General features: G+C 67.6%; 39 protein-coding genes and 3 pseudogenes (2 of these 42 running past the window's edge). 22 read left to right on the top strand and 20 right to left on the bottom strand.

The window, feature by feature from the left end; translation table 11 throughout:
• Window positions 1-1,363: the 3' portion of an acetolactate synthase large subunit gene (locus QO058_RS18795; RefSeq protein WP_284167794.1), read on the top strand. Its footprint begins 293 nt before the window's first position; 1,363 of the gene's 1,656 nt are visible here — the last part of the coding sequence; its start codon lies beyond the left edge, outside the window; the stop codon is at window positions 1,361-1,363.
• A gap of 25 nt (window positions 1,364-1,388) precedes the next feature.
• A complete protein-coding gene (locus QO058_RS18790; RefSeq protein WP_284167792.1) occupies window positions 1,389-2,771 on the top strand; it encodes an aldehyde dehydrogenase family protein in 1,383 nt (460 codons plus the stop codon).
• Window positions 2,772-2,947: 176 nt separating this feature from the next.
• On the opposite strand, the gene QO058_RS18785 is transcribed toward QO058_RS18790, so the two are convergent.
• The 6 genes from QO058_RS18785 to QO058_RS18760 all read right to left on the bottom strand — a co-directional run bounded on the left by QO058_RS18785 (window position 2,948) and on the right by QO058_RS18760 (window position 9,180).
• Window positions 2,948-3,571 (bottom strand): SCO family protein, encoded by a 624-nt coding sequence (locus tag QO058_RS18785; protein ID WP_284167791.1) that lies wholly within the window; start codon window positions 3,569-3,571, stop codon window positions 2,948-2,950.
• Window positions 3,572-3,603: 32 nt separating this feature from the next.
• Entirely contained in the window at window positions 3,604-4,662 is a 1,059-nt protein-coding gene (locus tag QO058_RS18780; RefSeq protein ID WP_284167790.1) for a L,D-transpeptidase family protein, read from the bottom strand.
• Between the two features lie 115 nt (window positions 4,663-4,777).
• On the bottom strand, window positions 4,778-5,680 hold the full coding sequence (locus QO058_RS18775) for a cation diffusion facilitator family transporter (protein ID WP_284167788.1): 903 nt from the start codon (window positions 5,678-5,680) through the stop codon (window positions 4,778-4,780).
• Window positions 5,680-6,186, bottom strand: a complete 507-nt coding sequence (gene lspA, locus QO058_RS18770) for a signal peptidase II (protein ID WP_284167787.1) — start codon at window positions 6,184-6,186, stop codon at window positions 5,680-5,682. Before lspA ends, QO058_RS18775 begins: the two co-directional genes overlap by 1 nt.
• A complete protein-coding gene (locus QO058_RS18765; protein ID WP_284167786.1) occupies window positions 6,183-6,638 on the bottom strand; it encodes a methyltransferase family protein in 456 nt (151 codons plus the stop codon). Before QO058_RS18765 ends, lspA begins: the two co-directional genes overlap by 4 nt.
• Before the next feature lie 187 nt (window positions 6,639-6,825).
• A complete protein-coding gene (locus QO058_RS18760) occupies window positions 6,826-9,180 on the bottom strand; it encodes a heavy metal translocating P-type ATPase (protein WP_284167785.1) in 2,355 nt (784 codons plus the stop codon).
• 78 nt (window positions 9,181-9,258) lie between these two features.
• Between QO058_RS18760 and QO058_RS18755 the strand changes: the two genes are divergently transcribed.
• The 19 genes and pseudogenes from QO058_RS18755 (at window position 9,259) to QO058_RS18665 (ending at window position 27,677) form a co-directional block, all read left to right on the top strand.
• Window positions 9,259-9,705, top strand: a complete 447-nt coding sequence (locus QO058_RS18755) for a MerR family transcriptional regulator (protein ID WP_284167784.1) — start codon at window positions 9,259-9,261, stop codon at window positions 9,703-9,705.
• Between the two features lie 88 nt (window positions 9,706-9,793).
• A complete protein-coding gene (locus QO058_RS18750) occupies window positions 9,794-10,159 on the top strand; it encodes a hypothetical protein (protein ID WP_284167783.1) in 366 nt (121 codons plus the stop codon).
• 179 nt (window positions 10,160-10,338) lie between these two features.
• On the top strand, window positions 10,339-10,857 hold the full coding sequence (locus QO058_RS18745) for a YcnI family copper-binding membrane protein (protein ID WP_284167782.1): 519 nt from the start codon (window positions 10,339-10,341) through the stop codon (window positions 10,855-10,857).
• Window positions 10,858-10,898: 41 nt separating this feature from the next.
• Window positions 10,899-12,485: a copper resistance CopC/CopD family protein gene (locus QO058_RS18740; protein WP_284167781.1), complete on the top strand. Its 1,587-nt coding sequence runs from the start codon at window positions 10,899-10,901 to the stop codon at window positions 12,483-12,485.
• On the top strand, window positions 12,482-13,108 hold the full coding sequence (locus tag QO058_RS18735) for a DJ-1/PfpI family protein (protein WP_284167780.1): 627 nt from the start codon (window positions 12,482-12,484) through the stop codon (window positions 13,106-13,108). Before QO058_RS18740 ends, QO058_RS18735 begins: the two co-directional genes overlap by 4 nt.
• A 72-nt stretch (window positions 13,109-13,180) precedes the next feature.
• On the top strand, window positions 13,181-13,660 hold the full coding sequence (locus QO058_RS18730) for a copper chaperone PCu(A)C (protein ID WP_284167779.1): 480 nt from the start codon (window positions 13,181-13,183) through the stop codon (window positions 13,658-13,660).
• A gap of 160 nt (window positions 13,661-13,820) precedes the next feature.
• Complete coding sequence (locus QO058_RS18725; RefSeq protein ID WP_284167778.1) at window positions 13,821-14,735, top strand: dihydrodipicolinate synthase family protein; 915 nt, start codon at window positions 13,821-13,823, stop codon at window positions 14,733-14,735.
• The gene (locus tag QO058_RS18720; RefSeq protein ID WP_284167777.1) at window positions 14,735-15,904 is read left to right on the top strand and encodes a mandelate racemase/muconate lactonizing enzyme family protein; all 1,170 of its coding nucleotides are present in this window, start codon (window positions 14,735-14,737) and stop codon (window positions 15,902-15,904) included. Before QO058_RS18725 ends, QO058_RS18720 begins: the two co-directional genes overlap by 1 nt.
• A gap of 26 nt (window positions 15,905-15,930) precedes the next feature.
• Window positions 15,931-17,208, top strand: a complete 1,278-nt coding sequence (locus QO058_RS18715; protein ID WP_284167776.1) for an ABC transporter substrate-binding protein — start codon at window positions 15,931-15,933, stop codon at window positions 17,206-17,208.
• Between the two features lie 126 nt (window positions 17,209-17,334).
• Window positions 17,335-18,237 (top strand): carbohydrate ABC transporter permease, encoded by a 903-nt coding sequence (locus tag QO058_RS18710; protein WP_284167775.1) that lies wholly within the window; start codon window positions 17,335-17,337, stop codon window positions 18,235-18,237.
• Window positions 18,238-18,247: 10 nt separating this feature from the next.
• On the top strand, window positions 18,248-19,078 hold the full coding sequence (locus QO058_RS18705) for a carbohydrate ABC transporter permease (protein ID WP_284167774.1): 831 nt from the start codon (window positions 18,248-18,250) through the stop codon (window positions 19,076-19,078).
• Window positions 19,079-19,088: 10 nt separating this feature from the next.
• Window positions 19,089-20,210, top strand: coding sequence for an ABC transporter ATP-binding protein (locus QO058_RS18700; RefSeq protein ID WP_284167773.1), 1,122 nt, complete (start codon window positions 19,089-19,091; stop codon window positions 20,208-20,210).
• A gap of 5 nt (window positions 20,211-20,215) precedes the next feature.
• Window positions 20,216-21,191, top strand: a pseudogene (locus QO058_RS18695) (NAD-dependent epimerase/dehydratase family protein).
• Window positions 21,131-22,870 carry an SMP-30/gluconolactonase/LRE family protein gene (locus QO058_RS18690; protein ID WP_284167772.1) on the top strand — a complete coding sequence of 580 codons (1,740 nt, stop codon included), beginning with the start codon at window positions 21,131-21,133 and terminating at the stop codon, window positions 22,868-22,870. Before QO058_RS18695 ends, QO058_RS18690 begins: the two are co-directional and overlap by 61 nt.
• 2 nt (window positions 22,871-22,872) lie before the next feature.
• Window positions 22,873-23,718, top strand: coding sequence for an SDR family NAD(P)-dependent oxidoreductase (locus QO058_RS18685; protein WP_284172945.1), 846 nt, complete (start codon window positions 22,873-22,875; stop codon window positions 23,716-23,718).
• A complete protein-coding gene (locus QO058_RS18680) occupies window positions 23,637-25,049 on the top strand; it encodes an FAD-binding oxidoreductase (RefSeq protein WP_284167771.1) in 1,413 nt (470 codons plus the stop codon). Before QO058_RS18685 ends, QO058_RS18680 begins: the two co-directional genes overlap by 82 nt.
• Window positions 25,050-25,314: 265 nt before the next feature.
• Entirely contained in the window at window positions 25,315-26,358 is a 1,044-nt protein-coding gene (gene exbB / locus QO058_RS18675; RefSeq protein ID WP_284167769.1) for a tonB-system energizer ExbB, read from the top strand.
• A gap of 3 nt (window positions 26,359-26,361) precedes the next feature.
• On the top strand, window positions 26,362-26,814 hold the full coding sequence (gene exbD, locus QO058_RS18670; RefSeq protein ID WP_284167768.1) for a TonB system transport protein ExbD: 453 nt from the start codon (window positions 26,362-26,364) through the stop codon (window positions 26,812-26,814).
• The gene (locus QO058_RS18665) at window positions 26,811-27,677 is read left to right on the top strand and encodes a TonB family protein (RefSeq protein WP_284167766.1); all 867 of its coding nucleotides are present in this window, start codon (window positions 26,811-26,813) and stop codon (window positions 27,675-27,677) included. Before exbD ends, QO058_RS18665 begins: the two co-directional genes overlap by 4 nt.
• A 9-nt stretch (window positions 27,678-27,686) precedes the next feature.
• Here the strand turns inward: QO058_RS18665 and QO058_RS18660 are convergent, their stop codons facing one another.
• The 3 genes and pseudogenes from QO058_RS18660 to QO058_RS18650 all read right to left on the bottom strand — a co-directional run bounded on the left by QO058_RS18660 (window position 27,687) and on the right by QO058_RS18650 (window position 30,247).
• Window positions 27,687-28,991 carry an alpha/beta hydrolase gene (locus QO058_RS18660; RefSeq protein WP_284167765.1) on the bottom strand — a complete coding sequence of 435 codons (1,305 nt, stop codon included), beginning with the start codon at window positions 28,989-28,991 and terminating at the stop codon, window positions 27,687-27,689.
• 86 nt (window positions 28,992-29,077) lie between these two features.
• Window positions 29,078-29,847 (bottom strand): annotated as a pseudogene (locus QO058_RS31460) (SDR family NAD(P)-dependent oxidoreductase).
• 109 nt (window positions 29,848-29,956) lie between these two features.
• On the bottom strand, window positions 29,957-30,247 hold the full coding sequence (locus tag QO058_RS18650) for a metal-sensing transcriptional repressor (protein WP_152015884.1): 291 nt from the start codon (window positions 30,245-30,247) through the stop codon (window positions 29,957-29,959).
• Between the two features lie 216 nt (window positions 30,248-30,463).
• Here QO058_RS18650 and QO058_RS18645 point away from each other — a divergent pair, with 216 nt between their 5' ends.
• Window positions 30,464-31,357 carry a nickel/cobalt efflux transporter gene (locus QO058_RS18645; RefSeq protein WP_284167764.1) on the top strand — a complete coding sequence of 298 codons (894 nt, stop codon included), beginning with the start codon at window positions 30,464-30,466 and terminating at the stop codon, window positions 31,355-31,357.
• On the opposite strand, the gene QO058_RS18640 is transcribed toward QO058_RS18645, so the two are convergent.
• The 11 genes and pseudogenes from QO058_RS18640 to QO058_RS18590 form a co-directional block, all read right to left on the bottom strand.
• Window positions 31,338-32,186, bottom strand: a complete 849-nt coding sequence (locus QO058_RS18640) for a GNAT family N-acetyltransferase (RefSeq protein WP_284167763.1) — start codon at window positions 32,184-32,186, stop codon at window positions 31,338-31,340. The genes QO058_RS18645 and QO058_RS18640 overlap by 20 nt on opposite strands.
• 10 nt (window positions 32,187-32,196) lie before the next feature.
• Window positions 32,197-32,718, bottom strand: coding sequence for a hypothetical protein (locus QO058_RS18635; protein WP_284167762.1), 522 nt, complete (start codon window positions 32,716-32,718; stop codon window positions 32,197-32,199).
• A 12-nt stretch (window positions 32,719-32,730) separates the two neighbouring features.
• On the bottom strand, window positions 32,731-33,660 hold the full coding sequence (locus tag QO058_RS18630) for a nucleoside hydrolase (RefSeq protein ID WP_284167761.1): 930 nt from the start codon (window positions 33,658-33,660) through the stop codon (window positions 32,731-32,733).
• Window position 33,661: 1 nt separating this feature from the next.
• A complete protein-coding gene (locus tag QO058_RS18625; protein WP_284167760.1) occupies window positions 33,662-34,432 on the bottom strand; it encodes an ATP-binding cassette domain-containing protein in 771 nt (256 codons plus the stop codon).
• Complete coding sequence (locus QO058_RS18620; RefSeq protein ID WP_284167759.1) at window positions 34,429-35,370, bottom strand: sugar ABC transporter substrate-binding protein; 942 nt, start codon at window positions 35,368-35,370, stop codon at window positions 34,429-34,431. Before QO058_RS18620 ends, QO058_RS18625 begins: the two co-directional genes overlap by 4 nt.
• Window positions 35,371-35,403: 33 nt before the next feature.
• Window positions 35,404-36,345, bottom strand: coding sequence for an ABC transporter permease (locus QO058_RS18615; protein ID WP_284167758.1), 942 nt, complete (start codon window positions 36,343-36,345; stop codon window positions 35,404-35,406).
• 2 nt (window positions 36,346-36,347) lie between these two features.
• Entirely contained in the window at window positions 36,348-37,127 is a 780-nt protein-coding gene (locus QO058_RS18610) for an SDR family NAD(P)-dependent oxidoreductase (RefSeq protein ID WP_284167757.1), read from the bottom strand.
• Window positions 37,128-37,248: 121 nt separating this feature from the next.
• Window positions 37,249-38,181 (bottom strand): xylulokinase, encoded by a 933-nt coding sequence (locus QO058_RS18605; protein ID WP_284167756.1) that lies wholly within the window; start codon window positions 38,179-38,181, stop codon window positions 37,249-37,251.
• Between the two features lie 62 nt (window positions 38,182-38,243).
• Window positions 38,244-38,792 (bottom strand): annotated as a pseudogene (locus QO058_RS31455) (FGGY family carbohydrate kinase); the annotation flags it as partial.
• A 31-nt stretch (window positions 38,793-38,823) separates the two neighbouring features.
• On the bottom strand, window positions 38,824-40,125 hold the full coding sequence (locus QO058_RS18595; RefSeq protein ID WP_284167754.1) for an NAD(P)/FAD-dependent oxidoreductase: 1,302 nt from the start codon (window positions 40,123-40,125) through the stop codon (window positions 38,824-38,826).
• A gap of 10 nt (window positions 40,126-40,135) precedes the next feature.
• Window positions 40,136-40,622, bottom strand: the 3' portion of a protein-coding gene (locus QO058_RS18590) for an amino acid ABC transporter ATP-binding protein (protein WP_284167753.1). Its footprint extends 245 nt past the window's final position; 487 of the gene's 732 nt are visible here — the last part of the coding sequence; its start codon lies off the right edge, out of view; it ends in the stop codon at window positions 40,136-40,138.

The following is a 40,622-nucleotide window of genomic DNA, read 5'->3' as shown; positions in this document are numbered from 1 at the left end:
CCAGAAGGCGATCATGAGCGCCAAGCAGGCGCGCTTCCAGATCGTCGACGTCGTCGCCTCGATGAAGCCGCTGACCAAGATGACCCGGCAGATCGTCAGCGCCGCCAGCATCCCCTCGGTGGTGCGCGACGCTTTCCGCGTCGCGATGGAGGAGCGGCCCGGCCCGGTCCATCTCGAATTGCCCGAGGACATCGCCGGCGAGGAGGTCGCCGACGTACCGCTGATCCCGGTGCATCCGTTGGAACAGCCTGTGGCGGATCCAAGGGCGATCGCACGCGCCGCCGAGATGATCCTCGCCGCCAAGCGGCCATTGGTGATGATCGGCGCCGCCGGCAACCGGCCAAGGCTGGTCGAGCCGCTCTCCGATTTCGTGCGGCGGGTGAAGCTGCCCTTCTTCAACACCCAGATGGGCAAGGGCGCGGTCACCGGCGGCTCCAATCTCTATATGGGCACCGCCGCCCTGTCCGAGGGCGACTATGTCCACCAGGCGATCGACCGGGCCGACCTGATCATCGCGATCGGCCACGACACGATCGAGAAGCCACCCTTCCTGATGAAGAGCGCCGGCGGGCCGAAGGTGATCCATGTCGGCTACCAATCGGCGACGGTCGAGCAGGTCTACCATCCCGATGCCGAGGTGATCGGCGATATCGGCACAACCGTCACTGCGCTGGCAGAACGGCTCGGCGGCCGGCTGGAAGCCGACCCGGTCATGCTGGAGCTGCGCCAGAAGATCCTCGCCCATCTCAACGACCGGGCGCAGGAGGATCGCTTCCCGATCACACCGCAGCGCATCGTCCATGACATCCGCGCGGTCATGCCGGAGGACGGCATGGTCTGCCTCGACAACGGCATGTACAAGATCTGGTTCGCGCGGAACTACCGCACCCATGTCGCCAATACGCTGCTGCTCGACAATGCGCTGGCGACGATGGGGGCCGGCCTGCCCTCGGCGATGATGGCGGCGATGCTCTACCCCGAGCGCCGGGTGATGGCGGTCTGCGGCGATGGCGGCTTCATGATGAACAGCCAGGAGATGGAGACCGCCGTCCGCCTCGGCCTCAACCTCGTCGTCGTCATCCTCAACGACAACGCCTACGGCATGATCCGCTGGAAGCAGGCGGTCGACGGCTTTGCCGATTACGGCATGAGCTTCGGCAATCCCGATTTCGTCGCCTATGCGAAGGCCTATGGCGCCAAGGGTTCGCGCGTCGGCTCCCCCGCCGAGCTCGTGCCGACCCTGGAAGCCGCCTTTGCCGGTGGCGGCGTCCATCTCGTCGAGATTCCGATCGATTATTCGGAGAACACCCGCGTGCTCGTCGAGGAGCTCCGCAACAAGACCCCGGATATCGAGTTGGCCTGATACGGACCAAGCGAAGGAGACCACCATGCTGCAGGTCGTGCAGGCGTTCGATCGCGCGCCAATCGAGGAGATCGCCACCGATGATGCGGCGGCGCTCGAGGCCAAGCTGAAGGCGGCCAACAAGGTCTTCCGCGATCGCGACGGCTGGCTGAAGCCGCATGAGCGGATCGCGATCCTGCGCAAGCTCGCCGAATTGCTGGCCGGCAAGCGCGACCATTTCGCTCGGCAGATCGCACGCGAGGGTGGCAAGCCGCTGACCGATGCGATCATCGAGACGACACGCGCGATCGACGGCATCCACAATGCCGCCGACGAACTCCGGAATTTCGCCGGGCGCGAAATCCCGATGGGGCTGACGCCGGCCGCCGCCGGACGCTGGGCCTTCACCACCAAGGAGCCGATCGGCGTCATCGCGGCGATCTCGGCCTTCAACCACCCGCTCAACCTGATCGTCCACCAGGTCGCGCCGGCGATCGCCGTCGGCTGTCCGGTCATCATCAAGCCGGCGAGCACGACGCCGCTGTGCTGTCGCGACTTCGTCGCGCTGGTGCACGAGGCCGGCCTGCCGGAAGCCTGGTGCCAGCTGTTCATCCCGGAGACGAACGAGCTCGCCGAGGCGCTCGCCACCGATCGGCGCGTCGCTTTCCTCAGCTTCATCGGCTCGGCCAAGGTTGGCTGGTACCTGCATTCCAAGCTGGCGCATGGCGCGCGCTCGGCGCTGGAGCATGGCGGGGCGGCGCCGGCGATCGTCGACCGCAGCGCCGATCTCGATCGGATCATCGAGCCGCTGGTCAAAGGCGGCTACTATCATGCCGGCCAGGTCTGCGTGTCGACGCAGCGCATCTTCGTGCATCAGGAGATCGCCGAGGCCTTCACCGAACGGCTGGTGGCGCGCGTCGCCAAGCTGCGCACCGGCGATCCCACGCTGAAGGAGACCGAGGTCGGCCCGCTGATCTTGCCCAAGGAGGTCGACCGGGTCGCGAGCTGGATCGACGAAGCCGTGAAGGGCGGCGCGAAGCTGGCGCTCGGCGGCAAGCGCCTGTCCGAGACGACATTGGAGCCGGCCGTGCTGCTCGACCCTGCCGTCGACGCCAAGGTCTCGCAGCTCGAGGTCTTTGGCCCGCTGGTCTGCGTCTATCGCTACAGCAAGCTGGCCGACGCCATCGCCCAGGCCAACTCGCTGCCCGTCGCCTTCCAGGGCAGCGTCTTCGCGCAGGACATCGATGTCGCCCTGCACGTCGCCGAGCGGCTCGACGCCTCGGCAGTGATGGTCAACGACCCCACCGCCTTCCGCACCGACTGGATGCCTTTCGCCGGCCGCAGGGAATCCGGCTACGGCACCGGCGGCATCCCCTACACCATGCGCGACATGACACAGGAGAAGATGATCCTGCTGAACCGGCGCTGAGGCGGTTTTAACTCAGAACCTCGCCGTCTTTCCGGGGCAGGCCGTCAGGCCTGAGCCCGGAAGCCAGAACCGATACCGATTCCAGATAAGCTGCCCGATCCCTGCGCCTTGCGATCAAGCGCATCGGTTCTGGGTTCCGGGCTCTTCGCTTCGCGAAGCCCCGGAATGACAGCTCTTCAGCGCTTGAGCAGCAGCCTGACCTTGGCGAGCGCCGAGTCCTGTTCCTCATGATAGTCGATCAGACTGCGGAAGCGACCTTCCGCGTCCATCAGATAGACCGAGGCGGTGTGGTCCATGGTGTAGCCGTCCGCGGTCGGGAGGCGCTTGGCATAGGCCTTGTAGGCCTTCAGCGCAGCATCGACCTCGGCCTGGCTGCCGGAGAGCCCGACGATGCGCGGATCGAAGGACTGCAAATAGAGCGCCAGCTGCGCCGGCGTGTCGCGCCCGGGATCGACGGTGACGAAGAGCACGTTGAGCTTGTCTGCATCGGCGCCGAGCTTGCCGAGCAAGGTGGTGAGCTCGAAAAGCGTCGTGGGGCACACCTCCGGGCAATTGGTGAAGCCGAAGAAGACCAGCGCCGGCTTGCCCTGATAATCGGCCTGCGTGACCTTGCGACCGGTATGGTCGGTCAGGCTGAACGCCCCTCCGACATCGGCCAAGGGCGAAGAAGCGACAGTCCCGCTGTTCGGCCGGCCGGGCCCATCGACATGCCACCAGCCGAGCAGGATCGCGCCGGCGGTGAAGGCGACGACAGCGACTGCGGTCCAGGCGCCGTAACGGATGAGTTTGAGGATCGGCATGGCGCCCTGTCTGGCCGCCGGCTTCGCCGGCGTCAACGCGGCGTAATCGACCCGGTCGCCGTTGCCTGCTGCGGCTCATCGTCGCCGCCGCCATAGGGATCGGCCAGCGCCGCCTGCGGCGCGCTGATCTCCACCTTGCCGGCGACCATGGTCTGCATCCGCTCCGGCCCGATATTGCGCAGGAGCTTGCGGAAGCTCTGGTGCATGCCGCCATCCATCAGCGCATAGCTCATCGCCGGCGTGCTGCTGGAGAGCTCGGCGAGGCGCGCTTCGTCGCGGGCACTGCGGGCCGCGACCAGCGGCTCGACCTCGGCATCGGCCTGGTAGGCCGGGCACGGCGCGCCGGGGACGAAAGCCGAGGCATCGCCGGCCGGATTGAAGACGTAGCGATTGCCGCAAGTCGCCAGACGTGGCGGTTGCCGCGTCGCCTCGAAATGATCCGAGCCTTCCTTGAGATTGCGCCAGAAGTCGATGTTCGGATTGCTGCGATGACGGGCCAGGTTCTCCGGCGTCATCCGGAACGGGAAGGCCTGGACCTGGAAGCTGCGCTGGCCGCCGGCGAAGGCCTCGCGCGCCATCCCGTAGATCTCGGTGACGCCGTCGTCGGTCATGGCGTAGCAGCCAGCCGAAGTACAGGCGCCGTGCACCATCAGGGCTGAACCGGTATAGCCCTGCGCCTTCTCGAGCGCGTTGGGATAGCCGAGATTGAACGAGAGATAGAACTGCGACTTCGGATTCATCAGCTCCGCCGTCACCGTGTAGAAGCCCTCGGGCGCCTGCCGGTCGCCTTCGCGCTTCTTGGGACCGAGCTGGCCCGACCAGCGGCACATCGGATAGGTCTTGAGCAGAGCGTATTGGCCGGAGCGGTCGCGCTTCCAGACTTCGAGCTCGCTCTCCTTCTTGTAGAGGCGCACGACGATCGGGTCGGCCTGGCTCATGCCCTTCGCCGACATCTGCGAGACGAGCGCGGCCGGCAAAGGCTGGTTGCCGCGGCCATCACCCTCCATCCCGACACAGGATGAGAGCGCGACAGCGGCGACACCGAGCAGTGCGAAGCGCCGGAGACGCTGGAGAAGGGAACGATCGGACATGAGAAAATTATCGGCGTCTGGCGCTAACGACTCGTGAACGGGCTTCAAGCCCGCGCGACCCTGCAACCTCAGGCCGGTCGAGGTTCAATTGACGTTTTCGTGAACCGCCATCCGATCAGAGACCATCCGCCTGCCGGATCGCCTGATCCTCGATCTGGATCGTCGTGTGCTTGAGCCCGAATTCCTCGGCCAACAGCCGATTAGCGGCGACGAGGGTCGGCCTGGTTTCAGCCATGTCGGCGACCACGACATGGGCGCTCATCGCATCGAGACCAGATGTCAGTGTCCAGACATGCAAATCGTGGACGGCGGTGACGCTCGGCAGCGCCAGCAGCGACTTCTCCAGCAGAGCCATATCGACCTCTGGCGGCGTGCCCTCCATCAGGATGTGGACGGCCTGCTTCAGCAGGATCCAAGTCCGCGGCACGATGAAGAGACCGATGCCGGCGCCGACGATCGGATCGGCAAGCCGCCAGCCGGTCGTCATCACGATGACCGCCGCGATGATGACGCCGAGCGAGCCGAGCATGTCGCTCAGCACCTCGAAATAGGCGCCCTTGACGTTGAGGCTCTCGGAGGAGCCGCCGGCGAGCAGCTTCATGCTGATCAGGTTGACGATCAGCCCGACCACCGCGACAGCGAGCATCGGCCCACCGAGGATGGGCGGTGGGCTCCGAAAACGCTCATAGGCCTCGTAGAGGATGTAGAGCGTCAGCAGCAGCAGGACGACGGCGTTGGCGAGCGCCGACAGGATTTCCATCCGGACGTAGCCGAAGGTCCGTTGCGGCGTCGCCGGCTTCTCGGCGAAGCGGATCGCGACCAGCGCCAGCGCGAGCCCGCCGGCATCGGTCAGCATGTGCGCTGCGTCCGCCAGCAATGCGAGGCTGCCGGTCCACAAGCCGCCGATGACCTCGGCGAGCATGAAGGCGAAGGTCAGGCCGAAGGCGGCGGCAAGCCGCGATTTGTGGCGGCCCGCCGCCGTACCGGCGCTGCCGCCATGCGAGTGTCCCGCGCCCATCAGGATGCTCCGCTCATATGCCGGTTTGGCGTTCGGTTCATCACCGGCAGGGCGGCCAGAAGCATCAGCACCACACCGAAGGTCAGAGCGATGTCGGCGCCGTTGAAGGTCGGCCAGTGCCAGTCGTCCCAATGCAGATCGAGGAAATCGGTGACCGCGCCCCGGCGCCAGCGATCGATCGCATTGCCGAAGGCCCCGCCGGCCATCAGCGCAAGGCCGATGCGCTCCAGGCGGTGCCGTGCGAGCATTGCCCAGGCCAGCAGGCCGAAGCCGGCCGCGAATTTGAACAGCCCGAGCAGTCCCGGCCAGGCCTCCAGCGTGTCGCGGAACAGACCGAAGCTGACGCCAGTGTTGAAGCCGAGGCGCAGATTGAGGAAGGGTGTGAGTTCGATCAGCTGCGGCGGATTGAGCACGACTTCCAGCATCAACCATTTGCTGGCCTGATCGAGCCCGGCTGCCACGAGCGCGACAGCAATGACGGCGACAAGTTTGCGCCACGAGGTCATGCGGTTTCTCCGGCGGCGCTGCCGCCAACGCCCAGCCAGCGCCGAACGCGAGCCTTGTAGGCGAGATAGGGACCACCGAGCGAGGCGGCGAGCACGCGCTCCTCGATCGCAACCTGCAGCCTGATCGCAACGAGCAGCGCCAGCGTCAGCACCACCTGAACGAAGCTCGGCAGGACGATGAAGAGGCCAATGAAAAGCAGCGCCTGGCCGACGAAGACCGGATTGCGCGAGATCGCGAAGGGGCCACTGTCGACGATCGCGCCCTGCTCGCCCTCGGCCGCACCGATGCGCCAGGAGGTGCCCATATAGCGCTGCGACAAAAGCGCGATGCAGGCGCCGATGACGACCAGGAGATGGCCGAGGACATCGAACCAGGGCCCGTCCAGCGCCACCGTCAGCGGATCGGCCCTCATCGGATTGCCGAAGGTGGCGAGCCAGAGTGGCCAGAGCACGGCGCCGGCAAAGGCGATCCGGAAGAGTGACGCCGGCAGCGTCTGCTTCTCCCCCGCCCTTGCCGAACAGCCAGACCGCGCGGCCGGCCTCCTTCGCCAAGATCGCCGACATGGCGAGGAAGCTGACGACGTAGACGACGACCATCAGATAACTGGCGATCTCCATGCCGGACATCGGCTGTTCTCCTCAGCCGGCCTTGCCGGCGTTGAAGCGGAGCAGCCGCAGCGCGTTCGCGGTGACCAGCACGGTCGCGCCGGTATCGGCGAGGATCGCGACCCAGAGGCCGGTATAGCCAAACACGGTGGTGACCAGGAACACGGCCTTCAAGCCCAGCGCGATCGCGATATTGGCGCGGATATTGCCCATCGTCGCCCGCGCCAGCCGGATCATCGCGGCGATGTCGCGCACCCGGCTCTTCAGCACCGCGCCATCGGCGGTCTCGAGCGCGACATCCGTCCCCGAACCCATGGCGACGCCGATATGGGCGGCGGCCAAAGCCGGGGCATCGTTGATGCCGTCGCCGACCATCATCACCGGCGCCTCGCGTGCCAGCTCCTTGATGGCGGTGACCTTGTCGTCCGGCATCAATTCGGCCTTGTGCTCCAGGCCGAGCGAGCCGGCGATGGCGGCGCCGGTGCGGGCATTGTCGCCGGTCAGCATCACCGAACGGACACCGAGTGCCTTGAGTTCGGCGATGGCGTCGGCGGCATCCTCGCGCGGCTCGTCGCGCAAGGCGATCAGTCCGGCGAGCTGGCCATCGGCAATGACCGCGGCGACGGTCTTGCCGGCGGTTTCAAGCCGCTCGACTGCTTCCAGCGCGGCTGCGTCGAAGGTCGCACGATCCTTCGCGTGACGCGGCGCGCCGACGAAGATGTCGATGCCGTCGAGCATGCCCGTCACGCCCTTGCCGGCGATGGCGGCGGCATTCGCGGCAGCGCGCACCGGGATCGCATGCGCCTTGGCGCGGGCGATGATCGCGAGCGCCAGCGGATGACTGGAGCCGGTCTCGACCGCAGCGGCGAGCTCGACGATTTTGCGCTCGTCACGGCCGAGCGCGACGATCTCGGTGACGCGCGGCTCGCCTGCGGTCAACGTGCCGGTCTTGTCGAAGGCGACGACGCCGGTGCGGGCGGCAGCCTCAATCACCACGCCGCCTTTGAGCAGCAGGCCCTGGCGCGCCCCGGTCGAAAGTGCTGCCGCGATCGAGGCCGGCACGGAGATGACCAGCGCGCAGGGGCAGCCGATCAAGAACAGCGCCAGCGCCCGATAGATCCAGACCGACCACTCGCCGCCAAAGGCGAGCGGCGGCACCAGCGCGACGAGGATGGCAAGGCTGACGATCGCCGGCATGTAGATGCGCGAGAAGCGGTCGATGAAGCGCTCGGTCGGCGCCCTCGCCTCCTGCGCTTCCTCGACCAGGCGAATGATGCGAGCGATGGTGTTGTCTTCAGCCGCTTTCTCGACGCGGACGCGCAGGGCCGCCTCGCGATTGACGGAGCCGGCATAGACCTGGTCGCCGACGCCCTTGGTCTTCGGCACGGATTCGCCGGTGACCGGGCTCTCGTCGATGCCGGAGATGCCATCGCTGATCGCGCCGTCGGCCGGGATACGATCGCCCGGGCGGACCAGCACGATCTGGCCGACCGCAAGCGCGGCCGCCTCGACCTGACGGGTCTCGCCATTCTCCTCGATCAGCGCCGTCTTCGGCACGAGATCGCCGAGTGCCCGGATCGAGGCGCGGGCGCGGTCGGCGGCAACGCCTTCCAGCACCTCGCCGACGGCGAAGAGGAAGACGACCAGCGCCGCTTCCTCGGCCGCGCCGATGACGAGCGCGCCGGTCGCGGCGATCGTCATCAGCATCTCGATGGTGAAGGGCTGGCCGACCATGGCCGCGGCGAAGGCGCGCCGCGCCACCGGCACGACGCCGATCACGCAGGCGGCGATAAAGGCCCAATAGGCGGCGGTCTCCGACAAGGCGAGCTTGGTCAGCCAAGCGCCGGCGAGCAGCGCGCCGGTCAGGAGGACGAGCCTGCCCTTGCCGGTCTCGTACCGGGAGACGCCATCCGGCGTCGGCTCGTGGACATGGCCGGGCAGGCCGTGGCCCTGGTCGGCGGCGGCCGGTTTGGCCTTGCCGTGACCGTGGTCGTGCTTGTGATCGTGGTTTGCATGATCGTGCTCATGGTCGCCCCAATCCGAATGATCCTGGTTGTGCCCGTGCACGTGGCCGTGCGCCTTGTCCGCCGGCCCATGATCGTGGCCACAGCCGCAGCTCGCCTCTGGCGCGGGCGCTGCCACGCGTAGCGCGCTCGTCGGCGTCGTCTTGTAGCCGAGGCTGGCGACGCGCTTTTCGATGGCGTCGCGGCCGGTCCGGCTCTCGTCGAGCGCGAGCGTCAATGTCTCGGACATCACCGAGAGACGCACGTCGGAGACGCCGGGCAGCCGCTCGACCGCGCCGCGAATCTTCGCTGCGCAACTCGCGCAATCCATGCCGCCGACTTTCCAGGACAGCGTTTCCGTTTCGGGTTTTACGGCGGTGGCCATGCTCTCGTCTCCGCTTGACAGCGTTGCGGGGCCACCTACCTACAACCTGTAGCCACTACAGCTTCAAGAGGGAAAATCATGCAGCCGGCGAAAATCCTGGAACGCGTGGTGCCGATCGGGACGCTGGCCGAGCGGACCGGGGTCAAGGTCGAGACCATCCGCTATTACGAGCAGGTCGGCCTGCTGCCTGAGCCGGAGCGCTCCGAGGGCAACCAGCGCCGCTATGGCCGCGCCCATGTCGAGCGGCTCGCCTTCATCAAGCATGCGCGCGATCTCGGCTTCGCGGTCGAGAGCATCCGCACTTTGCTGCGGCTTTCGGACACACCCGGCATGGCCTGCGACGAAGCACATGCCATCGCCGCCAGTCATCTCGACGAAGTCCGCGACAAGATCGCACGGCTGCGCTCGCTGGAGGCGGAACTCGCCCGGATCGCAACGGTTTGCTCAGGCGGCGTCGCGGCCTGCGATTGCGCCGTCATCGAGGCGCTGGCCGATCATGCCCAGTGCGAGCACCACGGCCACTGAGACATCCAGGCAAATTGACCCGGCCAGTAGTCATGCTATCGAAGCGGCAGGAGGGCCGGTTTTGTCCGCAGGGCGCCGCAAAGCAGGGATGAGACGCTGGGTCGCGCTGGCCGCGGCCTATCTCGTCGTGCTTCAGGCGATCTTCGCCGGCCTAGCCTCCGGCGCCAATGCGGCGAGCTTCAGCCTCGACCGTTCGCTGGCGATGACGCTCTGCGCCGGCGGCGACATGCCGGCGAGTCAAAGCGACGGCGCCGCGGCGCATGCGCTGATGAGCTGCTGCATGCTCGGCTGCGCCTTCTCCGGCACGGGCGCCCCGGCTGCACCCGTCTCGTTCCTGCCGGTCGTGCACCGCGCTGTCGATCTCGTCGCCTTCCAGCAGCGGCTCGACCTGCCATCCGGCTTCATCGCTGGCCGCTCTCCGGCCAACCCCCGCGCGCCGCCCACCACCCTCTGAGCTGCGCGCATCCGAGCGCATCGCGCCGGAATCTGCGCTGCCCTGACGGCCGCAAGTAACCTCCCCCATCCCATTCGCTCGCGACGGCAAAGCTGCCAGCGCGCGCTCATTCGAACCAATGCCGCCTCCGGGCGGCTGTGCCGGCCATCCCGGCGCCCATTCCGCAAGGATTCCTGACGATGAAGTCTCTTTCCCTCGCCGCTCTTGTCGCGGCTTTCGCTGCCGGCCCGGCCTTCGCCCATGTCACGCTGGAGACCCAGCAGGCCCCGGTCGGTTCGACCTACAAGGCGGTGCTGCGCGTGCCACATGGCTGCAAGGGCGCGGCCACGACCAAGGTCCGCGTCCGCATCCCCGAGGGGGTTATCGCGGTCAAGCCGATGCCCAAGCCCGGCTGGACGCTGGAGACGACCAAGGGCAAGTACGAGAAGCCCTATGATTACTACGGCACGCCGACGGCCGAGGGCGTCACCGAAGTCTCCTGGAGCGGCGGCAAGCTGCTTGACGAGCACTATGACGAGTTCGTGCTGCGCGGCTATCTCACCGCCGACCTCAAGCCGGAGACCACGCTCTACGTGCCGGTGGTGCAGGAATGCGAGGGCGGCGCGGTCGAACGCTGGATCGAGATCCCGGCGGCTGGCAAGTCGGCTGATGATTACAAGTTCCCGGCGCCCGGCGTGAAGCTGACCCCGAAGAAGTGAGCGAGCGTGGCCGGGCTTTCCCGCCCGGCCGCCCTACCGCCATGACCCGGCAACTCCGCCTTCTCCTCATCCTGCTCGGCCTCGCCGTCGCCTCGCTGGCAACGGCGGGGCAGGCGCTGGCGCACGCCGCACTGACGAAGGCCGTTCCAGCCGACGGGGCGGTGATCGCTGTCGCGCCGGTCGAGTTCAGCCTGAGCTTCAGCGAGCCGGTCTCGCCGCTGGTGCTGAAGCTGATAGCCCCCGACGGAACCGCTCGCCCGCTGACGCGCTTCACGCTCTCTGACCTGACGCTTTCGATCGCGTCACCCGCGGATCTCGGCCAAGGCACGCATGTACTGAGCTGGCGCGTCATCTCGGAGGACGGCCATCCCGTCGGCGGCTCGGTGGTGTTCTCGATCGGCGCGCCCGGTGCGGCTCCAGCCGTGACGACGCAGAGCGAGCCAGCCGTCCGCTTCATGCTCTGGCTCGGCAAGCTCGGGCTCTCTCTCGGCCTCGCCTTCGGCGTTGGCGGCGTCGCCTTCATAGCGTGGGTCACTCCCCTCCCCGCAGCCGCGCGCGCGCCTATCGCAGGCTTCCTAACGCTCGGGCTTCTGTCCCTGCCATTTGCGCTCGTGGCGCAGGGGCTCGACGCGCTGGCTCTTCCACCCTCCAGCGCCTTGCAAGCGGCCGTCTGGCAAGCTGCGGCTGCGAGCAGCTTCGGCCGCACCGCTCTGGTCGCTGCGCTTGCCCTGCTCGCAGCGCTCGCGGCTTTGGTCGCGCCCGGCACGATCGGCCGCATGCTGGCGCTCGTCGGCTGGCTCGGAGTCGGCCTCGCCCTCGCGGCGAGCGGCCATGCCAGCGCGGCCGCGCCGCAGTTGCTGATGCGTCCGGCCGTCTTCCTGCATGCAGTTGCCCTCGCCGGCTGGGCCGGCGCGCTGATGCCCTTTGCCTTCGCGCTGCGCGAGCCTGCGGGAGCGGTTGCGCTGACGCGGTTCTCCGCACGCATTCCATATCTGCTGATCGCACTCCTCCTCAGCGGTGCGGTCCTCGCCATCGTGCAGGTCGAGCGACCGCAGGCTCTGCTCGAAACCGCCTACGGCAATGTCCTTCTCGCCAAGCTCGGCCTCGTCGCAATCCTGCTCGGGCTCGCGAGCTTCAACCGCTATCGGCTGACGGCGAAGGCCGCATCGGGGCAGATTGCAGGATCGCGGCAGCTGCGCAGGGTCGTTGCGGCCGAGGTGGTCGTGGTGCTCGTCATTCTCGGCACGGCTGCGCTCTGGCGCTTCACGCCGCCACCGCGCGCACTCACCGCGGCCGCGGCGCAGCCGGCGAGCGTCCATATCCATACCGAGAAGGCGATGGCCGATCTCAGCGTGACACCGGGCCGGGTTGGCCCCGTGACGATCACCGTCTCGCTGCTGAATGGCGAGTTCGGCCCGCTCAATGCCAGGGAACTTCGCCTGTCGCTCGCCAACCCCACCGCCGGCATCGAACCCATGGAACGGCAAGCCATCCGGCAGGGAGATGGCGACTGGCAGGTCAGCCACCTGACGCTCCCCATCGCCGGCCGCTGGACCGTCGAACTCGAGATCCTGGTCTCGGATTTCGAGATGATCCGCCTCAAGGAGACCGTGGAGATCAGGCCATGACCAGCGACATCACACGCCGCGACTGGACGGGATTGGCAGCAGCCGGCGCGCTATCCGGGTTGCTCGCCGGGCTTCCGCAAGCTGCGCTGGCCCAGCCAGCGGGAACGAGCGCCCCGCGCATCGCGATGCTGGTGCATCCCGATATGGTGATGCTCGACCTGGTCGGTCCGCTGACCGTGTTCTCATTGCTGCGGGCGGAGCTGCATCTGGTCTGGAAGGACCGGCAGCCGGTCGCGAATGATCTTAGCCTGCCGGTCACGCCGACGACGAGCTATGCCGACTGCCCGGCCGATCTCGATGTCCTGTTCATTCCGGGCGGGCTGAAGGGGAGCGTCGCGCTGATGGAGGATGCGCAGACACTCGCTTTCCTCGCCGATCGCGGCGCCCGGGCCCGCTATGTCACCGCGGTCTGCACAGGCTCGCTGCTGCTCGGCGCCGCCGGACTGCTGAAGGGCTATCGCGCCACTGGCCACTGGTACATTCGCGACCTTCTGGCAGCGATGGGAGCGAGCGTCGAGCACAGCCGCGTCGTCACCGACCGCAGCCGCCTTTCGACGCCGGCGCTCCGGAGCGAGCCGGCGCCAAGCTTACCGGCGACCTATTGGCGCGACGCAAGCCCCTGATCGACGCCGCCCGGCGCAATGCCGACCTCGCCAAGACCCGACTCTCGCTTTGATCACCCAAGGAGCATCGACATGATCAAACTTCGCCTTCCCCTCGCTGCTGCGGCCCTCGCGTTGGGCTGTGGCACCGCCCTCGCACAGGATTACACGGCCGGCCCCCTCAAGATCGAGCAGCCCTGGACACGCGCGACGCCGGCCGGCGCCAAGGTCGCCGGCGGTTATGTCGCGGTCACCAATACCGGCAGCAGCCCCGACCGCCTGCTCGGCGGCAGCAGCGAGATCGCCGGCAAGGTCGAGATCCACGAGATGGCGGTCAACAACGGCGTGATGACCATGCGCGGCCTGCCCGATGGCGTCGAGCTCAAGCCGGGCGCCAAGACCGAGCTGAAGCCCGGCGGCTATCACATCATGTTCATGGACCTGAAGCGCCAGCTCAAGGAAGGCGAGACGGTCAAGGGCACGCTCACCTTCGAGAAGGCCGGAGCGGTTCCGGTCGAGTTCTCTGTGCAGTCGGTCGGCGCCCGCGCCCCAGCCGAAGCCCACAAGCACTGACCGCCGCCGAGAGGCTGCGAAATCGATGAAGCCGCCGAGCGCATGCCCGGCGGCTTTTTTGATGCGCGCTTGACGATCCCGAGCGTGAGAAGTACGGTCCATATTAGAAAACAAATGATCCATAATATGGATCTACTGGAGGAACGCAGTGCTACAGGGCATGCTCCCGGTGTTGCCGACGCCGTTCACCGAGGCTGGCGCTGTCGATCCCGAGGCGATGGCCGGGATCGTCGACTTCGCCGTGTCCAGCGGCGTCGATGGCGTGGTGTTCCCGGGTTTTGCCAGCGAGGTCGATGAGCTTTCGGCGGCGGAGCGGACGGCGCTGCTCAAGGTCGTCGTCAATCGCATCGGCGGACGGCTGCCGATCGTCGCCGGGGCGAGCGCGCCGACCGCTCTCGAGGCGATCTCGCATTGCCGCGAGGCCCTCGCCAACGGCATCACACATGTGATGATCCAGGCGCCGAAGAGCGTCGGTACGACGACGGAAGCGGTCTCGGCCTTCTATCGCGAGATCGCTGCGGCAGCGCCCGGCATCGAGATCGTGCTGCAGAACGCACCGGCGCCGCGCGGTTCCGACCTCAGGCCCGAGGCGATCCTGGCGATCGTTCGCGACAACCCGGCGATCATCTATGTCAAGGAAGAGACGCTGCCATCGGGCCTTGCGATCTCGGCGATCGTTGCCGGCAAGCCCGCGCATCTGAAGGGCGTCATCGGCGGCGGCGGGGCTCGCTACCTGATCGACGAATACAATCGCGACGCCTGCGGCGCGATGCCCGCGGTCGAGCTCGCCGATATCCATGTCGCGATGGACCGGGCCTATCGTGCCGGCGACCTCGCTCGCGCGCGCGATCTCTATATGCGCACGCTGCCGCTGCTGGTGATTCAGTTCAATTTCCGCATGGCCTTCACCAAGCATGTGCTGACGCGGCGCGGCGTGCTGACCAACCAAATCGTACGGGCAAAGGTGCCACAGATGGACGCCCGGGACGTCGCCGAGATCGACGCCTGGCTGGAGGCCTGCGCCGACCTGATGACGGTCGAAGCGCGCGCGCCTGCCCTCGCCGGAGAGGCGTGATGGCCGAGCGCGTCGCCCGCGTCGAGGTCTTCTCGATCACCATCCCGCGCGAGACGCCCTATCTCGGCGCGCTGCGCGAGGGCGAGCGCATCAACGATCACGGCTATATCGTCCGCAAGGGCAACCGAACCGTCTATCCGACGGTCGATCGCACCGTGGTCGTCAGGATCGAGACGGCTGATGGCGCGGTCGGCTGGGGCGAGACCTATGGGATCGTCGCGCCCGGCGCGGCGATGGCGATCATCGACGACCTGCTCGGCCCGTTCGTCGTCGGGCGCGACCCCCGCGATGTCAGTGTCATCCACGATGATCTCTACGATCTGATGCGGGTGCGCGGCTACACCGGCGGCTTCTATCTCGACGCGCTCGCCGCCATCGACATCGCGCTCTGGGACCTCTGCGGCAAGCTCTCCGGCCTGCCGCTGGTCAAGCTGCTCGGCGGGCAGAAGCATGAACGCTTGCCGGCTTACATTTCCGGTCTACCGAAGCCGACGCGGGCGGAACGGGCCGAGTTCGCCGCGCAATGGCAGGAGAAGGGCTTCGACAGCTTCAAGTTCGCCGCGCCCGTCGCCGATGACGGCAATGTCGCGGAGATCAGTACTCTGCGCGAGCGGCTCGGGCCGCAGGCCCGCATCGCCTGCGACATGCACTGGGTCCATACCGGGGAGGAGGCCGTCGCGGCGATCCGGGCGATGGAGCCGCACGGTCTCTGGTTCGCCGAGGCGCCGGTGAAGCCGGAGGATCTCGACGGTCTCGCGCATGTCGCCTCGAAGGTCTTGACGCCGGTCGCAGCGGGCGAAGAATGGCGCACCGTCTACGATCTCGTGCCGCGGGTCGCCCGGCGCGCCTGCGCGATCGTGCAGCCGGAGATGGGCCATAAGGGCGTGACCGAGTTCATGCGCATCGGCCTCTATGCCCAGGCGCATCATCTCAAGGTGATCCCGCACGCCACGATCGGCATCGGGCTGTTCCTGGCCGCGAGCCTGCACGCGTCGTCGGCGCTCGCGGCGGTCGAATGCCACGAATTCCAGCATTCGATCTTCGAGCCGAACCGGCGATTGCTTCTCGGAGACATGGATTGCAGCGCCGGATTCTACCGTTTGCCGAGCGGGCCCGGCCTCGGGGTCGAGCCGTCGAAAGAGGCACTCAAGCTGCTGAAGCGGCTGTAACGATAAAACCAAGGGAGGAGGAGACCATGACGAGGAAGAGGCTTGGACTTGCACTGTCCGCGGCTGCGCTCGCGCTCGCCGCCGGCTTTCTCCCCGGCGCCGCGCTGGCGCAGGGCAAGGTGCTGAAGTTCGTCTCCTGGCAGAAGGACGAGCGCGGCGTCGGCGACTGGTGGGGCTCGGTGATCAAGGAATTCGAGGCGACCCATCCCGGCGTCAAGATCGAATGGACCAAGGTCGAGCGCGGCGCCTATGCCGACACGATGACGACGCTGTTCGCCGGCGGCAAGCCGCCTGATATCGTCCACCTCGCCTCCTTCGAGTTCCAGAAATTCGCCGACAATGGCTGGCTGGAGCCGCTCGATCCTTACATCAAGGAGGCGAAGTTCGACCTCAAGGGCTGGGCCGGGCAGGACACCTGCACCTGGAACAAGCAGACCGTCTGCACGATGATGCTCTATTTCGGCTACATCTTCGCTTACAACGAAGAACTGCTGAAGAAGGAAGGTCTCGAAGTTCCCAAGACCTATGCCGAGTTCCTGGCTGCGGCGCAGAAGCTGACCAAGGACCTCAACGGCGATGGCATCGTCGACCAGTTCGGCACCGGCCACGAGACCAAGGGCGGCGGCGGCCAGTATATGAGCGAGATGATGAACTACACGCTCGATGCCGGCGGGCGCTGGACCAACGATGCCGGCAAGGTGACGATCAATACGCCCGAGATGATCGAGGGCCTGTCGCGCTGGAAGACCATCGTCAAGACCAGCCTGACCCCGCGCGACTTAGCCGCAGGCGAGGTCCGCCAGATGTTCGCCGACGGCAAGATCGCGCTGAAGATGGACGGACCCTGGCTCTGGCCGATCATCCAGAAGGGCAAGGCCAAGGACCAGATCAAGCTCGGCATGGTGCCGTTCAACCCACCGGTCGGCGGCTCCTCCAACGTGCTCGGCATCGCCGCCGATGCACCGAAGGACAACAAGAAGCTGGTCTGGGACTTCATCGCGATCGCGACCTCGGACAAGTTCCAGTCGAGCTATGCGACGCTCGGCGCCTCGCCGCCGCCCTCGCCGCGCGCCGACACCTCGGCCGCGAGCAAGGACACGCCGCATTTCGACCTCCTGGTGAAGGCGACCAAGGCCGCCGCAGACGCCAAGGTCGACCGGATCCCGAAGGGGCTGGAGCTGCAGTTCAACGAGTTCGCCAAGATGGTCATGGAAGAATCGCAGCGGATGATCATCCAGGACCTCGATCCGAAGACGGTCGCGGCGACCATGCAGGCTAAGGCCGAGGCGCTGCAGAAGCAGTGAAATCCAGTCGTCATGGCCGGGCTTGACCCGGCCATCTCGGAAACCAGAGCCCTCTCGTCACGAGATTCTCGGGTCGGCGCTCCGCGCCGCCCGAGAATGACGGAATTCGCCAGGAGACGCCCTGCCATGCCCGGCTTCAGCCTCGACCTCGCCCGCCCGAGCCGACGGCACTGGCTCGGCTATCTGCTGCTGGCGCCGGCTGTGCTGCTGATCGCGCTGATCATCGTCTATCCGCTGTTCGTCTCGGTCGACCTCTCCTTCCAGAACGTCAACATCGCCCGGCTCGACCAGCCACGCCGGCCGTTCACAACCGCCAACTACGAGCGGCTCTTCGCCTCGGAAGATTTCTGGAACGCCTGCTGGGTAACCTTCAAGCTCGTCACCATCGTCTCGTTCTTCTGCTTCCTGCTCGGACTCAGCACGGCGCTCCTGGTCAACAACCGCTTCAAGGGCCAGGCGCTGGCGCGGCTGCTCGTCGCCCTGCCCTGGGCGATCCCGGAAGTGATCGCGGTCGTGATCTTCGCCTGGCTGTTCGATTCCTCCTTCGGCCTGATGAACTGGCTCTTCATCAAGCTCGGCCTGGTCGACCAGACGATCAACTGGTTCTCCTCGCCCGACGCAGCCTTCGCCGTGGTCTGCACGGTGATGGTCTGGAAGGGCTATCCCTTCGTCTCGATCATGATGCTGGCCGGTTTGCAGTCGATCCCGGAGGATTTCTACAACGCCGCCAAGGTCGACGGCGCCCGCGCCTGGCAGCGGCTGATCCACATCACCATCCCCTCGCTGATGCCGGTGATCGGCGTCACGCTCGTGCTGGTGATGCTCTGGGTCTTCCGCGACTTCTCGATCATCTACGTGCTGACCGGCGGCGGGCCGCTGAAGGCGACGCAGTCGCTCTCGATCATGACCTACGAGCAGGCCTTCGGTTTCTTCAAGATGGGCTACGCCTCCGCCATCGGCGTCATCACCCTGATCGTTTGCGTGATCGCGAGCCGGCTGATGATCGCCCGCGCACCGGACAATATCTGAGGAGGCGGCGATGAGACGAAAAACCACACGTCACGCCCTGCTCTATGCCGGCGTCGTCCTGACCTGCGCCATCCTGGTCTTCCCGATCTACTGGCTCGTCGTCACCGCGCTCTCCGAGCCGAGCCAGCTCCGGCAATTGCCGCCGAGCTTCTGGCCAGCTGAGCCGCGCTGGGGCGTGTTCGGCCAGATCATGGCCGAGCGGCCGATCCTGCTCTGGCTCGGCAATTCGGCACTCGCCGCCATCGGCGCGGTCGCGATCTCGATGGTGGTCTCGGTGCTCGCCGGCTACAGCCTGTCGCGCTTCAGGGTGCGCGGCGGCCAGTCGCTCGGGCTCTTCATCCTGACCGCCAAGATGCTGCCGGCGACGCTGCTAGTGATCCCGCTCTTCGGCATCTTCCGCAATCTCGAGCTGATCGGCAGCCTGTGGTCGATCATCCTGGCGCACGCCACGCTGATCATCCCGTTCACGACGTGGATGCTGAAGGGCTATTTCGACACTATCCCGCACGAGCTCGAGCAGGCGGCGATGGTCGACGGCTGCTCGCCGCTCGGCGCGCTGGTCCGGGTGATCCTGCCGGTCTCGGCGCCGGGGCTGGCGGCGACGGCGCTCTACGGCTTTGTCCTGTCCTGGTCGGACTATGCCTATGCCCGCACCTTCCTGACCAACGCCCAGGGCAACTGGACCGCCAATCTCGGCATCACCACGATGAAGGGCGAGTACATCTCGAACTGGAGCGACATCTCCGCCGCCTCCATCCTCGTCGCCCTGCCGATCCTCCTGATCTACCTCTTCCTCGAGCGCTATCTCGTCGGCGGCCTGACGGCCGGGGCCGAGAAGTAAGAGAACCCGCATGGCTGGAATTCGCATCGACAGCGTCACCAAATCCTATGGCGGGCTCGCCGTCCTCAAGGCGTTCTCGCTCGACATCGCCGATGGCGAGTTCGTCGTCCTCGTCGGCCCCTCCGGCTGCGGCAAGTCGACCATGCTCAAGATCCTCGCCGGGCTGGAAGAGGCCTCCTCCGGTACGATCGCGATCGGCGAGCGGGATGTCACGGACCTGGCGCCTGGTGACCGAGACATCGCCATGGTCTTCCAGAACTACGCGCTCTACCCCCATCTCACGGTCGCCAGGAACATGGGCTTCGGCCTGAAGATGCGCGGCACCGACGCGGCCGAGATCGAGCGGCGGGTCGCCGAGGCCGCAAAAATCCTCGGCATCGACCACCTGCTCGAGCGCCGGCCGCGCGCCCTCTCCGGCGGCCAGCGCCAGCGCGTCGCGCTCGGCCGGGCGATCGTGCGCGAGCCGCAGGCCTTCCTGATGGACGAGCCGCTCTCCAATCTCGACGCCAAACTGCGCGTCCATACCCGCGCCGAGATCAGCGCCCTGCACAAAAGGCTGCGCGTCACCACGATCTACGTCACCCACGACCAGACCGAGGCGATGACGATGGCCGACCGCATCGTCATCATGAAGGATGGCGTGATCCAGCAGATCGCCTCGCCCGATGTGATGTTCCGCGAGCCGGCCAATCTCTTCGTCGCCGGCTTCATCGGCTCGCCCGGCATGAACTTCCTCAAGGCGAAGGCCGAGGCTGCGGGCGGCGGAGCCACGGCCAAACTTTTCGGCCATGACGTGAGGTTGCCTGTCGCGAATGCCTCGGCGCTCGCCGGCAAGGATATCGTGGTTGGGCTCAGGCCCGAGCATATCGCCGCCGGTCCAGGGCAGGTCTCGTTCACGGTGGCACCGCGGCTGATCGAGAGCCTCGGCAGCGAACAGTATGTCTATGTCGACCTCCCCGAGGAACACCGCCGCGAGGCGAGTTCCAGCGGCGAGGATGAGGCGCGGCGGACCTCACTGATCGCGCGCCTGATCAATCCGGATACAAGGCCGCCGGAGGAGACATTGACGCTCTCCTTCGACCCGGCGCGCCTGCACGTATTCGATGCCGCCAGCGGCGAGGCGATCAAGTGAGCGCGATCCTGGTCACCGGCAGTGCCGGACGCGTCGGCTCGCGCGTCGCCCGCCAATTGCTCGAAGCGGGCCACCGAGTCACCGGCTTCGACCTGCGCGCCAGCGGTATCGAGCATCCCGCCTATCGCGAGGTGCTCGGCGGCTTCGACGATCGCGCCACCGCGCGGGGAGGCCGTGCAGGGCGCTGACGCGATCCTGCATCTCGGCGCCTTCATGTCCTGGCTGCCCGCCGACCGCGACAGGCTGTTTACCGCCAATGTCGAGGGCACGCGCGTCCTGCTCGAAGAGGCCGCGGCGATGAAGCCGAAGCGGCTCGTCTTCGCTTCCTCCGGCGAGGTCTATCCGGAGAACGTGCCGGACTATCAGCCGATCGACGAGGACCATCCGCTGAAGCCACGCTCGCCCTATGGGCTGAGCAAGCTGCTCGGCGAGGAACTGGTGCGCTTCTACGAGCGGACCAGTGGCGTGCCTGCGACGATCCTGCGGTTCTCTCATACGCAGGATGCGAGCGAGCTGCTCGACCCCGGGAGCTTCTTCTCCGGCCCGCGCTTCTTCCTGCATCCGAAGATCCGCCAGCAGGAGGGCTTCGGCAATGCGGCCGCCGTGGCGGCCCTGCGTGCCCTCGATGACGGGCGCGAGGCGCTGGTGCTATCGCGCAACGAGGCCGGCCGGCCCTTCCGCATGCACATCACCGATACGCGCGACATGGTCGCCGGCATCCTGCTGGCGCTGTCCGACGAACGCGCCGCCGGTCGCACCTATAATCTCGGCGTGACCGAAGCCGTCGACTTCGCCGCCGCGCTGCCGATGATGGCGGAGTTGACGGGACTGCCGTTGAAGACCATCGACCTGCCGGGCGCCGGTGTCTTCTACGAGACGTCGAACGCCAGGATCCGGACCGAACTGGGATTTGAGCCGCAATGGACCTTCGAGCGCATGATCGGCGAGGCGGCGCAGGCGCGGGTGAAGCGCGCGTCCTGACGCCGGACGAGCGCGACGTCCCGACCGGTGCTGCCGCCCTCGCCAAGGGCCTCTATCTGCTCGACGTGATCGGCGAGGCTTCGGCGCCGCCGCGGTTCCGAGACCTGCAGGTCGCGACCGGCCTGCCCAAGGGCACGCTGGCGCGCATGCTCAACACGCTTCTGACCTTCCGCCTGATCCGGCACGAGGAAAGCGACAACACCTACAGGCTCGGCCACCGCCTGTTCGAGCTCGCCCACCGCGTCTGGGAATCCTTCGACCTGCGCGGCGCAGGCGCGCCGGCGCTCGACCGGCTCGCCGAAGAGACGCGCGAAACCGCGGCGCTCTGCGCCATCGACAATGGCGAGGTACTCTATATCGACCAGCGCAGCCGCGGCGGCCCCTATGGCTTCCGGATCGAGATCGGCCGGCGCGCGCCGCTGCATTGCACGGCCGGCGGCAAGGCCCTGCTCGCCTTCGTCCAGCCGCATGAACAGCGTGCCCTCGTCGACCGTCTCAAGCTCGAGTGCTTCACCGAGACGACCATCACCGAGGAGGAGGCACTCGCCGCCGACCTCGCGCTGACCCGGGCCCGCGGCTATGCCGTCTCGCAGGAGGAGCATGTCGCCGGCGTCGCCTCGGTCGCCGCGCCGATCTTCGACCATACCGGCCGCGCCGTCGCGGCGATCGGCGTGTTCGGCCCGTCCTCGCGGCTGACGCGCGAGCGGCTGCACACCACCGGCCGCGACCTGATGGCGGCAGCGCGGCAGATCTCCGGCAATGTCGGCGCGACGCAGATGAACATTTCTCCGGCGCCGCGCTCGACGCGCCCGGTCGACCCCAACATCCAATGCGTGCTGCCCTGGGGCGCCCATCTCGCCGAGGGGCCCTATTGGTCGGCCGGCGAGCAGCGGCTCTACTGGGTCGACATCCTCGCGCCCTCGGTCAACCGCTTCGACCCGGCGACCGGCAACAACGAGGAGGTGACGCTGCCGCGCCTGGTCAGCGCCGTGCTCGGCCGCCGGGGCGGCGGGCTGGTGGTGCTGACGCAGGAGGGGCTGGAGGCCTTCGATTTCGCCAGCGGCCGGCTGACCCCGCTCGCCGATCCCGAAGCCGACATCCCCGACAACCGCTTCAACGACGGCAAATGCGACCGGCAGGGCCGACTCTGGGCCGGGACGATGCGGCTCGACGCCAGCCGCGCCTCCGGCTCACTCTATGCGATCGCGCCGGACCTTTCCTGGCAGCGCCAGGAGAGCGGGCTCACCGTCGCCAACGGGCTCGACTGGAGCCCGGACGGCCGAACCTTTTACTTCGTCGATTCCGCCCATAGTCGCATCTACGCCTATGAGTTCGAGGCCAAGGCCGGGACGCTCGCCAATCGCCGCGTCTTCGCCGAGGTCGCCGGCCGGCCGGACGGGCTCGCAGTCGATGCCGAGGGCTTCGTCTGGTGCGCGATCTGGGATGGCTGGTGCCTGCACCGCTATGCCCCGGACGGCCGGCTCGATCGCGAGGTCTGGCTGCCGGTGCCCCGCCCGACCAGCCTCGCCTTCGGCGGCCCCGACCTGAAGACGCTGTTCATCACCACGGCGCGCATCCGCCTGCCCTCGCGGATGCTGGCCGAGGCGCCGTTCTCGGGCGGCCTCTTCACCTTGCCGGTCGATGTGCCCGGCCTGCCCGCGCCGGAGTTCGGCGGGTGAGGATCGAGGCCAGCTATCCCGATCTCGCCGGCAAGGCGGCATTGGTCACCGGCGGCGCTGACGGCATCGGCCGCGCCATTGTCGAGGCGCTGGCGCGGCAGGGCGCCAAGGTCGCCTTCCTCGACATCGATGCTGAGCGCGGCGAGCAGCTCGCGTCCGAGCTTTCGGCCGCCGGCGGCTCTATCTCGTTCCATCATGTCGATCTACGCGACATCCCGGCCACGCAAGCGGCGATCGCGGCGGCGCGCGCGCTGCACGGCCCCTTCGCCATCGGCGTCAACAATGCCGGCCATGACGAGCGCCACGATTTCGATGCGGTGACGCCGGAGTACTGGGACGATCGCCTCGCCGTGAACCTCCGGCCGATGATGTTCGTAGCGCAGGCGCTGGCGCCGGACATGCGCGGCCTCGGCGGCGGCGCGCTCGTCAACCTGTCCTCGACCTCGTGGATGAAAGGCTCGCCGCACATGATCGCCTACACCACTGCGAAATCGGCGGTGATCGGCTTCACCCGCTCGCTGGCGCGGGCGCTCGGGCCGGATGGCATCAGGGTCAATTGCGTCACGCCCGGCTGGGTGATGACCGAGCGCCAGCGCACCAATTGGTGGACGCCAGAGAAGGGCGCGGCCAACCAGGCCGCACAGGCGCTGAAGGGCGATATCCTGCCGGAAGACATCGCGCAGATGGTGCTGTTCCTCTGCTCCGACGTCTCGCGCATGTGCGCCGGCCAGAATTTCATCGTCGATGCCGGCACGGTCTGGAGAGGATGGCTGCGCTCGACGACCTGCGCGCCGGGCTCGATCCGGCCGCCATCGTCACCGACCCGCAGGCGCTGGCACCGCATCTGACCGACTGGCGCGGCAAGCATCGCGGCGCGGCGCTCGCGCTGCTGCGTCCCCGCACAGTGGAAGAGGTCTCGACCATCCTGCGCTGGGCCACGGCGACCCGCACACCAGTGGTGCCTCAGGGCGGCAACACCGGGCTCTCGGGCGGGGCGACTCCGGATGGCTCGGGCAAGGCGGTCGTGCTCTCGCTGGTGCGCCTCAACCGGATCAGGGCGGTCGATGTCGAGGGCGACACGCTGACCGCCGAGGCCGGCTGCATCCTCGCCGATGTCCAGCAGGCCGCCGCGGCCAAGGACCGGCTCTTCCCGCTCAGCCTGGGCAGCGAGGGCTCCTGCCAGATCGGCGGCGTGGTCTCGACCAATGCGGGCGGCATCAACGTCATCCGCTACGGCACCACACGCGCTCTCGTGCTCGGTCTCGAATATGTCCGGGCCGACGGTGCCGTGATCGAGGGCCTGAAGCCGCTGCGCAAGGACAATGCCGGCTATGCGCTGAAGGAACTCGTGATCGGCTCGGAAGGCACGCTTGCAATCGTGACGGCAGCGACCTTCAGGCTTTTCCCAAGGCCACGGGTCAGCGCAACGGCGCTGTGCGGCCTCGACAGCCCATCGGCCGCGCTGAAGCTGCTGTCCGTGCTGAAGCAATCGGCGGGCGAGCGCATCTCCAGCTTCGAACTGATGTGCAACGCCGAGATGGGGCTCACCCTCGACCTCGTGCCCGGCACCTCCCTTCCTCTCGAACGGCGGCACAGCTGGTATGTCTTCATCGAGCTCGCCGATAGCGACCCGGCCGGGCGGGTTGCCGAGTTGCTGACCGAGACTCTCGCGGCGGCACTGGAGCAGGGCGTGTTGCAGGACGCGGCCATCGCGCAGAGCGAGGCGCAGGCCAAGGCGATCTGGCATCTGCGCTTCGCCGTCGCGGAGGCGAACCGCCGTGCTGGCCCGATCGTCTCGCATGACACCAGCGTTGCGGTCGCCGACGTGCCGGCCTTCATCGCAGCCGTCGAGGCAATGGCGGCCGAGCGCTTCCCGAAGGCCAGAACGCTCTTTGTCGGCCATGTCGGCGACGGCAACATCCATGTCATCCTGCTGTTTCCACGGGAGATGCCGGCGGAGCGGCGCGCGGATCTCGCCCCGGCCGTCAACGAGCAAGTCTTCGCGATCATCCGCGATTTCGATGGCAGCATCACAGCCGAGCACGGCATCGGCCGTAGCCTCACCACCGCACTGTTGCAGTCGGCCCAGCCGGAGGCGCTGGAGCTCATGAAGGCAGTCAAGCAGGCCTTCGATCCGCTCGGCATCCTCAATCCCGGCACGGTGCTCGCGCGAAGGTGAAGCGACCCTGTGACCGGGCGAAGCCCCCGGAATACTTGAACTGTTCCGGACAGAAAGCAGCGGGCGCGTTACTTTAGAATACGTGTAAACTATTGTATTTGCTAACCAATTCGCTCTGGTTTAACTGCTGGGGACGGTCGCCTTCGACGCCGTCCTTTCCGGGCCGGCACTCCGCGATCGCCCGAGGACGCTCCCATTGAGGCCGGCCTCGCCCTGAAAGCGCTCCCGCCAGTGAGGGGCGTCGCAAGACCGTGGACCAGAGTCGATGCAGCGTTTGATCGGTACAATCCTGTTCGCGGCGAGCCTCGCCGCCACCCCGATGACCAGCTCCATCGGCCTTGCCCAGACCGCGCCGACCGAAGCCACGCCCGCTCCCCAGCAGAGTCCTTCCGGCGCCCATGGCGGAGCTGTACCGGCGCCGAGCGCCGCCGCGCCGGGGGCTCCGGCCCCCATTGGCCAGATCGCCCCGGCCGTCCCGGCGCCGACTGCTCTCCCTGCGACCATCCCGGCCCCGACGCCCAATCCGATACCTACCCCCGTGACGGCCCAGGCAACCTTGCCGCACGATTTGTCGCCCTGGGGCATGTTCATGGCCGCAGACATCGTCGTGAAGGCGGTGATGCTTGGCCTCGCCTTCGCCTCGCTGGTGACCTGGACGATCTGGCTCGCCAAGGTGCTCGAGCTCGCCGCTGCCAAGACACGGGCGCAGCGGGCCGTGCGCCGGCTGGAGGAAGCCGCGAGCCTGGACGAAGCGGCGCAGGCGATCACCGGGCGCACGGGCCGGGCGCGCGGCACCGTGGCTGAACTGGTCGGGGCCACCCAGAGCGAGCGCGAGCGCTCCGGCGATCTCGGTGAGGACGGCATCAAGGAGCGTGCGGCGATCGCTCTGTCGCGGATAGAGGCGCGTGCGGGCCGTTCGATGGCACGCGGTACCGGCCTGCTCGCCACCATCGGCTCGACTGCCCCCTTTGTCGGACTGTTCGGCACGGTCTGGGGGATCATGAACTCGTTCATCGGCATCAGCCAGTCGAAGACGACCAACCTCGCCGTGGTCGCGCCGGGCATTGCCGAGGCGCTACTCGCAACCGCGATCGGCCTCGTCGCCGCGATTCCCGCGGTGATCATCTACAACGTCTTCGCCCGCGCCATCGCCGGCTACCGCGCCACACTCTCGGACGCTTCAGGCGAAGTGCTGCGCCATCTCTCGCGCGATCTCGAACGGGCACGCCGCCAGGCGGCGCAACAGGTCCGCGCCAACCTGCATGCTGTGCCTCAACCGGCAGCGATGCCGCGCGTTCCGGCGGAGTAAGCAATGGCCGTCTCGCTCAAGGAGCCGCAGGACGGCGATCTCGGCGAAGTCAGCGAGATCAATGTCACGCCGTTCATCGACGTGATCCTGGTGCTGCTGATCATCTTCATGGTCGCGGCGCCGCTCTCGACGGTCGACGTCGCAGTCGATCTGCCGGTCTCGAACGCGCAGACACAGCCGCGGCCCGACAAGCCGATCTTCCTGACCGTCAAGCAGGACCTCTCGCTCGCACTTGGCAACGACACCGTGCCGCGCGAGCAATTGCAGGCGGTGCTAGACCAGCAGACCAGCCATGACCGCGAGCAGCGCGTCTTCCTGCGCGCCGACGGGGCGGTGGCCTATCGCGAGCTGATGGAGGTGATGAACAAGCTGCGCCAGGCCGGCTATCTCAAGATCGCGCTGGTCGGGCTCGAGGATACCGGCCAGGGCGCCGCTCAGGGAGCGGGCAAGCCGTGATCACGCCTGCTCCCGATCGCCGCTGGCTCGCTGCCCTGCGCTGGGGTGCAGCGGCACTGACTGTCGCTTCCCTTCATGGCGGGCTCGCCTGGGTCGGCGTAAACTGGCGGCCGACGGAAGCCGCAGCCGGCGCGCCGCAACCGGCTGTGATGATCGAGCTCGCCGCACTCTCGGTCGCGCCCGAAGCGCCGCCGGAGGAGTTGCCGGTCGCGCAGGAGCGGGCCGAACCGGAGCCGCCGCCCGAGCCGGTCAAGCAGGAGCCTCCTCCGCCCGAGCCCGAGCCGGAAACGCTTCCCGAGCCGACACCGGTCGAGCAGCCGGAGATCAAGCTACCCGAGCTGCCGCAGATCCCGAAGCTCGACGCCGTGCTGCTGCCGCCTCCGCCCGAGTTGAAGCCGGTGGAGAAGAAGCCGGAATCGAAGCCGAAGATCGTCGAGAAGAAGGACAGGCCCAAGCCGAAGCCCAAGGTCGTCGAGCGCAAGCCTGTCGAGCAGCGGGCTAAGGAGGCGGTGGCGCCGAAGCCCTCCGAGCAGCGCGCCGCCGCCCCGAGCAGCGCGGCGCAGGGCACGGCCAGCCAGCCGACGGTCTCGACCGCCTCCTGGCGCGGCTCGCTGATCGCTCATCTCAACCGCTACAAGCGCTTCCCGTCCGGCGCGAGCCCGGGTACGGTCCAGGTCGCCTTCGCGATCGACCGCAGCGGCAATGTACTATCCTCGCGCGTTGTCGGCTCGTCCGGCGATTCCGCGCTGGACGCCGAGGCGGCGGCGATGATCCGCCGCGCCAGCCCGGTTCCGGCGCCGCCGGCAGGTGTCGGCGGAGGCGGGGCGATCTCGCTCTCGGTGCCGATCCGCTTCAGCAGGTAAGACAGCAGCTCAGGGCTGCCTGCCGGGATTCTGGAACGGGGTCGTCACCGTGTCGCCAACGGCGGCACCAGTATCGTGCAGGTTATTGCCGAGATGCTCGAACCTGTCGCCGAGATTGCGACGGGCCTGCGAGTCGATCACTGCAACCGGGGCTGACACGACGATGCCGGCAGCGGTGCCGACCGCTGCCGCGGCGCTGCCGGTGACCTCGATCAGCCGGTCGCCGAGACCGATGCGGGAATCGGTGATGGGCTGGCCGTCGACGAGTCGGGTGCCGATGAGTTTCACCACTTCCGGGCTCTCGGCGAACTTGCCATGGTTGAGCTGGTCGCCGGTGCGTAGCTTGGTAAGGTTGAGGACCGTGATCTTGTCCGCCTCGAACTCGCTCTTATAGGGCTCGACATCAGGGTCGACGGCGCCGAGGCGATCCTTGCCACCCCAGACCCGACGCGAGACCGCGAGCGCGCGGTCGTCCTGCGAGACGAAGAGGGTGAATTTCGGCCGTCGCCCCGTCATCTCCGCGATCTGGGTGCGGAAGACGTCAGCGTCGACGTCGGGCGAGGCGAGCATGACATTGGCGATCTTCGGCGGGATGCCGCGATTGCGCACAGCCATCTGGGTCAATGACTCCAACGCAACCCAGTTGCCCATCGAATGGGCGAGCAGCGAGACCTCGCCGACGGCCGGATCGCGCGCGAGGTTCTGCAGCAGGCTCTCGAGCGCGTTACGAGAATAGGTCGCACTCTCGCGATCATAGCCATAGGCGAAGAGCGAGCCGCGCGAGGGCCAGGTGAACAGCACCGGCACGACATCGGCATCGGAATCGTGGACGATCTGGGCGAAGCGGTAGACCGCATCCTCGAAGCGGTTGTTGAAGCCGTGGACGAACACCATGACGCGGCGCTTCGGCACGCGCGAGACACGCTCGTGCAGGCGCGCCAGCCCGGTCTTAGCGTCGAGCTTGTCGACCTTGAGGGTGACGAAATCGGTCTCGGGATTGCCCGGCAGCCGGCTCGGCCACTGCACTTCGCCGATCTTGCGGCGCGCATCGGGCGGCAGCGAGATCGTCATCTCGACATAGGACGGTTTGCCGCGCTCACCGGAGAACAGCACACCGGCATCGGGATCGGCGGCGCGCGTCGTCGCCACCAGCATGGTGACCTTGCTGGTGCCGGGCACTGTGCTGGTGACGGGCGTTAGAACGCCCTTCACATCGCCGGCGCAACCGGCGAGGAAAACCGCCGTGAAGACGGTTGCCGGAACCCGCCCGCCAAATCGGGCGGCTGGCGGCAGCAGGTTGCGGCTGATCGGCATCACTGACTACCCAAGGTCCCGCTTGCAGCCCGGACCATGCTCGGCCGCAACGACACCCGTCAAGGACACCGAAGCCACAGTGGCGGTCAGACCATGTACTGGCCGCCGTTGACCTCGATGGTCTGGCCGGTGATGTAGCCGCTCATCGCGGGGCTGGCGAGGAAGAGGAAGACGCCGATATTGTCCTGCGGCGTGCCGACGCGCTCCATCGGCACGGTCTTGCGCATCGCCTCGATCTGCTCAGCCGTCGAATAACGCTCGTGGAACGGCGTCATGATCACGCCCGGCGAGACGCCGTTGACGCGGATGCCGAAGGGCACAAACTCCTTGGCCATGCCGCGGGTCAGGTTCAGGACGAAAGCCTTCGAGCTGGCATAGAGGGAGGAGCCGGGGCCGCCGCCATTGCGCGCCGCAATCGAGCTGAGATTGATCACGCTCGCCTTGCTGCCGGATGTCTTCAGATAGGGCAGCGCCGCCGCTTGGACGCCATCACCACCGAGCGGACGTTGAGATCGACCACGGCGTCGAAGAATTCGTCCTCGACCTCGGCGATCGGCGTACGCTTCACCAGCGCGCCAGCATTGTTGACGAGGACGTCGAGCCCGCCGAGCTTGTCGGCAGCCTTGTTGACGAGATCGACCGCCTGCGCGCTGTCGGCGACATCGGCCTGCAGCACATGGGCCTCGCCACCCGCGGACCTGATCGCGGCAGCGACGGCGTTCGCCTCGGCCTCGCTCGACTTGTAGTGCACGACGACACGCATGCCGTGGGCGGCATAGGCTTTGGCGACCGCAGCGCCGATGCCGGTGCTGGAACCGGTGACAAGGGCGCGCAGCCCTTTGAGATCTTCAAGCATAATTCCTCCCGTCGGATCCGAGCCTAAATCGTTTCAGGAGCGATCTTGCGCGACCAAGCTCAGAACCGCCAGCACCGGTTCGGCAACCCCGCCATTCGCTGACACGGCCTCAAAGGAACTTGGTCATCGCCTTGAATTCGGCGAGCAGCCCGCGGGCCTCATCCGGGAGACTGCCGGCCGCCTCCTCCAGGCAATGGCCGATATGCTCCTGGATCAGGATCTTGCGGGCATTGGCGATGGCCCCTTCGACCGCCTGCAATTGCTGCGCGATCTCAAGGCAGGAGCGGACATTGGCGACCATCTCGATGGTCGAGCGAAGGTGCCCTTCGGCCCGCTTCAGCCGCGTGATGATCTCCGGGTGCCGGTGATGGTGGATCCTGGCGTGTTCTTCGTCCTGCATTCCCCGATCCCGCAGCTTGATCACATCCTCCCCAGGAGGTTATAGACCGACATAGCCGCTGCACAAGCGGACCCCGATCAGGCAGGCGCCGGCGCAAGACCGGGCGCATCCCGACGGTCGGGCGGGCGAGGATGAGACGGGCGCCCCCGACCAGCTCCGGCAAGGCCGGACGGCACGGCAGCGCCCGATCCGTTCCGGATCCGGAGCATTATTTTCGTGCCGACCTTCACCGAGTTGCTGGCGCAAGGCGCTGGCCATGCCTGGCTTTTCATTCCGAGTGCGATCCTACTGGGCGCCCTGCACGGGCTCGAGCCCGGCCATTCCAAGACGATGATGGCAGCCTTCATCGTCGCCATCCGCGGCTCTGTCCTGCAGGCCCTGCTGCTCGGCCTCGCCGCGACGCTCTCGCATACGCTCGTCGTCTGGGGCGTAGCGCTCGGCGGCCTCTATTTGGCGCGCGACCTCGACGCCGAGGCGACCGAACCCTGGTTCCAGCTCGCCTCCGGTGCGATCATCATCGCCATTGCGCTCTGGATGCTCTGGCGGACCTGGCGCGAGCAGCGCGCGTTGCGACCGGACAGGCATGGACACAGCCACGGTCATGGCCACAGCTACGGGCATTCCCATGCTCATGGCCACTCGCACGGGCGCAGCCAAGATCACTGCGAGACTGCCGACGATGAGCCGATGGACGCCCATCAGCGCGCCCATGCCGAGGACATCCGCCGACGGTTCGCCGACCGGCCGGTGACGACCTGGCAGATCGTGTTGTTCGGGCTGACCGGCGGGCTGATCCCCTGTCCGGCGGCGATCACCGTATTGCTGATCTGCATGCAATTGCGCGAGGTCGCGCTCGGCGCCGTGCTGGTGCTGTGCTTCTCGATCGGGCTGGCGATCACGCTGGTCTCGGTCGGCGTCGTCGCCTCGCTCAGCTTGCGCGCCGCCGAGAAGCGCTCCAGCTGGCTGTCGACGATCGCGGCGCGGGCGCCCTATTTTTCCGGCGTGCTGATCGTTATGGTCGGGCTCTACACGATCTGGCACGGCTGGAGCGGGCTGCAGGCGCAAGCTCGGCAGGCCGCGGCGATGCTGGTCAGCCTATCGCCTGGTTGACCAGCGCAAAACGATGCATCGGGCCGGGCGCGACCGGCGCAGCACCACGCTCCATCACGACGCTGGAGGCGACGAGCGGCAGGCCGCATTCGCTCAGCCAGGCGCCGAGGCCGGTGCGGGCCGGCACATCGATGCGGACGAAATCGCCGCGACGGGCGGCAAGCAGCGCCGCGATCAGATTGCAGGCGGCGGCATCATCGACGGCCGCAACCGGGCCGATCAGCCAGCCATGCCCGTGCCGGCGCAGGAAGCCGAAGCCGGCGGGCGCCCCGTCGCGTTCGATCAGGATCGCATGGCCTCTGGCAAGCAGCGCTTCGAGGACGGGCGCACGCGGCAGGCCCGTCGCCTCGCCGTCGAGTTGCGCCAATAGCGGCAAATCGGCCGCGGCGGCCGGACGCATACTCTCGTTCGCGGCGAGGACGGGCGCGCCAAGTTCCGGCCAACCGCCCTGGTGCTGGCGCACTTCGTCGATGGCGACAAAGCCGTATTTGGCATAGAGCGGCTCGCCTTGTGCCGTGGCGACGAGCCCAAGCGTCTGCCCCTCGGTCGCCGCGATCAGTTGCTCGGTCAGCAACTTGCCGATGCCCTGCCCCTGCCAATCCGGTGCGACGACGATCGTGCCGAGCGTGGCATGGGTCGCACCAAAGCCCCACCAGAGCCCGATGCCGACGACCTCCTCCTCGCTCGACGCGATGAAGCCCTGGCCGAGCGCGAGCGCAAACTCCCAATCCTCGCGCCGATGCGGCCAGTCGATCGCCGCCGAAAGGCTTTGGCAGGCATCGGCATCGGGCAGGCCGGCGGGACGAAGCGTCAGCTGGATCGACGTCATCAGCCGGCCCTCAGCGGCAGAATTCGGCGCAGCCGGACTGCCAGAACGGCGCCTGGCCATCGAGAGGCGGCACCGAGGGGCGCGGCTTCGCGTCCGGCAGGTCGGACGGTACCGGCACGACCAGTTCCCACCAGCGATGGGCGCATTGCGAGCGGAAGGCCATCTGATCGCTGATCGAGGTGTTCTCGCGAGCGAGGGCAGCATCGAGCGCGTCGCAAGCGCGTCGGAGCGCCGCGTCGTTCCGATCGCCGGGCTCATTCGCATAATCGTGGAAGGTGGCGGTGAAGGTCTCCATCTCGCGGGCGATATGCGGCCAGTCCTGGCGCCCGAGATTCCAGGCGGCCATCCATTCGCGCACCACCGTCTCGACGGCCTCGGCCTTCGGCTTTCCCGCGACCTTGCGCGCGGTGGTCAGCATATGGCGCATCAGTTCGGCGCGGGCGTGGAGCTGGCGGGCGGCGAGCGCAGCGGTCTGCATCGCCATGATCGCACGCTCGGCCTCGAGCTGCAGCTCCTCGACGAAATGGGCCATCCGAACCTCCGCTCAGGGCAACGTCGCGAGCCGGTCGAACAGGCGCTGGAACAGCGCCTCCGCCTCGACGCTCGCGACGACATGGGCATTGGCCTGCCGCTTGAGCCGGCCGTTCCAGTCGATGGTGGTGCGGCCCCGCAAGGCACCGTCGCCGGTCTCGACCTCGACAAAACAGTCGCGCCCCGAAAAGAGTTCCGGCCAGAGCAGAAAGGCGATCACGCAGGGATCGTGCATGGGATGGCCGGCGGTACCGAGCCCGCCGGGGCGCGGACGCGTCAGCATCCCATGCACCGCCTTGCCCGCCGCATTGCCGAAAGTGAGCAGGCGCGCGACCTGTTCGTGCGAGGCGATCGCCTGATGGGTGACGCCGAGGCCCAACATCACGATCGGGCGGCCACAGTCGAAGACGATCGCGGCAGCGTGCGGGTCGACATGAACGTTGAATTCGGCCGCCGGGGTGATGTTGCCGAGCGCCAGCGCCCCGCCCATCAGCACGATGCGCTTCACCTTGGGCAGCACGTCCGGCGCCAGCCGGAAGGCAAGCGCGAGATTGGTCAGCGGCCCGAGCGGGCAGAGTATGACGCTGTCGTCCGGCGCGGCGCGCAGTATCGCGATCAGCGCCTCGACGGCGTGGCCGGGATTGGCCGTGCCGCGCGGCGGCGGCAGATCGGCACCGGCGAGGCCATCGGGTCCGCAGACGAATTCGGCGGTCGAGAGCGGGAAGAGCAATGGCCGATCGGCCCCGGCATGGACGGGAACGTCCTCGCGGCCGGCGAGCTCCCGAATGCGAAGCGCATTGGCGGTGGTCAGCGCCAGCGGGACATTGCCGGCGACGGTGGTGATCGCCTTGAGATCGAGCTCCGGGCTGGCGAAGGCGAGCAGCAGGGCGACGGCGTCGTCCTGGCCCGGATCGGTATCGATGACGATGATCTCGCTGATCATCTCACGCCGCCCTGGCATTGCCGGCCATGATCATGTGGCTGAGATCGTCGGCGGTGAGATCGCCGAGCGGCCGGTCGACGTATTTGCGGCCAGCGCCCATGATCACCACGCGGTCCGCGAGCGCGACCACGTCGCGCATATTGTGGCTGATCAGCAGCACCGTCCTGCCGTCGGCCTTGAGTTTGCGGATCAGGTCGAGGACGAGCGCGGTCTCCTTGACGCCGAGCGCGGCCGTCGGCTCGTCCATGATGATGATCTCGGCCTTCCAGCGCAGCGCGCGGGAAATCGCGACCGCCTGGCGCTGGCCGCCGGAGAGCCGCTCGACCGGCCGGTCCATGTCCTCGACGGTGACCGAGAGCTGCTTGAGGAAGCCGCGCGCCTCCTGCGCCATCCTCTTCTTGTCGAGCACGCGCAGGAACGGCAGCAGCATGGGCCTGGTCAGCTCGGAGCCCATGAAGACGTTCTGCGCGATCGACAGCCGCGGCGCCAGCGCCAGATCCTGGTAGATCGTCGCGACGCCATGGCTCAGCGCATCATGCGGCGAGGCGAAGACGACCTCCTTGCCGCGCATCTGGAGCGTGCCCGAGGTCGCCTCCTCGGCGCCGGAGACGACCTTGATCAGGCTCGACTTGCCGGCGCCGTTGTCGCCGCAGATGGCAACGACCTCGCCGGCAAAGATATCGAGATCGACCTCGCGCACCGCCACGACCGGGCCGTAGCTCTTGCCGATGCCGCGAAGCGAGAGGATGGGGGTGGCGGTCAGCGAGTTCACTTCAGGAACTGCTGGACGTTGTTCTTGTCGACCAGCACGGCGTCGGTGAAGAGATAGGGGCCGGAGGTGATCGTCTCCTTCGGCTTCTTGTCGACGACGATCGTCTGGATCGCGTCGACCGCCTGCTTGCCCATCTCCTCGAACGGGATCGAGACGGTGGCGGTGAAGGTCGAGGCTGGGTCGGCGATGCGGGCATAGGTCTCCTTGCCGCCATCGACCGAGACCAGCGGAATCTGGCCCTTCTTCACCCCTTGAGCCTGCAGGAGGTCGTCGATGATGTAGGCCTGGCCGTCGAACGAGGCCCAGATGCCGTTGATCTTGCCCTGGTTCTGCAGCAGCAGCGCCTGCATGCCGGCGCGGACATCGTCGCGCCAGCTCTGGGTGCGCGCCATCGAGAACTTGCCGAGCTCCTTCACCGCCTGGTTCTCCGAGAGCACGGCATCGAGCAGCTTGCCGCGGATGCGCGAGGCGACATTGAGGTCGAAGCGGGCGGTGACGATGTTGCCCTGATAACCGAGCTGGCCGAGCAGATAGAGCGCGGCCTCGGCGCCGACCTTGTACTCGTTGGTCTGGATATCGAAGAGTGCATGCGGGCTCGAGCCCGACTGCACGGTGATGACCGGGATCTTGGCGTCCTTGGCCGCCTTGAACTGGGCGTCGGCCTCGACCGGCTTGCCCATGGCGATGATGATCGCGTCGACCTTCTTGGCGATCAGCGCATCGAACTGCTCGGCATGCTTGGGCAGCGCGCCTTCCGAGTTCAGCAGCGTGACGTTCCAGCCCTTGGCCTTGGCGGCGGCCGTGGCGGCATTGGCGACGCGGGCATGCGTCTCCGACGAGAACTGGAAGCCGATGACACCGAGCTCGAAGGCCTGAGCCCCCTGCCCGAGACCGATGACGGCAGCGGCCGCCAGCACAACTCTCTTCAAACCGACCATGACAACCTCTCCCCTCGTTATCGTTGTGAGCTTTCAGACCTTGAACGCCGCCTTCTTCATCACGCTGGCCGAGAAGGCGACCGAGCCGATGATGATGGCACCGAGAACGATGTCCTGAACGTAGTAGGGCGCGCCCAGCAGCACCAAACCGTTGCCGAGCACCTTCAGCACCAGCGCCGCGAAGACGGTGCCGGGCACGTTCGGCTTGCCCGGCTCGAACATGGTCATGCCGAGCAGCACGGCGGCGATGGCGTAAAGCAGATAGTCACCAGCCATGTTCGGCGCAGCCGAGGACAGGTTGGCGGCGAGCAGCACGGCGGTGATCGCCGCAAGGATGCCGGAGAGGAGCAGGCCGATGCGCTTCATCTTCCCCGTCGCGATGCCGGAGAGCCGCGCAGCCTCGTCCGCCTCGCCGGTGGCGACCATATGGGCGCCGATGCGGGTCCATTTGACCAGGCCCCAGGCAAAGAGGGTGACGCCGGTCAACCAGAGCACGAGATTGGGGATGCCGAAGGTGTAGCCGCGCGCCAGCCCAGTGAAGCTTACCGGCCAGCGCCCGACGAAGGCGACGCCCTGCGTGATCATGAAGGCGAAGCCCTTGGCTATCGCGGCCGTGCCGAGTGTCATGATCAGCGAGGGGATGCGCAGCACGGTGACGCCGTAGCCGTTGAGCCCGCCGAGCAGCGCCCCGACCGAGAGGGCAGCCAGGACCGCGACCAGCGGCGGATACTGAAGCTGCACCAGCCAGCCGCAGACGACGGCGGCGAGGCTCGCCATCTCGGCGATCGAGAGATCGAGCTCGGCGACGGTGAAGGCAAGCGCGAAGCCGAGCGCCAGGATGGCGAGGAAGCTCGTATCCTTCAGCACGTTGACGACGTTCATCGTCGTCGCGAAGTTCGGCGCGAAGGCGACGAAGAAGATGATCAAGGCGAGGCCGGCGAGCGCAGTGCCGTAGCGGCCGATGATCTCGCGCATCGTCAGGCGTTCCCTGTCGCGATCGCCGAGATCGGCGAGAGGATCTCGATGCCGCCGGTGACCGGGATCAGCGCGCCGGTGACGAAGGCCGCGGCCGGCGAGAGCAGGAAGGTGATCACGCCGGCGACGTCTTCCGGCCTGCCGAGTCGTCCGAGCGGGGTGCGCTGCGAGGCGCCCTCGACCAGCGCATTGAACTGTTTGGCAAAGCCGCCGCGCACCATCGGCGTATCGATGATCCCCGGCGCAACCGCGTTGACGCGGATGCCATGGCGGCCGAGCTGCTGGGCCATGCCGTAGGTCAGCGTCGCGACGCCGCCCTTGGCCGAGCCATAGGCAAGGTTGGCGCCGCCATTGCTATGGGCGATCGAGGAGATGTGGACGATGGCGCCGCCCTCACCCTGCGCTATCATCTCCTTGGCGGCGGCTTTGGAAACGCGGAACACTGCCGACAAGTTGATGTCGACGAGCCTGTCCCATTCCTCGTCCTCCATCTCGACCAGCGGCACCGGCCGCGAGGCGCCGGCGCCGGTGACGAGATTGTCGAGCCGGCCGAAGCGCTCGACCGCGAGCTCGACCAAGCTCCCGGCGAGATTGCGGTCGCGGACATCGCCGGTCATGGCCGCGACTTCGGCGCCATCAGCCTGCAAGCGGTCCGCAAGTTCGACCAGCGGGCCTCCCTCCAGTCCGGAGAGGACGAGCCTGTGCGCCGGTGCCAGCGTCATCGCCAGCGCGCTGCCGATGCCGCCAGAAGCGCCGGTGATCAGGGTGACGGGCTTCGGCATCAGCCGGCCCTGCCGACGACCGGGGAGAGACGAAACGCTACAGCGCGGCAGGAACGCGGCATGGACCTCTCTCTGGAGATTGGTTCCATCTGGGTAAGGCGCAAGCGCCTCAGCCGCAACGTCAATCGGCGTGCAGGCTCACCACCGGTGACGCATGGCGCGCGAGATCGGCCAGCGCCCCGCCTTCCTGCGCGGCTGCGACGAGATCGCGCGAGATCGGCGCCAGCGCATCCTCGGCCCGACGGAACAGGGCAAAGAGCGCGTCATAGGCCGGCTTGCGGGCCGGATCGGGCTCGAACCGATGCGCGACAGTGACGAGCCTCTGCTGCGCTTCGGCGAGAGAGGCGAAATGGCCGAGCCCCGCGAAAGCGATGATCGCCGCGCCGAGCAGGCCGGGCTCCCGGGAGGCCGCGACCACAATCGGCCGGCCGCAGAGATCAGCCTTGATCTGGCTCCAGACCGGATTGGCGGCTGCGCCGCCACCGAAGCGGATTTCGCTCGCTTCCCGGCCGAGCGCGGCTTCGGCCCGCTCCAGCACGACACGATTGAGGCAGGCGACGCCCTCCAGCACCGCAAACGCAAGGTCGGTCGGCCCATGCCGGCGGTTCAGTCCCACGAGCGCTCCACGCAAGGACGGATCCCAATAAGGCACGCGCTCGCCCTGGAGATAAGGCAGGAAGAGCAACGGCTGCGGCTGGCGCGGGCCGGCCAGCAGCGCCTCGATCTCCTGCCCGACCGCCGCACCATCGCGTCCGAGCAGTGCCAGCAGCCAGGATACGGTGTCGGCACCGGTCTGGCTGGGTCCGCCGAGCTGGAACAGACCGCGCCAATCGACGGTGAGCAGCCCCTCCGCCCGGGCCGGCTCGCGGCCGACGACGCCGAGCACCTCGGTGGTGCCGGAGATGTTGTAGGCATAGCCCTCGCGCATGGCGCCAAGGCCGACCACCGCTGCCCAGGTGTCGTTGGAGGCACAGAAGACCGGCTTGCCGGCAAGGCGGTCGAGCGGCGCGGGCAGACCGAGCTGGACCCCGCCGACCTGCTCCCAAGGCTCCAATATGGGGGCAGGATCGACGCCGGGATGCCGGCCCCCTCCAGCAGATCGCTGCCGTTCACCAACTCGGCCGCAGCCAGCAGCCGCGCCATCGAGACCGGATCGCTGGCCTGCCGGCCTGTCAGGCGGAAATTCAGATAATCTTTCGGCTCGAGCAGGCAGGCGAGCTCGGCGAAGGCCTCGGGCTCGCTTTCGCACAGCCAGGCCAGGCGGGCGAGCGGGTGGAAGGCGTTGACTGCCGCGCTTTCCGGATGGGCGGGGTCGAGCCGCTCGCGCAAGCCAGCCGCGAGCGCGTCGGCGCGGGTGTCCTTCCAGGTCATGGCCGGGCGCAAGAGACGGCCATCGCGATCGAGAAAGATCTGCGTGCGGGTGACGCCGCAGATCGCGACGGCCTCGACCGCATCGAACAGCGCCGGCGCTTCCCTCGCCAGCCCGGCGCAGGCCTCGACAAGAAGGGCCCACCAGGCCTCGGCCTCGACTTGCGAAGCGCCCGAGCGGTCGTCATGGCTCGCCGGCCCGGCGATGGTGTGCTGGGCGCAGGTAGCGCCGGTGTCATCGACGAGGGCGGCGCGGAAGGAGGTGCCGCCGAGATCGCAGGCGAGAACGATGCTCATGCCCTCGCCCTGCGTCAGGAACGGGCGCCGGTCAAGCGGCGCGGTCCTTCATGCCGCCATCGGTCAGGCGGTACCAGGCGATGATCGCCGAGACATAGAGCTCGTTCAGCGCGTGCAGCGGCAGCGGCGTGATCGGCACGACCGGGAAGGGCAGGCGTGTCCTGTCACCACTGTGCAGGTATTCGGCCATCGCCTTGCCCATCGCCGTCTGCAGGCCGATGCCGCGGCCCATGCAGCCGATGTCGACGAGCAGGCCGGGCTCAGGCTCGTGCAGATGCGGCAGGAAATCGCGGGTCAGCGCGACGCGGCCGCACCAGCGATAGTCGAAACGCAAGCCCTTGGCCTGCGGGTACATCTTGCCGACGACACGTTCGAGATGGGCCCAGTCGGCGGCATCGCGCGGCTCGCGGAAAGGACCGCGCCCGCCCATCAGCAGCCGGTTTTCGTGATCCTTGCGGAAATAGAGCAGGAGCTGGCGGGTGTCCGAAGTCACCTGCCCCTCGGGCAGGATCGTGCCGGCGAGATTATCGGAGAGCGGCTCGGTTGCGACGATGAAGGAATTCGGCCGGATCACCGTCTGGCGCAATTTCGGAATGAGGTCGCCGGTATAGCCATTGGTCGCGATTACCACGCGCGTGGCGGTGACGCTGGCGCCCTGTGCAGTGCGCACGACCCAGTTGCCGCCATCGCGACGCAGGCCGGTGACCGGGCTCTGGCCGTGGATCGCGGCGCCCGCCTTCTGCGCCACCCGGGCGAGGCCGCGGGCATAGGCGAGTGGCTGGACACCACCGCCGCGCGGATCGAGCCAGCCGCCGAGATAGCGGTCAGTGCCGATCAGACGACCGACTGCATCGGCGTCGAGGAAACGGGCCGCGACGCCGCGCATGCTCCATTCGTCAGCACGGCGCTTCACGGTCTCGACCATGGCCGGCGTATGGGCGCCCTGGATCCAGCCGGCGCGGCGATGCGGCACGTCCATGCCGTGCTTCTCGATCAGCCCGAAGACGAGATCGGCGGTCGAGCCGACGAAGGAGACCAAGGCTGCACCAGCCTCGGCCCCGAATTTGGAGACGATCTCGCTGGGGTCGTATTTGATGCCGGGGATGACCTGTCCGCCATTGCGGCCCGACGCGCCCCAGCCCGGCTCGCGCGCCTCCAGCACGACGACCGAGACGCCGCTTTCTGCGAGATGCAGCGCCGTCGAGAGCCCCGCATAGCCGGCACCGACGATGCAGACATCGGCCCGGACATCGCCAGCGAGCGGCGGCGTCTCGGCTGCAGCTGGCGCAGTCGCATGCCAGAGCGAGGGCTGCAGCGGGAAGGGTTCGGCCATAGCGACTTCCTCAGATCGGCTTGAGCACGCGGCGCAGGAAATCCTGGGTGCGCGGGTTGCGCGGCGCGCTCAGCACCTCGCGTGCCGCGCCCTCCTCGACGATGACGCCGCCATCGAGGAAGAGCACGCGGTCGGCGACCTCGCGGGCAAAGCCCATCTCATGGGTGACGACCAGCATGGTCATGCCGTCCTCGGCGAGGCTCTTCATCACGCCGAGCACCTCGCCGACGAGCTCGGGATCGAGCGCCGAGGTCGGCTCGTCGAACAGGATCGCCTTGGGCTGCATGGCGAGCGCGCGGGCGATGGCGACACGCTGCATCTGGCCGCCCGAAAGCTGGGCCGGATAGGCGCCGAACTTGTCGGCGAGGCCGACGCGGGCGAGCAGGTCGCGGCCGCGCTCCAGTGCCTGCGCCGGCGGCTCCTTCTTCACATGGATCGGCCCCTCAACGACGTTCTCGAGCGCCGTCCGGTGCGGAAACAGGTTGAAGCGCTGGAAC

The sequence above is a fragment of the Bosea vestrisii genome (assembly GCF_030144325.1).
GTDB lineage: Bacteria > Pseudomonadota > Alphaproteobacteria > Rhizobiales > Beijerinckiaceae > Allobosea > Allobosea vestrisii_A.
The sequence above is the reverse complement of the archived record's forward strand: the minus strand, read 5'-3'. Positions and strand labels throughout refer to the sequence as shown.

Excerpts from the sequence above, each read along its gene's own strand:
- QO058_RS18790 (WP_284167792.1), top strand. The coding sequence starts at position 1,389 with ATGCTGCAGGTCGTGCAGGCGTTCGATCGCGCGCCAATCGAGGAGATC.
- QO058_RS18785 (WP_284167791.1), bottom strand. The coding sequence starts at position 3,571 with ATGCCGATCCTCAAACTCATCCGTTACGGCGCCTGGACCGCAGTCGCT.
- QO058_RS18780 (WP_284167790.1), bottom strand. The coding sequence starts at position 4,662 with ATGTCCGATCGTTCCCTTCTCCAGCGTCTCCGGCGCTTCGCACTGCTC.
- QO058_RS18775 (WP_284167788.1), bottom strand. The coding sequence starts at position 5,680 with ATGGGCGCGGGACACTCGCATGGCGGCAGCGCCGGTACGGCGGCGGGC.
- lspA (WP_284167787.1), bottom strand. The coding sequence starts at position 6,186 with ATGACCTCGTGGCGCAAACTTGTCGCCGTCATTGCTGTCGCGCTCGTG.
- QO058_RS18760 (WP_284167785.1), bottom strand. The coding sequence starts at position 9,180 with ATGGCCACCGCCGTAAAACCCGAAACGGAAACGCTGTCCTGGAAAGTC.
- QO058_RS18755 (WP_284167784.1), top strand. The coding sequence starts at position 9,259 with ATGCAGCCGGCGAAAATCCTGGAACGCGTGGTGCCGATCGGGACGCTG.
- QO058_RS18750 (WP_284167783.1), top strand. The coding sequence starts at position 9,794 with ATGAGACGCTGGGTCGCGCTGGCCGCGGCCTATCTCGTCGTGCTTCAG.
- QO058_RS18745 (WP_284167782.1), top strand. The coding sequence starts at position 10,339 with ATGAAGTCTCTTTCCCTCGCCGCTCTTGTCGCGGCTTTCGCTGCCGGC.
- QO058_RS18740 (WP_284167781.1), top strand. The coding sequence starts at position 10,899 with ATGACCCGGCAACTCCGCCTTCTCCTCATCCTGCTCGGCCTCGCCGTC.
- QO058_RS18735 (WP_284167780.1), top strand. The coding sequence starts at position 12,482 with ATGACCAGCGACATCACACGCCGCGACTGGACGGGATTGGCAGCAGCC.
- QO058_RS18730 (WP_284167779.1), top strand. The coding sequence starts at position 13,181 with ATGATCAAACTTCGCCTTCCCCTCGCTGCTGCGGCCCTCGCGTTGGGC.
- QO058_RS18725 (WP_284167778.1), top strand. The coding sequence starts at position 13,821 with ATGCTCCCGGTGTTGCCGACGCCGTTCACCGAGGCTGGCGCTGTCGAT.
- QO058_RS18720 (WP_284167777.1), top strand. The coding sequence starts at position 14,735 with ATGGCCGAGCGCGTCGCCCGCGTCGAGGTCTTCTCGATCACCATCCCG.
- QO058_RS18715 (WP_284167776.1), top strand. The coding sequence starts at position 15,931 with ATGACGAGGAAGAGGCTTGGACTTGCACTGTCCGCGGCTGCGCTCGCG.
- QO058_RS18710 (WP_284167775.1), top strand. The coding sequence starts at position 17,335 with ATGCCCGGCTTCAGCCTCGACCTCGCCCGCCCGAGCCGACGGCACTGG.
- QO058_RS18705 (WP_284167774.1), top strand. The coding sequence starts at position 18,248 with ATGAGACGAAAAACCACACGTCACGCCCTGCTCTATGCCGGCGTCGTC.
- QO058_RS18700 (WP_284167773.1), top strand. The coding sequence starts at position 19,089 with ATGGCTGGAATTCGCATCGACAGCGTCACCAAATCCTATGGCGGGCTC.
- QO058_RS18690 (WP_284167772.1), top strand. The coding sequence starts at position 21,131 with ATGGACCTTCGAGCGCATGATCGGCGAGGCGGCGCAGGCGCGGGTGAA.
- QO058_RS18680 (WP_284167771.1), top strand. The coding sequence starts at position 23,637 with ATGGCTGCGCTCGACGACCTGCGCGCCGGGCTCGATCCGGCCGCCATC.
- exbB (WP_284167769.1), top strand. The coding sequence starts at position 25,315 with ATGCAGCGTTTGATCGGTACAATCCTGTTCGCGGCGAGCCTCGCCGCC.
- exbD (WP_284167768.1), top strand. The coding sequence starts at position 26,362 with ATGGCCGTCTCGCTCAAGGAGCCGCAGGACGGCGATCTCGGCGAAGTC.
- QO058_RS18660 (WP_284167765.1), bottom strand. The coding sequence starts at position 28,991 with ATGCCGATCAGCCGCAACCTGCTGCCGCCAGCCGCCCGATTTGGCGGG.
- QO058_RS18650 (WP_152015884.1), bottom strand. The coding sequence starts at position 30,247 with ATGCAGGACGAAGAACACGCCAGGATCCACCATCACCGGCACCCGGAG.
- QO058_RS18640 (WP_284167763.1), bottom strand. The coding sequence starts at position 32,186 with ATGACGTCGATCCAGCTGACGCTTCGTCCCGCCGGCCTGCCCGATGCC.
- QO058_RS18635 (WP_284167762.1), bottom strand. The coding sequence starts at position 32,718 with ATGGCCCATTTCGTCGAGGAGCTGCAGCTCGAGGCCGAGCGTGCGATC.
- QO058_RS18630 (WP_284167761.1), bottom strand. The coding sequence starts at position 33,660 with ATGATCAGCGAGATCATCGTCATCGATACCGATCCGGGCCAGGACGAC.
- QO058_RS18620 (WP_284167759.1), bottom strand. The coding sequence starts at position 35,370 with ATGGTCGGTTTGAAGAGAGTTGTGCTGGCGGCCGCTGCCGTCATCGGT.
- QO058_RS18615 (WP_284167758.1), bottom strand. The coding sequence starts at position 36,345 with ATGCGCGAGATCATCGGCCGCTACGGCACTGCGCTCGCCGGCCTCGCC.
- QO058_RS18610 (WP_284167757.1), bottom strand. The coding sequence starts at position 37,127 with ATGCCGAAGCCCGTCACCCTGATCACCGGCGCTTCTGGCGGCATCGGC.
- QO058_RS18595 (WP_284167754.1), bottom strand. The coding sequence starts at position 40,125 with ATGGCCGAACCCTTCCCGCTGCAGCCCTCGCTCTGGCATGCGACTGCG.